Origin of the sequence: Flavobacterium anhuiense (assembly GCF_050990855.1) — a bacterium.
In the GTDB taxonomy this organism is placed as follows: domain Bacteria; phylum Bacteroidota; class Bacteroidia; order Flavobacteriales; family Flavobacteriaceae; genus Flavobacterium; species Flavobacterium anhuiense_C.
Window position 1 is genome coordinate 943872 of record NZ_CP158861.1, and the last position, 57671, is coordinate 1001542.

Annotated in this window: 55 protein-coding genes (2 of these 55 cut by a window edge); 27 read left to right on the top strand and 28 right to left on the bottom strand. The window is 35.0% G+C overall.

Going from position 1 to position 57671, the window contains the following annotated elements; genetic code table 11:
• The 5 genes from ABTV69_RS04350 to ABTV69_RS04370 all read right to left on the bottom strand — a co-directional run.
• Positions 1-897: the 5' portion of a peptidase U32 family protein gene (locus tag ABTV69_RS04350; RefSeq protein WP_433834451.1), read on the bottom strand. The gene continues 345 nt to the left of window position 1, outside the view; 897 of the gene's 1242 nt are visible here — the first part of the coding sequence; it begins with the start codon at positions 895-897; its stop codon lies off the left edge, out of view.
• A gap of 347 nt (positions 898-1244) precedes the next feature.
• Entirely contained in the window at positions 1245-1637 is a 393-nt protein-coding gene (gene tnpA / locus ABTV69_RS04355; RefSeq protein ID WP_433834452.1) for an IS200/IS605 family transposase, read from the bottom strand.
• Positions 1638-1661: 24 nt separating this feature from the next.
• Complete coding sequence (locus tag ABTV69_RS04360) at positions 1662-3020, bottom strand: rhodanese-related sulfurtransferase (protein WP_433834453.1); 1359 nt, start codon at positions 3018-3020, stop codon at positions 1662-1664.
• A gap of 159 nt (positions 3021-3179) precedes the next feature.
• Positions 3180-4847, bottom strand: a complete 1668-nt coding sequence (locus ABTV69_RS04365) for a SulP family inorganic anion transporter (RefSeq protein WP_433834454.1) — start codon at positions 4845-4847, stop codon at positions 3180-3182.
• Between the two features lie 66 nt (positions 4848-4913).
• Positions 4914-5876 carry a polyphosphate kinase 2 family protein gene (locus tag ABTV69_RS04370; RefSeq protein WP_433834455.1) on the bottom strand — a complete coding sequence of 321 codons (963 nt, stop codon included), beginning with the start codon at positions 5874-5876 and terminating at the stop codon, positions 4914-4916.
• Positions 5877-6135: 259 nt separating this feature from the next.
• On the opposite strand from ABTV69_RS04370, the gene ABTV69_RS04375 reads away from it, so the two are divergent.
• From ABTV69_RS04375 to ABTV69_RS04385, 3 genes are read left to right on the top strand one after another with little or no spacing between them, the layout of a single operon-like run.
• Positions 6136-7281, top strand: coding sequence for an efflux RND transporter periplasmic adaptor subunit (locus ABTV69_RS04375; protein WP_433834456.1), 1146 nt, complete (start codon positions 6136-6138; stop codon positions 7279-7281).
• Positions 7282-7299: 18 nt separating this feature from the next.
• Positions 7300-10473 carry an efflux RND transporter permease subunit gene (locus ABTV69_RS04380; protein WP_433834457.1) on the top strand — a complete coding sequence of 1058 codons (3174 nt, stop codon included), beginning with the start codon at positions 7300-7302 and terminating at the stop codon, positions 10471-10473.
• Positions 10466-11833 (top strand): efflux transporter outer membrane subunit, encoded by a 1368-nt coding sequence (locus ABTV69_RS04385; RefSeq protein ID WP_433834458.1) that lies wholly within the window; start codon positions 10466-10468, stop codon positions 11831-11833. Before ABTV69_RS04380 ends, ABTV69_RS04385 begins: the two co-directional genes overlap by 8 nt.
• 135 nt (positions 11834-11968) lie before the next feature.
• Here the strand turns inward: ABTV69_RS04385 and ABTV69_RS04390 are convergent, their stop codons facing one another.
• The 7 genes from ABTV69_RS04390 to ABTV69_RS04420 all read right to left on the bottom strand — a co-directional run bounded on the left by ABTV69_RS04390 (position 11969) and on the right by ABTV69_RS04420 (position 19049).
• Positions 11969-12379 carry a BrxA/BrxB family bacilliredoxin gene (locus ABTV69_RS04390; RefSeq protein ID WP_111284876.1) on the bottom strand — a complete coding sequence of 137 codons (411 nt, stop codon included), beginning with the start codon at positions 12377-12379 and terminating at the stop codon, positions 11969-11971.
• Between the two features lie 98 nt (positions 12380-12477).
• Positions 12478-13275 (bottom strand): tetratricopeptide repeat protein, encoded by a 798-nt coding sequence (locus ABTV69_RS04395; RefSeq protein ID WP_433834459.1) that lies wholly within the window; start codon positions 13273-13275, stop codon positions 12478-12480.
• Between the two features lie 3 nt (positions 13276-13278).
• Positions 13279-14463, bottom strand: coding sequence for a lycopene cyclase family protein (locus ABTV69_RS04400; RefSeq protein ID WP_433834460.1), 1185 nt, complete (start codon positions 14461-14463; stop codon positions 13279-13281).
• An 18-nt stretch (positions 14464-14481) separates the two neighbouring features.
• Positions 14482-14943 carry a thioredoxin family protein gene (locus ABTV69_RS04405; RefSeq protein WP_433834461.1) on the bottom strand — a complete coding sequence of 154 codons (462 nt, stop codon included), beginning with the start codon at positions 14941-14943 and terminating at the stop codon, positions 14482-14484.
• A 148-nt stretch (positions 14944-15091) separates the two neighbouring features.
• Positions 15092-17344: a TonB-dependent receptor gene (locus ABTV69_RS04410; RefSeq protein ID WP_433834462.1), complete on the bottom strand. Its 2253-nt coding sequence runs from the start codon at positions 17342-17344 to the stop codon at positions 15092-15094.
• Between the two features lie 432 nt (positions 17345-17776).
• Positions 17777-18685: an NAD(P)/FAD-dependent oxidoreductase gene (locus tag ABTV69_RS04415; RefSeq protein ID WP_433834463.1), complete on the bottom strand. Its 909-nt coding sequence runs from the start codon at positions 18683-18685 to the stop codon at positions 17777-17779.
• Positions 18686-18695: 10 nt separating this feature from the next.
• Complete coding sequence (locus tag ABTV69_RS04420) at positions 18696-19049, bottom strand: MerC domain-containing protein (protein ID WP_433834464.1); 354 nt, start codon at positions 19047-19049, stop codon at positions 18696-18698.
• Positions 19050-19142: 93 nt separating this feature from the next.
• Between ABTV69_RS04420 and ABTV69_RS04425 the strand changes: the two genes are divergently transcribed.
• From ABTV69_RS04425 to ABTV69_RS04435, 3 genes are all read left to right on the top strand, one after another.
• Positions 19143-19535, top strand: a complete 393-nt coding sequence (locus tag ABTV69_RS04425; protein WP_308067893.1) for a Fur family transcriptional regulator — start codon at positions 19143-19145, stop codon at positions 19533-19535.
• Between the two features lie 74 nt (positions 19536-19609).
• Positions 19610-21478 carry an Nramp family divalent metal transporter gene (locus ABTV69_RS04430; protein WP_433834465.1) on the top strand — a complete coding sequence of 623 codons (1869 nt, stop codon included), beginning with the start codon at positions 19610-19612 and terminating at the stop codon, positions 21476-21478.
• Between the two features lie 78 nt (positions 21479-21556).
• Positions 21557-22210, top strand: coding sequence for a metal-dependent transcriptional regulator (locus ABTV69_RS04435; RefSeq protein WP_433834466.1), 654 nt, complete (start codon positions 21557-21559; stop codon positions 22208-22210).
• A gap of 229 nt (positions 22211-22439) precedes the next feature.
• On the opposite strand, the gene ABTV69_RS04440 is transcribed toward ABTV69_RS04435, so the two are convergent.
• The 6 genes from ABTV69_RS04440 to ABTV69_RS04465 form a co-directional block, all read right to left on the bottom strand.
• Positions 22440-22841: a hypothetical protein gene (locus tag ABTV69_RS04440; protein WP_433834467.1), complete on the bottom strand. Its 402-nt coding sequence runs from the start codon at positions 22839-22841 to the stop codon at positions 22440-22442.
• Between the two features lie 175 nt (positions 22842-23016).
• Positions 23017-23799: an enoyl-CoA hydratase/isomerase family protein gene (locus ABTV69_RS04445; protein ID WP_433834468.1), complete on the bottom strand. Its 783-nt coding sequence runs from the start codon at positions 23797-23799 to the stop codon at positions 23017-23019.
• An 11-nt stretch (positions 23800-23810) separates the two neighbouring features.
• Positions 23811-25226: a sensor histidine kinase gene (locus ABTV69_RS04450; protein WP_433836671.1), complete on the bottom strand. Its 1416-nt coding sequence runs from the start codon at positions 25224-25226 to the stop codon at positions 23811-23813.
• A 143-nt stretch (positions 25227-25369) separates the two neighbouring features.
• On the bottom strand, positions 25370-25918 hold the full coding sequence (locus tag ABTV69_RS04455; protein WP_433834469.1) for a CopD family protein: 549 nt from the start codon (positions 25916-25918) through the stop codon (positions 25370-25372).
• A 39-nt stretch (positions 25919-25957) separates the two neighbouring features.
• The gene (gene hemH, locus ABTV69_RS04460) at positions 25958-26971 is read right to left on the bottom strand and encodes a ferrochelatase (protein ID WP_433834470.1); all 1014 of its coding nucleotides are present in this window, start codon (positions 26969-26971) and stop codon (positions 25958-25960) included.
• 206 nt (positions 26972-27177) lie between these two features.
• Positions 27178-28053, bottom strand: coding sequence for a helix-turn-helix domain-containing protein (locus ABTV69_RS04465; protein ID WP_433834471.1), 876 nt, complete (start codon positions 28051-28053; stop codon positions 27178-27180).
• Positions 28054-28280: 227 nt separating this feature from the next.
• Here ABTV69_RS04465 and hemA point away from each other — a divergent pair, with 227 nt between their 5' ends.
• The 9 genes from hemA to ABTV69_RS04510 all read left to right on the top strand — a co-directional run bounded on the left by hemA (position 28281) and on the right by ABTV69_RS04510 (position 36793).
• The gene (gene hemA, locus ABTV69_RS04470; protein WP_026727390.1) at positions 28281-29531 is read left to right on the top strand and encodes a glutamyl-tRNA reductase; all 1251 of its coding nucleotides are present in this window, start codon (positions 28281-28283) and stop codon (positions 29529-29531) included.
• Positions 29532-29708: 177 nt separating this feature from the next.
• Positions 29709-30632 (top strand): hydroxymethylbilane synthase, encoded by a 924-nt coding sequence (hemC, locus tag ABTV69_RS04475; RefSeq protein WP_433834472.1) that lies wholly within the window; start codon positions 29709-29711, stop codon positions 30630-30632.
• A complete protein-coding gene (locus ABTV69_RS04480; RefSeq protein ID WP_433834473.1) occupies positions 30632-31297 on the top strand; it encodes a uroporphyrinogen-III synthase in 666 nt (221 codons plus the stop codon). Before hemC ends, ABTV69_RS04480 begins: the two co-directional genes overlap by 1 nt.
• A gap of 105 nt (positions 31298-31402) precedes the next feature.
• Entirely contained in the window at positions 31403-32428 is a 1026-nt protein-coding gene (hemE, locus tag ABTV69_RS04485; RefSeq protein WP_433834474.1) for a uroporphyrinogen decarboxylase, read from the top strand.
• Positions 32429-32538: 110 nt separating this feature from the next.
• Positions 32539-32922, top strand: coding sequence for a hypothetical protein (locus ABTV69_RS04490; protein WP_433834475.1), 384 nt, complete (start codon positions 32539-32541; stop codon positions 32920-32922).
• Between the two features lie 2 nt (positions 32923-32924).
• The gene (gene hemF, locus ABTV69_RS04495; RefSeq protein WP_433834476.1) at positions 32925-33830 is read left to right on the top strand and encodes an oxygen-dependent coproporphyrinogen oxidase; all 906 of its coding nucleotides are present in this window, start codon (positions 32925-32927) and stop codon (positions 33828-33830) included.
• Between the two features lie 539 nt (positions 33831-34369).
• Positions 34370-34828, top strand: a complete 459-nt coding sequence (tnpA, locus tag ABTV69_RS04500; protein WP_433834477.1) for an IS200/IS605 family transposase — start codon at positions 34370-34372, stop codon at positions 34826-34828.
• Positions 34829-34876: 48 nt separating this feature from the next.
• Entirely contained in the window at positions 34877-35815 is a 939-nt protein-coding gene (locus tag ABTV69_RS04505) for a DUF4421 family protein (protein WP_433834478.1), read from the top strand.
• A gap of 90 nt (positions 35816-35905) precedes the next feature.
• Complete coding sequence (locus ABTV69_RS04510; protein WP_433836673.1) at positions 35906-36793, top strand: fructose bisphosphate aldolase; 888 nt, start codon at positions 35906-35908, stop codon at positions 36791-36793.
• A 47-nt stretch (positions 36794-36840) separates the two neighbouring features.
• On the opposite strand, the gene ABTV69_RS04515 is transcribed toward ABTV69_RS04510, so the two are convergent.
• A complete protein-coding gene (locus ABTV69_RS04515; RefSeq protein WP_433834479.1) occupies positions 36841-38688 on the bottom strand; it encodes a hypothetical protein in 1848 nt (615 codons plus the stop codon).
• A gap of 3 nt (positions 38689-38691) precedes the next feature.
• Positions 38692-39324 (bottom strand): hypothetical protein, encoded by a 633-nt coding sequence (locus tag ABTV69_RS04520; RefSeq protein ID WP_433834480.1) that lies wholly within the window; start codon positions 39322-39324, stop codon positions 38692-38694.
• Between the two features lie 278 nt (positions 39325-39602).
• On the opposite strand from ABTV69_RS04520, the gene hemB reads away from it, so the two are divergent.
• Both hemB and ABTV69_RS04530 read left to right on the top strand, forming a co-directional pair.
• On the top strand, positions 39603-40598 hold the full coding sequence (hemB, locus tag ABTV69_RS04525; protein WP_433834481.1) for a porphobilinogen synthase: 996 nt from the start codon (positions 39603-39605) through the stop codon (positions 40596-40598).
• Position 40599: 1 nt separating this feature from the next.
• Entirely contained in the window at positions 40600-40998 is a 399-nt protein-coding gene (locus ABTV69_RS04530) for a c-type cytochrome (RefSeq protein WP_433834482.1), read from the top strand.
• Between the two features lie 222 nt (positions 40999-41220).
• Here the strand turns inward: ABTV69_RS04530 and ABTV69_RS04535 are convergent, their stop codons facing one another.
• Positions 41221-43278, bottom strand: coding sequence for a M13 family metallopeptidase (locus ABTV69_RS04535; RefSeq protein ID WP_433834483.1), 2058 nt, complete (start codon positions 43276-43278; stop codon positions 41221-41223).
• Positions 43279-43504: 226 nt separating this feature from the next.
• On the opposite strand from ABTV69_RS04535, the gene ABTV69_RS04540 reads away from it, so the two are divergent.
• From ABTV69_RS04540 to ABTV69_RS04565, 6 genes are all read left to right on the top strand, one after another.
• A complete protein-coding gene (locus ABTV69_RS04540) occupies positions 43505-44170 on the top strand; it encodes an SCO family protein (RefSeq protein WP_433834484.1) in 666 nt (221 codons plus the stop codon).
• A gap of 103 nt (positions 44171-44273) precedes the next feature.
• A complete protein-coding gene (locus ABTV69_RS04545; RefSeq protein ID WP_008465698.1) occupies positions 44274-44513 on the top strand; it encodes a FeoA family protein in 240 nt (79 codons plus the stop codon).
• Positions 44513-46612 (top strand): ferrous iron transport protein B, encoded by a 2100-nt coding sequence (gene feoB, locus ABTV69_RS04550; RefSeq protein ID WP_433834485.1) that lies wholly within the window; start codon positions 44513-44515, stop codon positions 46610-46612. Before ABTV69_RS04545 ends, feoB begins: the two co-directional genes overlap by 1 nt.
• A gap of 6 nt (positions 46613-46618) precedes the next feature.
• Entirely contained in the window at positions 46619-46744 is a 126-nt protein-coding gene (locus ABTV69_RS04555) for a FeoB-associated Cys-rich membrane protein (protein ID WP_433834486.1), read from the top strand.
• Positions 46745-46923: 179 nt separating this feature from the next.
• Complete coding sequence (locus ABTV69_RS04560) at positions 46924-47046, top strand: hypothetical protein (RefSeq protein ID WP_433834487.1); 123 nt, start codon at positions 46924-46926, stop codon at positions 47044-47046.
• A 62-nt stretch (positions 47047-47108) separates the two neighbouring features.
• Positions 47109-48026 (top strand): alpha/beta fold hydrolase, encoded by a 918-nt coding sequence (locus ABTV69_RS04565; RefSeq protein WP_433834488.1) that lies wholly within the window; start codon positions 47109-47111, stop codon positions 48024-48026.
• 76 nt (positions 48027-48102) lie between these two features.
• Here ABTV69_RS04565 and ABTV69_RS04570 read toward each other — a convergent pair whose 3' ends face one another.
• The 3 genes from ABTV69_RS04570 to ABTV69_RS04580 all read right to left on the bottom strand — a co-directional run bounded on the left by ABTV69_RS04570 (position 48103) and on the right by ABTV69_RS04580 (position 50694).
• Positions 48103-48756 (bottom strand): HD domain-containing protein, encoded by a 654-nt coding sequence (locus ABTV69_RS04570; RefSeq protein WP_433834489.1) that lies wholly within the window; start codon positions 48754-48756, stop codon positions 48103-48105.
• 149 nt (positions 48757-48905) lie between these two features.
• On the bottom strand, positions 48906-49901 hold the full coding sequence (locus ABTV69_RS04575; RefSeq protein ID WP_433834490.1) for an acyl-ACP desaturase: 996 nt from the start codon (positions 49899-49901) through the stop codon (positions 48906-48908).
• A 46-nt stretch (positions 49902-49947) separates the two neighbouring features.
• Positions 49948-50694 (bottom strand): lysophospholipid acyltransferase family protein, encoded by a 747-nt coding sequence (locus ABTV69_RS04580; RefSeq protein ID WP_433834491.1) that lies wholly within the window; start codon positions 50692-50694, stop codon positions 49948-49950.
• 125 nt (positions 50695-50819) lie between these two features.
• On the opposite strand from ABTV69_RS04580, the gene rnpA reads away from it, so the two are divergent.
• The 4 genes from rnpA to ABTV69_RS04600 all read left to right on the top strand — a co-directional run bounded on the left by rnpA (position 50820) and on the right by ABTV69_RS04600 (position 54575).
• Complete coding sequence (gene rnpA / locus ABTV69_RS04585; protein WP_433834492.1) at positions 50820-51224, top strand: ribonuclease P protein component; 405 nt, start codon at positions 50820-50822, stop codon at positions 51222-51224.
• A 70-nt stretch (positions 51225-51294) separates the two neighbouring features.
• Complete coding sequence (locus ABTV69_RS04590) at positions 51295-52128, top strand: DUF4349 domain-containing protein (RefSeq protein ID WP_433834493.1); 834 nt, start codon at positions 51295-51297, stop codon at positions 52126-52128.
• Between the two features lie 2 nt (positions 52129-52130).
• Positions 52131-53768, top strand: coding sequence for a S41 family peptidase (locus ABTV69_RS04595; RefSeq protein WP_433834494.1), 1638 nt, complete (start codon positions 52131-52133; stop codon positions 53766-53768).
• A 3-nt stretch (positions 53769-53771) separates the two neighbouring features.
• Positions 53772-54575, top strand: a complete 804-nt coding sequence (locus tag ABTV69_RS04600) for an OmpA family protein (RefSeq protein WP_433834495.1) — start codon at positions 53772-53774, stop codon at positions 54573-54575.
• A gap of 73 nt (positions 54576-54648) precedes the next feature.
• On the opposite strand, the gene ABTV69_RS04605 is transcribed toward ABTV69_RS04600, so the two are convergent.
• From ABTV69_RS04605 to ABTV69_RS04620, 4 genes are all read right to left on the bottom strand, one after another.
• Positions 54649-55095, bottom strand: coding sequence for a GNAT family N-acetyltransferase (locus tag ABTV69_RS04605; RefSeq protein ID WP_433834496.1), 447 nt, complete (start codon positions 55093-55095; stop codon positions 54649-54651).
• Between the two features lie 148 nt (positions 55096-55243).
• Positions 55244-55885: a DUF1579 domain-containing protein gene (locus tag ABTV69_RS04610; RefSeq protein WP_433834497.1), complete on the bottom strand. Its 642-nt coding sequence runs from the start codon at positions 55883-55885 to the stop codon at positions 55244-55246.
• Positions 55886-56216: 331 nt separating this feature from the next.
• Positions 56217-57185 carry a DUF4837 family protein gene (locus ABTV69_RS04615; RefSeq protein ID WP_433834498.1) on the bottom strand — a complete coding sequence of 323 codons (969 nt, stop codon included), beginning with the start codon at positions 57183-57185 and terminating at the stop codon, positions 56217-56219.
• 46 nt (positions 57186-57231) lie between these two features.
• A protein-coding gene (locus tag ABTV69_RS04620) for a LysM peptidoglycan-binding domain-containing protein (RefSeq protein WP_433834499.1) crosses the window boundary here: on the bottom strand, positions 57232-57671 show its 3' portion. The gene runs 1390 nt beyond the window's last position; 440 of the gene's 1830 nt are visible here — the last part of the coding sequence; the start codon falls outside the window, past its right edge; the stop codon is at positions 57232-57234.

The following is a 57671-nucleotide window of genomic DNA, read 5'->3' on the forward strand; positions in this document are numbered from 1 at the left end:
AACAGTATTTAAAGCTTCCATCCAAACTGCCGTTTTCTCTTTCGAGAAAGTGCCATCGTAATATGCATCAATTGCTTCACGATAGGTTTTGATAACTGTTGCTACATATTCTGGCGCACGTCCGCGACCTTCGATTTTTAAAACCTGAATTCCAGAATCAATTACCTGATCTAAAAAATCGATTGTACATAAATCTTTGGGCGACATCATGTATTCGTTATCCAATTCGATTTCGAAACCCGTTTCTTGATCGATAACAGTATATTTTTTTCGGCAATTTTGTTTGCAAGCGCCACGATTTGCAGATGAGTTATGCGAATGCAGACTCAAATAACATTTTCCCGAAACTGCCATACACAAAGCGCCGTGTCCAAAAATTTCGATTTCGACTAAATTTCCGTTCGGCCCTTTGATCTGTTCTTTTTCAATTTGTTGCGTAATTTTCTTTACTTGGCGCAGACTCAATTCGCGGCTCAATACCATCGTATCGGCAAATAAACTGTAGAATTTAATGGTTTCGATATTGGTAACATTCAACTGGGTCGAAATATGAACTTCCATTCCAATCGATCTTGCCATCGCAATTACAGCTTGGTCGGATGCAATTACAGCAGTAATGTTAGCGTCTTTGGCTTTATTCAATAATGTTTTTACAACAGATAAATCGTGATCGTAAATAATGGTGTTTAAAGTAAGATAGCTTCGAACCTTTTTTGCTTCGCAGCGATTGGCGATTTCTTTTAAATCTTCGATTGTAAAATTGACTGTTGATCTTGCTCGCATATTAAGCTGTTCAACACCAAAATATACAGAATCACAGCCATTATCTAAGGCAGCTTGAAGCGACTCAAAATTCCCAGCGGGAGCCATGAGTTCGATTGTATTGTTAATTGTCATGATTTTATTATTCCGATGACCTATTTTTGAATTTCGTCATCTAACAATTGGCAAAAATAATTTGATACAGATTAGATTTCTATGATTTATATCATAGTCTATATTTTAAAAATGATTTGCAGTAGTAGGCATTATGTTGATACTCTATCATGAAAATATTTTATAAAGATCTTCAAATATAGCCCACGGTTTCAACCGTGGGAAACGTATTGATGCGTAACGTTGAGGATTTGCTTTGTGTACCCACGGTTGAAACCGTGGGCTATGTTTTTTTATAGATTATGGCAATTTTTTGTTTACAGATTAGTTGAATTCTCAAACCCATGCAATTTGGCAAATTCATTAAATTACTGCTCTCCACTCTTTTTTAGGTGATGGTGTTTTTGATTTTTGATATAATTAAAAACAACATCAAGCTGAGATTCGCTTACCGCAAAGGCTGCATAACCCTTCTGCCACGCGAATTTTTCAGGAATTAGACTTTCCCCATTTATGCAATGATAAGAACCTCCTTTCGCTTGACGAATAATATCTGAAATAGATTTTTGGGTATTTAGTAAAAACAAAACATGCACATGGTCAGACATTCCGTTTATGATTCTAACAGGACAACCCAACTCAATTAATTCATCGTGAATATAATTGTGTACTTTTTTTTCTATTGAAAAATCAATTAATTCTTTACGGTTTTTGGTTGCCCAAATGGCATGAATCCATACTTTGGCAAATGAATGCGACATTGTAAATTAGGGTTTAAAAAACCGCTAATTTACAATTTTATACAATTTATCTGACAAACGAATACGAAATGGGACTTCAAAAGTAACTTTAGCACCAATTTTAGCAGATTGAGTTTCTACGCCATCAACAATGATTCTGTTTAAAACCATTTCCTGATCACCAGTTGTTGGGCCTGAAATAAGAATTTTATCACCAGCGTTTAATTCGTGATTTTCTATAATAAATTGTGCTACTTGAGCTTTTACATAATAATGTTCTGCTTTTCCAAGAAGTACTTTCTTTACTTTTATTTTCTGACGAATATCAGCTTGCTTTTGTGCCGTTGCCAAAGCAGTTTCTGGCAATTCTCCTGAATGTTTGAACTTCAAGTTTTCAGATTTTCCCTTTCTGAAAACTTTGTTTCCAACTTGTTTTCCAGTTCTCAAACGAACTTGATCAACTAATGGCATGTGAATAATCTCTAAACATTCTGTAGAACAGCAGTTTTCCATCGCTGCTTTACATTCATCACATTGAATGAATAATAAATGGCAACCATCGTTTTCACAGTTGGTATGGTTATCACAAGGTTTTCCGCATTGGTGGCATTGCGAAATGATATCATCTGTAATTCTTTCGCCTAGACGATTATCAAATACGAAGTTTTTACCAATGAATTTGCTTTCTAAACCTTCTTCTTTCAATTGTTTCGCATAGTTGATGATTCCACCTTCTAATTGATATACATTTTTGAAACCTTGGTGTTTAAAATAAGCACTTGCTTTTTCACAACGAATTCCTCCAGTACAATACATTACCAGATTTTTATCATCTTTATGATCTTTTAGCTGTTCGTTGATGATTGGCAAACTCTCTCTGAAAGTTTCAACATCTGGAGTAATCGCACCTTTAAAATGCCCTACTTCACTTTCATAGTGATTTCTAAAATCTACTACAATTGTGTTTGGATCATCAAGGATTTCGTTGAATTCTTTGGCTTTCAAGTGAACGCCAATATTTGTTACATCGAAAGTTTCGTCATTTAAACCGTCGGCAACGATTTTGTGACGCACTTTGATAGTCAATTTTAAAAAGGAATGATCGTCTTGTTCTACGGCAACATTCAATCGGATGCCTTTCATGAAATCGTAAGCCTCAAGAGTTTCTCTAAAAGCTTCAAAATTTTCAGCAGGAACACTCATTTGAGCATTTATTCCTTCGCTAGCAACATAAATTCGACCTAATGCATCAAGTGCATTCCAGGCTACGAATAAATCATTACGAAATTTTTGTGGATCTTGAATTTTGGCATACGCATAGAAAGACAACGTTAGTCGTTGTTTACCTGCATCATCGATCATGATGGCTCTTTCTTCTGCGCTCAAAGTGTTGTACAGTTGCATGCTATAAACAGTTTTAAGTGAGAAATTATATTTTATTTAGATTTTCTTTAAAATCTGCGGCAAATTTAAAGTTTATTTTGAGATTAAAAATGTTCTTAGCGCAAATATCTGTTTTTTTTAACATCTCAGGTTGTTAATGCAACTTTATAACTTACAGCATTATTCATGTCTGGAACGCTGTACCAAATCGTCTACGGAAACAGAACGACTGATATGTCCAAATAAGATTTCAAGGTTTTCTGCACGAAGACTATCTCTAACATCCGATCGGGCTTCCGCTATTTTTAAGGTAATATCCTTCGTCTGAAGATCGACAAAAAGGTTTTTTAAAAACCTAGCACCTGCAATATCTATCCGAGGAGAAGAGTTGAGATCTAATATTACAATTTTCAAGGAATTTGGTTCGCTGTAAATTTTTTCTAAGATTCGCTCTTTAATATATTCCGCATTAAAATAAAAAATGGAAGACTCAATTCTGACAATCAATATGTTTTCCGTTTTCTCATTATCTGGATGTCTTTGCAGATCGGTATAAATTCTTGTTCCAGGAACTCTCCCCAAAAAAGCAACATGAGGTTTAGAAGCTGCTTTTAATAATAACAGCAAAGTTACCAGCGTTGCCAATAAAACTCCTGCAAGAATTCCCCATATCAATACTCCTGCAAGCGCTATCATAACAACACAAAATTCTTGTTTATTTACTTTGTAGAGATGTTTTATTTCCTTCCAATCAAAAAGCCCTCTAATAGCGACTAAGACAATTGCCGCAAGAATTACATTGGGCAAATTTTGAAGGTATCCTGTTAAAAACAACAGACAACATGCAATTGCAGTTGAAGCAAACAGAAGAGACAAAGGGGTTTTGGCACCTGCAGCATCATTTACAGCAGATTGTGACAAACCTCCTGCAACAGGATATCCATGCGCAAATGAAACAGCTGCATTGGCCACGCCCAATGCCAAAAGTTCTTGACGCGGATTGATTACATACCCGTTCTTTTGTCCCAAAGTTCGTCCAGCGGAAACGCTTTCAATATAAGACAATAAAAAACAAGCCATTGCGAGAGGCAAAACTCCCTGAACATCTCTTATCCGTAAGGAAGGCAAATGAAATTCAGGAAGTCCTGTTGGAATAACACCAACTGTTTTGAATTCAGCATCTTGTAATGATGTCGTGGAAACCAAAATTATAGAAAAAATAACAACTAAAATTGCAACGGGCAATTGAGGAGCTATCTTTTCTCCTATAATAAGAATTAGTATCGCTATTATTCCAAAAATAAAAACAGCAGTATTCATATTTGGAATCTGATGAAAAAGCGTTATAACACGATCTAAGAAATTATCCCCTCCGCCTTCTACCCCAAATAATTTAGGTAGTTGTGTTAATCCAATAGTTATCGCAGCCCCTGCTTTGAATCCGACCAAAACGGTTTCGCTAATAAAATTAATAATACCGCTTAATCTCAACACATAAGCGATAATAGCCATTACGGCAAATACTAATGCGGTGAGCGATGCAATTTCAGACCACCGCTCAACATCGCCATTTGCCATTCCCGCTACCGTAGTACCCACTAAGAGCGAAATAGCAGATGTTGGTCCTATAGCAAGCTGTTTACTGGTTCCAAACAAAGCATAAAATAGACCGCCAATAAGGTATCCATAAATTCCATATTGCGGAGGCAAACCTGCAAGTGTCGCATAAGCAAGAGAAACAGGAATTCCGTAGGCTGCCAATGTTACGCCTGCAATAAAATCACTTTTAAGGTCTTTCTTTTTATAGTTTTTAATCCAGTCTCCTGCTGGGAAAAGTTTAGAAATCATAGTTAGCAAAGGTTAAGAAATTTGATCATTCACAAGCTGCAACCTAAAATACATAGCTGCAAAACGTTAATCTTTTTCTTCTAACAATGCTTTTTTAACCTCATTCAATTCTGCAATTTTTTCGGGACTCACTTTTGGGTACTCTAAATCCATTTCGTCTAAAGCATGAATTATGGCAGAAGCAATTGCAATTCTTGCATACGACTTATTGTCGGCTGGAATTACATACCAAGGTGATTTTTTGGTCGATGTATTTTTGATTAATTCCTCATAGGCGTGCATATAATCGTCCCAGTAGCCACGTTCTCTGGCATCGGCTGCACTAAATTTCCAGTTTTTATCGGGATTATCAACCCTCTCTATAAATCTTCTTTTTTGTTCCTCTTTAGAAACATTCAGAAAAAATTTAATGACAATGGTACCGTTTCTAGTTAAGTATTTTTCGAAATTTCGAATATCTTCAAAGCGATCTTCCCAAATATTTTTAGAAATCAGTTTTTCAGGGATTTTTTGACCTCTTAAAATCTGCTCATGAACACGAACAACTAAAACTTCTTCATAATAAGAACGATTAAAAATCCCTATCCTGCCTCTTTCTGGAAGATGTTTTTGACAACGCCATAAATAATCATGATCCAATTCCTCTGAGCTCGGACCTTTAAAAGAAGAAACTTGACAACCCTGCGGATTTATACCTGACATAACGTGTTTGATTGCCCCGTCTTTACCAGCAGCATCCATGGCTTGAAATATAAGGAGAACTGACCATTTGTCTTGTGCATACAAAATATCCTGCATGGCAGCGAGCGCTTTAACTCCCATTTTTAATGTTTTTTGAATTAATGCTTTGTCTTCATCACCAAAATAAGAGGTTGGTTTATCTTGTAATGTAAAACCCTTATCGTCGCCCACGCAATATTGCTCAGAGAATTTTTTAGCGCGATGCAATAATTCTTTTTTAGTAATTTTTCTTAAATCGCTGTCATCTCCATCTATTTTTCTGTGTTTTTTCTTGTTATTTTTTGACATAATTACAAAAGTTTTGAATTAGTAGTACCAGTATCTTGAATAATTAATTCTTACAAAATTGTAGTTGAACGATATTATGATGCTTTTTATCGATATTGATATTAAGCACTGATATACAGACTAATAAAAATTTAACTAAAATTAACAAAAATTAAACAATAATTATTCATTTATCCAAAAAAACGCATAACTTAGCTAATGCACTTTATTGGTTTTTAATTAGTTGTATTTAATGAATTTTACCTAAAAGAATTTAACAATGAACAAAATCTACTCCTCCGCAATTTTATTAAGTCTCTTGATGTTTTCTTGCAAAAAAGAAACACCTCCAAGCCCCAAACCATTAGAAATTTCAGTCACTTCTGTTTTACAGCAAGACGTGCAATTAGAATCGGAATACACGGGCCAGACTTTTGGTCAATCTGATATACAAATTAACCCACGAGTTGATGGTATTATCGAAAGTATGAATTTTAAAGAAGGAAGTTTCGTTAAGAAAGGACAGGTACTTTATACTATTGATCCTTTACCATACAGAGCTAAACTTAATGAAGCCGAAGGAGGTGCTGCAGAATCACAAGCACGATTATCTAAAACCAAAGCAGATTTGGATATGATAACTCCTTTAGCCAAAATGAATGCCGTGAGCCAGCGAGAATTGGTTTCTGCTAAAGCTGCGTATAATGCTTCTTTAGCTCAGATTAAAGCTTCTGACGCTTCGGTTCAAAATGCTAAAATTGAATTAGGCTACTGCCAAATCTTAGCCCCCATTTCTGGATTAATTGGTTTGTCAAAAGTGAGAGTTGGCGATTATGTGCGACCTGGCCCTGCATCTATTTTAAATACAATTTCAGATTTAGGCGATGTGAGAGTTCGATTTACTATAAGCGAACAAGAATTTTTACGTCTTTACAGAGAATTCAACAAACCAAACTCAGCCTTAAAAGGTTCTGGAGCAACTGTTACCATAAAATTATCAGACGGCTCAACATATCCGCAGACAGGAAAAGTAAGTTTTGCTGACAGACAGATTGATCCTTCTACAGGAGCGATTACATTTGAAGCCGCATTTCCGAACCCAGATAAATTGCTTCGCCCTGGCCAATATGTAAAAGTTGCACTGCTGACAGATATTCGTAAAGAAGCCATTGTAATTCCGCAGCGTGCTGTTATAGAAGTTCAAGGAATTTATCAAGTTTATGTAGTTGGCAATGACAATAAAGTACAAATGCAGATCGTAAAACCTGGTCCTGCTATTAAAAACGGTTATATCATTGAAGAAGGATTAAAACCTGGAGATAAGATAGCCATGGGAGGTACTTCTTTACTAAAAAACGGAAGTGTTATTACTCCTAAAATCGTTCAATGGCAAGTGGGCGATCCAGAAACTGTAACTGCAAAGTAATCTAAATCACATACTATTATGGGAGAATTTTTCGTTCGAAGACCGATTGTTGCCATTGTAATTAGTATTATTATTGTGATACTTGGATTACTGGCATTACAAAAAACACCTATTTCTCAATATCCGGATATTAATCCGCCTGTTGTAAAAATTACTACTTCTTTTACAGGAGCAAACGCGCTGAATGTGGAACAAGCTGTTGCTACTCCTATTGAGCAAAAAGTAAATGGTGTTGAAAATATGTTATACATGAAATCGATCAATACTTCTGATGGTGCTTGTACCATTGAAGTTACTTTCGATGTAGGAACTAATCTGGACAATGCCAATATGTTGACGCAAAACAGACAAAACCAGTCTGCCCCATTTATGCCTTCAAGTGTAAAACAACAAGGTGTTGTGGTAAAAAAATCCTTATCGTTCCCAATGATGCTGTTTACAGTCACATCTACCAATCCGAAATATGATGCTAAATTCTTAAACAACTATGCGAGCATTAATATCGTAGATCAATTGGCACGTATCAAAGGAGTTGGAGAGGTAACACTTTTTGGAGGTTCCGACTACTCGATGCGTATTTGGCTAAAAGCTGATATGATGAGTAAACTTGGCGTAACGGTAGATGATGTTAAAAATGCATTGAATGCTCAAAATATGATTAGTCCGGGAGGAAAATTTGGAGCAGAACCAGCACCTCCTAATACTGAATTCACCTACGGAGTAACACTTCAAGACCGATTGGTTACTGAAAAAGAATTTGGAAACATTGTAGTTCGAAGCAAAGAAGATGGTGCTCAAGTACTATTGGCCGATATTGCCCGTATCGAATTAGGAACTGAAAACTACAGTTCATCTGCGAGAAGAAACAGCTCGCCAAGTGCGGTTGTGGCTATCTATCAAATGCCAGGAAGTAATGCCTTAGATGTAGCCGAAACTGCAAAAAGCACAATGAAACAATTAGCCGAGAAATTTCCTCAGGATATTGTATATCAAGAATCGCTAGATACGACACTTGCCATTACTGCTGGAGTTGATGATATTGTTCACACCCTTTTTGAAGCTATTATTTTGGTAATTTTAGTAGTGTTTATATTTCTTCAAAACTGGCGCGCTACTTTAATCCCCTTAATTACGGTTCCCGTGTCGTTAGTTGGTACGATTGCCGTTTTCCCAATGTTGGGCTTTTCAATCAATACGCTTTCCCTTTTAGGATTAGTGCTAGCGATTGGTATTGTGGTCGATGATGCAATTGTGGTAGTGGAAGCTGTAATACATCATATAGAACATGGAAAAAATCCACGTGAAGCAACGGTTCAGGCTATGAAAGAAGTTTCTGGACCTGTAATTGCCATTGCTTTGATTCTGTGTGCTGTTTTCATTCCGGTTGCGATGACTCCTGGAATTACGGGTCGTTTTTACCAGCAGTTTGCCATAACCATTGCCGTCTCGGTCGCTTTTTCGGCATTTAGTGCTTTATCTTTAAGTCCCGCACTTTGTGCTATGCTTTTAAAACCAACAAAACCTCTTGATCAGCAAAAAGGATGGCTGGCAAAATTCTTTTCTTGGTTCAACAGAGTTTTTGAAAACGTAACTGGAAAATATATCGGCGGTGCAACATTCTTTGCTAAAAAAGCAATGCGTATCGTAGTTTTGCTAGCCGTTATACTTGTGGCGATTGTACTTTTAGGAAAGAAAATTCCACTTGGATTTATTCCGGAAGAAGATCAGGGCTATGTCTTGGTAAATATTGCTTTACCACCTGCATCATCCTTACAGCGTACTGATGAAATTTCGAAAAAAGTAGACAGTTTCCTTAAAGAAGAAAAATCTATTTTATCGTACACCACGATAAACGGATTTAGTATGCTTACCAACTCGTATCAGCCTAATAATGCTTTTATCTTCATCTCACTAAAACCTTGGGAAGAAAGAGCAGAAACGGCCAAGCAGTTTGTAGACCGATTCAATAAAAAACTGGCGTCTCAAATTACGACTGCGACCTGTTTCTCCTTTGGTCCACCTGCGATTCAAGGTTTAGGTGCTTCTGCTGGTTTCAGTTTGATGCTGCAAGACCGCGGTGGAAATACACCACAATATTTGGCAGAGCAAACGCAGAACTTTATTGCAGCAGCACAAAAGCGTCCTGAAATAAAACGAATTTACACCACTTTCAACGCTGGTACTCCGCAAATTAAATTGGATATCGACAACGATAAAGCAATGAAATTAGGCATACCCGTTTCTAAAGTCACTGAAGCACTTGGAGCATTTTTAGGAGGAAGTTATGTCAATGATTTTAACCGTTTCGGCCGCCAATATAAAGTTTATGTGCAAGGAGAAGCTGTAAATCGTGTACGTCCAGAAGATCTAAACTTGATTTATGTAAAAAATAATAAAGGCGATATGCTTCCTGTTTCGACATTGGTTACTGCAACCAAAGTATCTGGGCCAGATTTTACGAACCGTTTAAACTTATTCCGATCGGCTGAAATTGGAGGAAGTCCTAACGATGGTTATAGTAGTGCTCAGGCTTTGACAGCATTAGAAGAAGTTGCCAAAGAGACTTTGCCAGCAGATATGAGTTACGATTACATCAACTTGTCCTATCAAGAAAAGCATTCTCCAGGAGGAGGATCCGTATTTGTGATGGCTTTAGTATTTGTATTCTTAATTCTTGCTGCACAATACGAAAGCTGGAAATTACCCTTTAGTGTACTTCTTGGAGCTCCTTTCGCAGTATTTGGAGCGTTTTTAGGGCTCCTTTTAGCGAGATTTGGAAGTGATGCTTATGTCAATAATGTTTTTGCGCAAATCGGACTCGTTCTACTCATCGGATTGGTAGCGAAAAATGCCATTCTGATTGTCGAGTTTGCCAAAGAAGAATACGAAAAAGGAAAACCGCTTTACGAATCGGCAATGTACGCGGCAAGACTTCGTTTCCGTCCGATCTTGATGACTGCCTTTGCCTTTATTCTTGGAGTAGTACCGTTATTAACCGCTACAGGTGCAGGATCGCAAGCTCGTATTGTAATGGGAATGGCAGTATTTAGCGGTATGTTAATCGCCACAATATTGGGGGTATTAATTGTACCTGGTCTCTTTGTTATGATTGAAAAAATTGGACATAAAAAAGAGGAAACAATCGTAGCGCCAGAAAGTAATGTAGAACCTAATACTACAGACCATGAGTAAGAAATATAAAATAATCGTTATTATATTGGTTATTTCCCTATTTCCAGCTGGATGTATGGTAGGACCAAAATATAAAAAGCCAGAACAGCAAAAATCAGATTCTTATAAGTTCGAGAGAAATTTAGACAGTCTCTCTTCTGTAACTAATGTAAAATGGTTTGATTTATTTAATGATGATGTTTTGAAAGATCTTATTACAAAAGGTCTTCAAAATAATTACGATCTTAAAATTGCTGTTTCAAGAATCGACCAGCTTCGTGCGGAATTAGGTTATGCAAAAGCAGATCTATTTCCAAGTTTCCAATATGGCGCTACCATAAACAGTAACGAGAAGTATATCACCCCTTCTACTGCTGGAGCTAGTATGTCTTGGGAACTTGATTTCTGGGGAAAATTTCGTCATGAAAACAATGCAGTAAAAAACGAACTTCTTGCAACAGAAGAAGCTCGCAAAGTAGTATTATCTGATATTGTTGCCAATATTGCCATTGCTTACTTTCAGATGCGAAATTTTGATGATCAGCTGGAAATAACCAAGCACACCCTTGAAACAAGAGAAAAATACTATCAGATCATAAGTGAAAGATTTGCGAAAGGTTATATCTCTGAAGTGGACAAAGCACAGATTGAACAGCAGGTTGCCATTGCCGAGGCTGCAATTCCTAACATTCAAAGACAAATAACATATTACGAAAATACAATAGCGTTACTTACTGGTCAGCTTCCTTCTGAAATTCCTAGAGGTAAAAGCAATACAGAATTGCAAATCGTCAGTAAAATTCCATTGTCGATTCCGTCTGCTTTATTGGAAAACAGACCCGATGTAAAAGCTGCCGAATTAAGATATGCAGCAGCAAATGAAAGAATTGGTGTAGCTCAAGCTATGCGCTTTCCGTCTATTAATCTAGCTGCCATTGCCGGATTTGCCAGTGCAGACTTAAGCAATTTATTCTTAGGAAGTTCTTATATGCAAAATGCTTCCGGCGGAATTGCAGGTCCTATTTTCGCATTTGGAAAAAACAAAAGAAGAGTTGAAATAAACAGACAACAGGCCGAACAGTTCAAATTTCTTTACCAAAAGGCTTATATTGGTGCCGTTTCTGAAGTAGAACAATCCATACAAAATGTTAGAACCTATCAGGAAGAATGGAAAGCACGCAATAGACAAGTTCAGGCCGCTTTAATCAATTTTAAATTATCTCACGAAAGATATGACAGCGGCTATGTTTCTTACTTAGAAGTTTTAGATGTAGAAACCAACCTTTTCAATGCCCAGTTAAGTCTAGCACAATTATCAGAAAGACAATTAAGTTCGATGATCGAATTGTATAGAGCACTTGGTGGGGGATGGAATATGTAAGTTACAAAGATACAAAGGCTCAAAGGGACAAAGGTTTCTCACTGTTACAAATAAAAAAGCACTATTGAAAAATAGTGCTTTTTTTGTTTTTATGCTTTGTACCTCTGTACCTTTGTTACTTTGAACCTTAACGAATTAGCAGAATTCATTAAATGCATCTTGTAAATTCTCAGCGATTAATTCAGCTGGACGTCCTTCGATGTGGTGACGCTCTAACATATGCACCAATTCTCCATTTTTAAATAAAGCCATAGATGGCGATGATGGAGGGAAAGGGAACATGTGTTGTCTTGCAGCATCAACAGCTTCTTTGTCAACACCTGCAAAAACAGTAATTAAATGATCTGGTTTTTTAGCATTATCTAAACTCATTTTTGCTCCTGGACGTGCATTTCTTGCAGCACAACCACAAACAGAGTTTACAACAACTAAAGTGGTACCTTCAGCTTTGATCGCATTCTCTACAGCCTCAGCACTATGTAAATCTTGAAAACCCGCTGCTGTTAATTCAGCCTCCATTGGTTTTACCATGTCTAGTGGATACATATTCTTGTCTTTTAAAATTTTACTTTTGAACTGCAAAGTTACAAAGTTTACTCGCAACTAGTTACTTTCAAGTATAAAGTTTTGTTATAGTTTCATTGCTATTTACTAAATTTCTTTTGATACGGATACGTCTCATAAATAGTATTATCTTCATTTATCGAAAATCCTTTTAGTGCATCTTCTCTAGCTACGCCAACCAACGCAACCACTTCATCACGAGATTTTCCTTGCTTAAGCCAACAAATTGCTTTGTAATATTTAGCATCAGAGAATTCTGGATATATTTTTAATGCTTTATCAAAAATAGCAATTGCCTCATCCCATTTTTTAAGTTCATACTTTGCAATTCCTTGATAAAAATAAGCTGTCGGATGTTCCAACTGCTGTCTGTTTTTATAAATATCATTCACATAATCATCCAAAAGCTTTTCTGCTTTATCATATTCATTTAACTGAAGATAGCAAAGTCCTTTATAAAAATTAAAAGAATGATCCATTACATAGCTATTTCCATATAATTTGATAGCTTCATCAAAATCAATAATAGCCTCCTTGTAATTATGCGAAAAAATGCATTTCATAAAAGCGCGATAAGAAAGCCAACGTTCTTTATCGTACAATACAGCTTTGTCTAAATAGGGCATTCCAACCTCATACTTTTTACACTTAAAATACGGCATTGCTTTCTGTTGCCATAAATACGCAATTGTACTGTCTTTTTTCAAACCTTCGTCAATACAATTTTGCCATTCAGACATTTCAAAAACATAATTATGCTTATAAGCGCAACTGTCGAGATATTGAGTAACAATTTGATCTTGCACTTTGTTTTTAGACACTTGTCCAAATGATAAAAGAGTAAAAAATAAACTGAATCCTAGAATAATGTTTTTCAATGGCTACGTTTTTTTAGTTAGATTAATTGAGAGAAAAATCACTCTAAATAACGCTTTAATAAATGGGATTTTTGGGCACTTTAAAATAACTTTAACATCTTCAGAAAAACTCGTTTCTTCATCTAAGAACCTGAAAATCAGTTTTGGATTTCCTTTTCGGAATAATGACGAAAAAATAGCACTTCCCAACTCGTTATGACGATACAAAATATCCAAAAGCAATAGATCATAAAACCAAAATTTAGATTTTTTATGAAAATGCTTCATTTGAAAATCTTGATTTTGAAGAGACACTATTAAAGCTGAAGATTTTTTATCTGCGTTTTTAAATGTATAGCCCGTACTTGCTTTTGTCCAACCCCCAGCAGTTCCAATATTCAAAACGCGTTTAGTATTTTTTTCCCAAAACGGATAAGAAGTCATTGGGATACTTCCCTGCTCCTTTTCTAGAATTTCATATTGTTCGATTCCGAGGTTTTTCAGATAAATTTCAATCTCGTTTTCATACTCTTTTTGCGGAAGCAATTTTTCCGAAAATAAAGTATATTCTACCAAAGCTTCCGTTTTTGAAGTCGGTAAAACATACATAAATCTTGTATTACCTTTTTGCTCTATCGAAAAATCCATGAAAGTGACTTCTTCTGAATTGAAAACTTCTTCTTCCGTTCTTATAAACCATCCCACAAAATGCTGTTGCAAAACGGGATATTTATTTTGCCTTTCGGCGAAAGTCTTAGTATAAATGCTATTGAAAAGATAATTACAAGTGTATCGATTCTCTTCTGTACCAACAAAAACATGCGATTCGAGTTCGTTAATGTCGGTTACTTTTTCATTTAGAAAAATGATATTCTGCTGTTTTGAAATTTCTTCAAAAACAAAATTATAAAAATCTAAACCATTGATTTTGTTATAAACATAAGGCTTAATCGTGAAATTTCGATTAAAGCTTTCGTTAGCAAATAAAGCCGAATCCCATTTTTTTGAAACGACCGAATTCCAAATACTTTCTTCTTTTTCCCAAAAACACCAAGTTCTGTCATTGGTTTTCTTCACATTCTGGTCGAGAAGTAAAATCGATTTATCGGAGAATTTCTCAGACAAAATCATTTTGTAAACCGTCATCAAAGATGCGAGTCCAGTTCCTGTAAAAATGTAATCGAAATGTGGGATTTGCGAAGAATTCATTCTCAAAAATAAGAAAATTTACTTTTCCAGATTTTCTAAAAGAGTTTTAAAATCTTTCATCGACAAATAATTGTTGTATTGAAAGATAATTTCATTCTTCTCATTCAAAACACATAAAATAGGATAACTCATTTGGTTGTTTATCCTTCCAAGTTCTAATGCCAATTCATGAACACCAACATTATTTCCCGAAGGCTGATATTTGAAAGTATGATTAGCGAATCTAATATCTCGTTTTTCTTCAGCATTAAAACTGATGAAATAAAAATTGAAGTTAAGTTTGTTTATTATTTCTTGATCTTTAAATGTTGTGGCTTTCATTCTTTGGCAAAACTGGCACCAATCGGTATGAATAAAAACAATGATTTTTCTTTTTTGAATTTGTTGCAAGCTGTCTATTTCTTCAAAAGTGCTGCTTTTTAATTGGCAGAAAACTGTTGAAGTTATTCCGAAGAAAAGAATAAATAGAAGCTTTTTCATTGTTTTTGTTTTGAGGTTTAGCCACGACTCGAGCGATAGCTACTAGCGAAGCAATTCACGAATTAGTCAAAATTAAATTGGTGTAATTTTATTTGGTTAAATCTCAACAAATAATTCGTGAATTCGTGGCTAATAATCGCTAATAAAATTACCTAAAAGTATATCGCAATCCTAAAAATCCACGAATAGTTTGATTTTGCCCATAAACATACGTCGTATCAAATGTCAAACCGTACGGATTATCTGGCGTTACCAATACTTTTCCAGCTGAATCGTATTGTACATTTTTATCAAAAGGATCATTGGTTCTCGAAATCAAAAACGGATTATTCTGCATTGGTGTAAAGTTCAACAAGTTTTTAATTCCTCCATATACCTCAAAATCTTTCCATCCCGAATACGTAAACTGAATGTTCTGAATACTGTACCAAGGTGACTTTGGACTTCTAGGATCGGCTTCGCTCAACAAAGGCAATTTCATCGGACTGTAAACATTTCCAGTATAATCCATCGATAAATTCAAAGGCTGGATTTTGTATGAAATACTCCAAGTTCCAGTGAAATTCTCTGTCAGATACGGTCTTTCTGAAAGACCATTCTCAACATTTTTGTTGTCTAAAACTGTTGCTCCAACAATAAATTTTAATCCTGAAGGAAAATTAAGATCAACATTGGTACTGATTCCCTGACTTATCGCATAACCATCAATATTGTCGTAGATGATTTCATTTGGGTTGGTCTCATAATCTGAAATGATTTTATTGCTGAATCTAGTGTAAAAAGCCGTTGTTTCAATTCCCATAAAAGTTCCATTTCCGAAATTGATTTTCTGAATGTAATTCAAATTGACATTTACTGATTTCTCAGGCTTCAAATCATTTTGAATAATAACATCTCTTGACCCCGTTAATGCCGCGTGATCTTCGGTAAACAAATTCACGACACGAAATCCCGTTCCAGCATTTAATCTAAAAATGGTGTTTTCGTTAGCTTTGAAACGATAGGCAAATCTTGGCGTAAAAATAGAACCGTGAATCGAGTTGTAATCGTAACGCATTCCCAACAAAACTTGGCTTTTTGGAGAAAACGTAATTTCGTCTTGAACAAAAATCCCAGGAAGCCAAGTATTTTCAGCTTCTTTCGTCGCAGGAGTGTTATCGTCATAATACGTATATCGGCTCGCAATTCCCGCCAATAAATCATTTCTTCCGATTTTTTTGTCCCAAGTCAGTTGCAAAAAACCAATTTTCTGATTGGCGATATACGAAGTTGTTCCGTAACGACTGTCTTGATAATGAACATTTCCTGAAAAAGAAAGCATCAGTTTTTCTTCAAATGGCAATTGATAACTTCCTATTAATTCGGCTCTTTTGGTATAAATGCTTTCACCATAGATTTCGTCGCCACCTCGATATTTCTTTTTCCAACGAATGTCTCCACCCCATCTATCTTCATACATTCCGCGCGCTGCGACAGTAAAAAGCCGATTGTGATTTCGCTTAAAACTCCATTTATTAAAAACCGAAATTCTTTCAGAAAGTGTAACATCGGTAAAATTATCGTGGTCTTTATCAATAACCTGATCGTAATTGAAGTAATTGACGCCAATAAGCGAAGTTGCTTTTTTCCCCACATTAAACTTCATTCCCAAATCGAGATTGCTTTCAAAATAAGAGGTCGCAAAATAATCGGCTGAAAATGTTGGCGCTGTCGTTGGATTTTTAGTGATAATATTAATCAAACCACCAACGGCTTCACTTCCGTAAAGCGACGACGCAGGACCTTTTACAATCTCAATTCGTTCCACCAAAGAATTCGGAATTCCAGACAAACCATAAACCGTTGAAAGACTGCTTACAATTGGCATTCCATCGATCATCACCAAAGTGTACGGACCTTCTAATCCGTTTATGTGAATATCTCCTGTGTTACAAACTCCACAATTCAACTGCGGGCGAACGCCATTTATGTTTTGAAGTGCATCGTAAATACTTGGTGTTGGATTTTTCTTGAAGAAAACGGGCGAATATACCTCAACGGGAACCGCACTTTCTAATCGTTTCACTGGTTTTAAAGTTCCCGAAACTACCACTTCGTTCAATTCATTTTGATCTTCTTCCAATTCGAAATCTAAATTCAAATTTTCATTTTCTAAAAGCGATATCTTTTGGATTATAGGTTTGAATCCAGTCGAGGTCACTTGTATTTTATAAGTTCCGTTTGGAACATTCTCGAGGTTATAAAAACCTAAAGAATCCGTTTGAGTTTTAAAGTTGGTATTTAATAAACGTACGTTAATCTCTTGAACATTAGGAATTGATGTTTCTACTTTTCCCGAGATATTTTGAGCGTAAAGGCTTTTAGTTGAAATTATTAATATTATCAAAAATAAATATTTCATTATTATAAAATTAAATTTAGACAAAACTAAAAATTAAATTTGATATATATTTATTCTGAATTGAAATTTTTAAAACATTTCAATTTCAGTACGTTAAAAAGTTGAATTGCGTCCAGCTCTACTGGATGAAGATAGATAATGAAATTAAAGGGCTTTAGCCAAAGTGTTGGTTTGGCTAAAGCCTTTTCTCTTTAAATTTCCCACCCCTAGCTGTAGCTAGGGGCAATTCAATTAGAAACCCGACAGGTTTTAAAAACCTGTCGGGTTTACATTAGCCAAATTCTACAATGTTTGGCTAAAGCCTTTTTTCAATTACAATTATTCTCCTGCCTAAAACTTAGGGCTATTGAAACAAAACTTAAATTATCTTGTATGACTTATATGGTTCAAAAAACTTTGCGACTTCGCGCCTTGCGAGCAATTTTCATAAGCTTATTTAAAATCCTCGTCGATAAGTTCCTTGTTAATTACTGCTCCTGCGAAAGATCCAGAAGAAACCGCCAACGCCACAGAACGCATTTGGGTTGTTGCATCTCCACTTCCGAAAATACCAGGAACGGTTGTTTTCTGCATAAAATCGACCTTCAAATATCCCTGTTCATTGATTTCACAACCTAAATCTTGTGGTAACTTGCAATGCTGTTCAAAAGGCACTCTAGCATAAACGGCCTTTACCTCTACCTTTTCTTTGTTTTTGAAAATGATGTTCGAAACGTAACCATCTTTATTTTCAAAAGAATCTATTTCCTCTTCTAAAATTAAAACGCCATGTTTTTTAAGACTTTCCGTTTGTTCTAAAGTCAATTCTGATTTTCCATTGGTACACAAACGAAGATCTTTTGTCCAATTCGAAATCAGTTTAGCAAATTCAAATCCCATTTCTCCATTGGCAATAATCGCTGTTTTTTCATTTTTGACTTCATAACCATGACAATACGGACAATGCAAAACTGAAATTCCCCAACAATCTGCAAAACCTTCAATTTCTGGAAGTAAATCTTTTACGCCAGTCGCAAATAGTACTTTTTTCGCTGTAAAGATTTCTCCCGATTCCGTTTCAATTTCAAAACCTTTTTCTGTTTTTAATGCTTTTGCAGCAAGTCCATTATAAAATTGAACGGTTTTATAAACATCAACTTGCAGTTTGGCTTTAGCCGAAATAACAGCAGGCTTTTCACCATCTTGTGTAATAAAATTATGAGAATGCGGCGTTTGTCTGTTGCAAGGCAAACCGCTATCGATAACCAAAACCTGACGCAAAGAACGCCCTAAACTCATTGCGGCCGAAAGTCCGCTATAGCTTCCGCCAATGATAATCACTTCAAAATGCTTCTGTTCCATATTTCTATTTTTAATGGTTTTGTTTTCTATGTAATTTGTAATTGATTAAATGCCCGAAGATCATTCCAATTCCTCCAAAATAAATTAGATCAAGATGAATTTCCAAGAAGAGTTCTGTCAAAATACTAATCCAAATCAGCGCCATTGAAACAACCAAAATTGAGGATACCAAAAGAGCTGATTTTTTTATAATTTTGAGAATTGCAAATAAACCTATCGAAGCAAATAGTAAATCTATAATCGGATTATGACTCAACCCCAAAGGAAGGATTGTTAAAAGAGGAAAAATCAAACAATGAACCAGGCAAATGGTCGCGCTTGAAATTCCTAAAATATCGTAAAAGGATGTGCTTATTTTCTTCATTATGTGTACTTTTGCTTAATGCAATTTTGTTGCAAATATATACAATTTTACCAATTGCAACATAGTTGCGTTTAATTTTTAATTCCGTAAAAAATGAAAACTACACGTAATACCGCAGCAAAGACGGCTGTTTTAGAGGTGTTTGAAAAATCTAAGACCGCTCTTTCGCATACTGAAATTCATAAACAATTAAATGATTTGTGCGATCGCGTTACGATTTACAGAATTCTAGATCGATTAATTAATGAAGACATTATTCATAAAATTTCGAATTTGGACGGAACGGTAAAGTATGCCAAATGCAATCATTCGCATCAGCGTGTACACATTCATAACCACGCACATTTCAGCTGTGAAAATTGTCATGAGATTACCTGCCTCGAAACGGTAAAGCCGAGTTACATTATGCCCCACAATTACAAGGTCAACGAAATCAATTTTACTTTATCGGGATTATGCCCGAATTGTTTAAATTCTAACATTTAACTTTTAGACTAGTCTAAAAATATTGTTTCCCGAATATAATTTTTCTCTATATTTGTGAAAACAATACTTTTACAATGACCAAATCTTTAGAAGAAGTCCACGAATCGGTCTCTACAGAAAACAAAAAAAAAGGTTTTAGAAAAATTTTGGCCTTCTTAGGCCCTGCATATTTAGTAAGCGTTGGCTACATGGATCCCGGAAACTGGGCAACTGATATTGCCGGGGGAAGCCAATTTGGCTACACTTTAGTCTGGGTTTTATTGATGAGTAACTTAATGGCCTTGCTTTTGCAGAGTTTAAGCGCTCGTCTCGGAATTGTAACGCAACGTGACCTTGCGCAAGCATCAAGAGAAACTTACTCCAAATACGTCAACTACATTTTATATTTTCTTGCCGAAATCGCGATTGCGGCCTGCGATTTAGCAGAAGTTCTGGGAATGGCGATTGGAATTAATCTGCTTTTCGGAATTCCGTTACTCGAAGCGGTTTTAATTACCGTTTTAGACACCTTTTTATTGCTTTTCCTGATCAATAAAGGAATTCGCAAGATGGAAGCCTTCATTATTGCTTTAGTAGCAATTATTGGTTTCTCTTTTATTTTCGAAATGGTTTTTGCCGAACCAGAAGTTCATAAGATTTTTGCAGGGCTTATTCCTTCGATTCCAAACTCTGCTGCTTTGTATATTGCCATCGGAATTATCGGAGCGACTGTAATGCCACACAACTTATATTTGCATTCGTCTTTAGTGCAAACGAGAAAATTCGACAGAACGCCAGCGGGAATAAAACAAGCTTTAAAATACAATTTTATAGATTCTACAATTGCATTAAATCTAGCTTTCTTCGTAAATGCTGCCATTTTAATTCTTGCTGCGGCGACTTTCCATAAAAACGGAATGTATGAAGTAGCTGAAATTCAGGATGCGCACAAATTCTTAGAACCGCTTCTGGGAACAAAATGGGCTCCAGCGTTATTTGCTATTGCCTTAATTGCGGCAGGACAAAGTTCAACTGTAACAGGAACACTTGCGGGTCAAATCGTAATGGAAGGTTATCTTCATTTTAGAATTCAGCCTTGGGTTCGTAGAATTATTACGCGTTTGATTGCTATTATTCCAGCCGTAATTGTCATTTTAATTTATGGCGAAAGCGTTACTGGAAAGCTCTTAATTCTAAGTCAGGTGATTTTGAGTTTACAATTAGGATTTGCGATTATTCCGCTGATTCACTTTGTAAGCGATAAATCAAAAATGAAAGGTTTTCATATTTCCAGAACCACACAAGTCGTTTCTTGGATTATAGCTTCTATCATTGTTTCGCTAAATGCCAAATTAGTTTATGATGAGATCACCTCTTGGCTGGAAAGCTCCAGCCACCCAATGGTTCTTTGGTTTACCGTTGTGCCACTGGCTTTCGGGTTCTTAGGTTTGCTGCTTTATATCATTTTTAATCCATTTATCGCTAAAGCAAAAAACAAACACATCAATCATTCGCCACATAATCTTAAATTGAAATTTTCGCCAAGAGAAACTCAGAGCATAAAAAACATCGCCATTTCTGTCGATTTCTCTAATGCAGATCAAGCTGCCTTAAACAAAGCCTTCGAATTAGGCGGCATTGACACCGAATATACGCTCATTCACATTGTAGAAACGGTTGGCGCTTTGATGTACGGTGTTCACGTTCACGATCACGAAACCACGATCGACGAGAAATTATTATTGAAATACAAGGACATGCTTTCCGAAAAAGGCTTCAAAATTAAAACAGAACTCGGCTTCGGAAAACCAAACAAAGTAATTCCGAAAATTATAAACGAAGGAAATTTTGATATTCTGGTAATGGGAACCCACGGCCACACTGGATTAAAAGATATTCTTTTTGGAACCACAGTAGACAAATTGAGACATAAAATTTCGATACCTTTGTTGATTGTTAAATAATAAGGGGCAAAGGCTCAGAGGAACAAAGGGACAAAGCCTTTGCAACTCTGAACCTTTGAACCTTTGAACCTCAAAAAAATGACCTTTTCAGAAGAAAACTACTTAAAATCGATCTATCACCTGACCGCAGCTCTAGAAACCGAAGTCAGCACAAATGCTATTGCGGAAATTATGGAAACGAAAGCTTCCTCTGTAACCGATATGCTTAAAAAGCTCGCGGAGAAAGATTTGGTGAATTATAAAAAATACCAAGGTGTTTCTTTAACTGAAAATGGAAAATTAGCTGCGAAAATGATCGTGAGAAAACATCGTCTTTGGGAAGTGTTTTTGGTTGAAAAGCTAAACTTTAGCTGGGATGAGGTGCACGATATTGCAGAACAGTTGGAACATATCAAATCGGAACAATTGATCAATCGTTTGGATGATTTTCTTGGAAATCCGACTGAAGATCCACACGGAGATCCAATTCCGGATGCAAACGGCCGAATTATTAAAATCGAGAAGCAGCTTTTATCTGAATTGGAAGAAAATCAAACTGGCGTTTGCGTAGGCGTAAAAGATACTTCTTCGGAGTTTTTAAAATATTTGGACAAACAAGAAATTGCTTTGGGATCTAAAATTGAGTTTTTATCTAAAGAATCTTTCGATTTATCGGTCAGAATTAAAGTTAATGAAAGGGAATTATCTATTTCTAATAAAATTGCTTCTAATTTGTTTGTGAAGTTGGTTTAGGGGTGTTCCGCAGAGATGCACAAAAGATTGCACAGAGATTCGCAAAGATTTTATATAAACTGCCAATTCGTATAGCAATATAATTTAATGCCAAACAAATTTTAAAATTTGTTTGGCATTAAGATGTTCCGTTAGGAACAAAATATTGGTAGCAACGGATTTTAATCCGTTAAAAAAAACGTTATCATGGGAAATAAAGTTCCGTAGAAACGGCACATTTTCTAAAGAATTATTTTACAATCCCTTTTTCAATCATCTCCAACATTACGGGTGAAGCATTTTTAAAAGTTGGTGCCTGCTCAATAATACTTCCGGCATTCTTTTTATTTACTTTGAATGTTACATCGTCATTTGTTGTAAATAAAAGTGCTGTTAAAAAAGGATTCTTGATGTGCGTGCCCAAAATTAATAAAGCTTCATCTAAAGTATGAATGCTCTCTATTTCTTCTGTTTTGTATCTGAAAGTAAGCGAAATCGAAAAGGTATTATCTTCATTAAGAACCAATCTGAAATAGACATTTTTAAGATCGGTATCGCCCATCGTTTTGGCCAAAGTCAGTTTTGCGAAAGTTCCACTTTGGATGCTTTCTTTAACTCGTTCACAAAAAAGGGCAAATATTGGTTCGTACATTTTTTTTTTAAAGTTTCAAAGGTTCTGAGATACTAAGAGGCTAAGTTTTTATCCTCTTTGTGCTATATTATTTAACCGCAAAGTTCGCAAAGATTTACGCAAGGTTCGCAAAGTTTTTTAATTTTCCTTGTGTGCTTTGCGTAATTCCTAGCGAACTTTGCGGTTAAAAAAAAAATTATTTTCCTGTAAATTCGGCTTTACGTTTTTCTAGGAATGCTGTTGTTCCTTCTTTGAAATCAGCGGTTCCGAAGCATTTTCCAAATGATTTTATTTCGACATCAAAACCATTTTTACCATCAGTAAAATTAGCATTGATTGCTTTTATAGCTTTTCCGATTGCGAAAGGAGCATTTTTAATGATTTTCTGTGCAATTACGTTCGTGAAAGACAAAAGTTCTTCCTGAGGCACCACATGATTCACCAAACCGTAATCTTTTCCTTGTTCAGCGGTAATCATCGCTGCAGTCATGATCATTTCCATGGCGCGGCCTTTTCCAACCAATTGCGGCAAACGCTGTGTTCCTCCGTAACCAGGAATCAATCCTAAAGTAACTTCTGGAAGGCCCATTTTTGCATTATCAGAAGCAATTCTAAAATGACAAGCCATTGCCAATTCTAGTCCGCCACCTAAAGCAAATCCGTTGATGGCTGCAATAACCGGTTTTTTAAGTCCTTCGATTAAATCAAAAAGAGATTCCTGACCTTCAGCAGCCAATTGTGCGCCTTCAACAATAGTATAATTCGCAAATTCTGAAATATCAGCTCCAGCAACAAATGCTTTCTCGCCACTTCCTGTTAAAATAATAACGCGGATATCATCATTTTTACCCAATAATTGAATCGCTTTACTCAGATCACTAATTGTTGCTTTGTTTAAAGCATTCAATTTTGTTGGTCTGTTTATGGTAATTGTCGCGATTTTTTCTTCAATAGAAATTAAAAGATTTTCGTAGTTCATGACGCTATATTTTAAGAGTTGGTGATAGGGAGAGAAACTGTAAACGTAGTTCCTTTTCCGTAAGTTGACTCAAAGGTAATTGTTCCTTTGTAATTTTCGATAATGTTTTTGATAATTCCGAGTCCAAGCCCCATACCGCTAGTTTTTGTAGTAAACTTTGGTTCGAAAATCCTTCCGATATCTTGTTTCTGAATTCCGATTCCGTTGTCTTTTACGGCAATTTCAACATTATTGTCTTGTCTTTTTACGGAGACTACAATAGCTTTTTGAAACTGACTTTCTGGAATGGCCTGCGTTGCATTTTTAACCAAATTGGTAATGACACGAATCAACTGTGTACGATCCATTTTAGAAATGATTTCTTCTTCTTCTTTTTCGAAAGAAATATAATCTTCGTTGAAAATGTCCAAAGCCAATTCGACAACCTCAACCACATTCAGCGTTTCATTTTGCTGTGCTGGCATCGAAGCAAAGTTCGAAAACGCCGATGCTACAGATGTCATCGTATCAATCTGCTGAATTAAAGTCTCCGAGTAATCGTTCATTTTCTGTTTTACATCAGGAGCAGAAGGATCAAACTTGCGTTGGAAACTTTGAACCGTTAAACGCATCGGTGTAAGCGGATTTTTAATTTCGTGCGCGACTTGTTTTGCCATTTCGCGCCAAGCTTCCTCACGTTCGCTCTGCGCTAATTTGATGGCACTTTTCTCCAATTTGTCCACCATGCCGTTGTAAGCTGTTATCAAAAAATTAACTTCTTTACTGTTGGCCTCTAAAACAATTTTCTCATTTTTCTGATCCAGATTGGTTTCTTCCAATCTTTCAGAAATTGTTTTTAGCGATTTTGTAATGTAGGTTGAAAGAAAATACGCTAATGCAAAAGCCACGATCAACATGAAAGAATACACCTGACTTAAACGAATCAGGAAAGTATTCAGCTCGTTGTCGTAATATCCGTCGTCTTCCAAATACGGAAGGTTTAGAATTCCGAGTGGTTTGAATTTTTCGTCTTTAATTAAACTATAGGAAGATCTGTTTTTGATCCCATCAATCGTTTTAATGTCTACAAATCGCTTTTCGATAGAAGAACGAACTAGCTTTAGAATGTACTCTGGAATTGGTGGTGGTGCTTTGTCAACGGCAAAAGACTCTTTTGAAGATTTCAGAAGCTTTCCGTCAAGGCTATAAATATTAATTTCAATTTTGTGAATCTGAGCTAATTCGTGGATTTTATCTTTAAAGATCAAGTCCAGATTTTGGGTTTTTAGCGGATACGTTGTAGTTGCCAGAACATAATTTATGTGTTCTTTTACGGCATTTTCTTTTCGCTCAAGACGCTCCTGATGATATTCTTTGGCCTCCGTCTTAAACTGAATAATCGAAATCGAAGCCAATAAAAAAGATGCCACAACGATCAATACAATCATCGACAGGAAAATCCTGGTGCGAAGAGAAAGCATTGTCATTTTGAAGTTGTTTAGCATTTGTTTTATTTGTTTCAGGTTTCAAGTTTCACGTTCAGGTTACGTCGCGTTTGGTAACTTGAAACTTGAAACCTGAAACTAAAAAACTATTTCTTTTCTCTAATTCTTTTATAAAATCGGAATCCCAGCATTATTAATACAGAAAACAAAATAATTCCGATTACACCGAAGATCCAGTTGATAGCACTTTTTAAAACTACTAAAAAAACAACGGCAAACAAAATAATCGTTGCGCCTTCGTTCCATAAACGCATAAAATTATTGGAATATTTTACCTCATCGTTTTGCAGTTGCTTAAAAATCTGATGGCATTTTCCGTGGTATAAATACAAAAGGAAAACGAAACACAATTTTACGTGCATCCAGGGCATTTTTATCCAAATATGACCTGCGTCGGTAAAAAATAGCATCCAAAAAGCAAAAATACTCGCCAAAACCGCCGATGGCCATGTAATAATGTACCACAAACGATAGGCCATAATTTTGTATTGTGCCTGCAAAATCTCTTTTTCTGGAGATGGTTTTTCATTGGCCTCAATTTGATACACAAACAAACGCACAATATAAAACAAACCTGCAAACCAAGTTATAACAAAAATAAGATGCAGTGATTTTAAGTAATTATAATACTCCATTATGAAAGTCTTTTTTCTTTGCTCTTTCTTCTATTTTCTCTATTTAGCCCAGTCGTTAATCCAATTTGCAACTGTCTGACACCATTCGTCATCATCATTCAAACAAGGAATTGCAAGAAACTCTTCTCCTCCATTTGCTTCGAAATCTTCTTTGGCACGCATCGCGATTTCCTCTAAAGTTTCCAAACAATCTGAAACGAATGCTGGTGTTACAACCGCTAATTTCTTGATTCCTTTTGCTGGCATATTGTCAATTTCAACATCCGTATAAGGTTCTAACCATTTATCTCCCGCTAAACGAGATTGAAAAGTCAAACTATATTTGTCTTCAGGAAGCCCTAATAATTTAATGACTTGTTTTGTCGTTTCGTAACATTGGTGACGGTAGCAGAATTCGTGTGCTGGAGATGGCGTGTTACAACATGAACCATCAATTTTACAATGTGATTTTGTTACATCAGTTTTGCGAATATGACGCTCTGGAATTCCGTGGTATGAGAACAATAAATGATCGTAATCAAATCCAACTAAATGTTTCTGAATTGAATCTGCTAAGTTTTTGATGTAATCCGGTTTGTTATAAAATGCCGGAACATCAGTAAATTTCATGTGTGGGAATTTCTTCTTGCGAATTTCTTCAGCTTTTACCAAAATAGTTAAGGTCGAAGCCATTGCATATTGCGGATATAAAGGAAAAAGCATTACATCAGTAACTCCTTTATCACTTAATTCCTGAAGTCCTTTTTCGATTGTCATAGTTCCGTAACGCATCGCTAACGAAACGGGAACATTTACTAAAGGCTGTACTTTATGCTGCATTCTTTCTGAAAGAACTACTAATGGTGAACCTTCTTCCCACCAAATTTTCGCGTAAGCGTGTGCCGATTCTTCTGGTCTTTTTCTTAGAATAATTCCGCGAACTAATAATGCTCTTAATAAATACGGGACATCAATCACGTATTTATCCATTAAAAATTCATCTAAATATGGTTTTACGTCTTTTGGAGTTGGACTTTCTGGAGAACCTAAGTTTACTAATAATACGCCTTTCATTATTGTTTTTTTTGCTTTAGGCTTTAAGCACTAGGCTTTAAGCTTTTTTATTTGTTTTAAAAATTTCGGCAAAAGTAAACGCTGTACTTTATTCGAAATATGATAATTATTACTTTTTAATTATTGCTAAATATAGAAAATCAATTTCTCTCGCAGATTCCACAGATTTAGCAGATTTAATTTGTGCTAATTAGTGAAATTCGTGTTTAAACATTCGCATTAATCGACATCAAATACTTTTTAGGAGTTGTTCCGAATTTCTTTTTGAAAGCGGCTATAAAGTGACTTCCAGTACTGTAACCAATTTTCAATCCTACTTCGTTTACATTGTAAGAACCAGAGTCTAATAGTTTTCTCGCGAAATCCATTTTATAATCGAACAAGAAACCGTAAACCGTGTCACCGTAAATTTGTTTGAAACCCATTTTCAGCTTTTTCAAATTCAAACCAATTTCATCTGCTAGTTCTTGTAATCCTGGCGGTTCGGCCATATTGGCGATTACAATTTCTTTGGCTTTTCTAATTTTCAAGACATTGTCTTCGTCAATCAAAAACGGACATTGTTCTGCATTTGGATCTTCGGTTCTGTTGAAATACAAACTCAACAATTCGTATCCTTTTCCTTTATAATAAAGGTTTTTGATCGAAGGATGAAGATTATAATGAAACAACTGACTCAACACAATCGCCATCGACGGGCTAATATTTCCTTCGTTATAGTACTTCTTATCCTTATTGTCTGGACTTAAAAAAGTAATATAATTAGCTTCGGCAGAAAACAACGCGTGAAATTTCTTGATCGAAACAATTACAGAAATCACCCAAGAGTTTGGAGCCAATTCTAAATTCAGCGGTAATTCTTTCTGCGGATTGTATAAAAGCAGCGATTTTTCTTCTTTCAATTCTAAAGCATAAGTACCTTGATTGAACAAGAATTTTGCATTTCCTTTTATACCGAAGTGAAACTGTATCAGACCAGTACCTACAATTTCATGCTGTGCAAAAAAAGGTTCGGCACCGTCGTTTTGAAAACGGATCAGCGTAAAGTCGTCTTCAATTTTTATAATTTCTTGAGAACCCATAGCGATATTTTTTTGAAACGAAAATCAAAACAAACTTCAAATGTTATTTAGAATCACTCTAAACTAATCACTTCTAATGAGTTGATTTTGCTACAAAAGTAGTCCTTTTTACTCAAAAACACCCATTTAGGTTCAAAAAAACATACAGCGACATAAAAAGTACTTTTAGCGTTATTTTTATCGATGGTATAGTAATAATTTTGTTGCACTTTTATGAAAGTGAATTTATGGAAAACAATAACGTACCGAAACACCTCTATTTTTACTCAGTTGGTCTGAGTTATAAAAAAGCTGATGCTGAGGTCAGAGGTCAATTTAGTTTGGATGCCGTTGCGAAAACTCGTCTTCTGGAACAAGCTAAAAACGAAGGAATTGAAAGTCTACTTGTTACTTCAACTTGCAACAGAACCGAAATTTATGGTTTTGCGGAACATCCTTTTCAATTAATAAAACTAATCTGCGATAACAGTAATGGTTCTGTAGACGCTTTTCAAAGAGTTGGTTTCGTATATAAAAATCAAGAAGCAATTAATCACTTATTTCGTGTAGGAACTGGTTTAGACAGTCAGATCCTAGGTGATTTTGAAATTATATCTCAAATTAAAACCAGTTTCATCCATTCAAAATCTTTAGGTTTGGCGAATGCTTTCATGGAAAGGCTGGTAAATGCAGTTATTCAGGCGAGCAAAAGAATTAAAAACGAAACTGAGATCAGCTCTGGTGCTACTTCGGTTTCTTTTGCTTCAGTACAATACATTCTTAAAAATGTAGAAGACATCAGCAATAAAAACATTTTGCTTTTCGGAACTGGGAAAATCGGAAGAAATACCTGCGAGAATTTAGTAAAACATACTAAAAACGAGCACATCACTTTAATAAACCGTACTAAAGACAAAGCAGAGAAACTGGCAGGAAAATTAAACCTGATTGTTAAAGATTACTCTGAATTGCATTTAGAACTTCAAAAAGCCGATGTTGTAGTTGTGGCAACAGGCGCGCAAAATCCAACAGTTGACAAAGCAATTTTAAATCTGAAAAAACCTTTATTGATTTTGGATTTATCGATTCCGAAAAACGTTCACGAAAATGTGGAGGAATTAGAAGGCGTAACTTTGATCCACATGGATTATTTGTCTCAATTGACAGATGAAACTTTGGAAAACAGAAAATTACACATTCCGGCTGCTGAAGCCATCATCGAAGAAATCAAAGAAGAATTTGTGACTTGGATGAAAGGCAGAAAGTTCGCTCCGACAATTAATGCTTTAAAAGAAAAACTAAACGCTATTAAAGCTTCGGAACTAGATTTTCAAAGTAAAAAAATTGCCGATTTTAATGAAGAGCAAGCTGAAATCATCAGTAACCGTATCATTCAAAAAATCACTACACATTTCGCAAACCATTTAAAAGACGACGATACCATGGTTGATGAAAGCATCGAATGGATCGAAAAAGTCTTCAAAATAAAAGCATCTTAATTTAAACCATATAAGTCATATAAGTTCATTTAAAATTGCCATGCACAAAAAGCTTAAATTTACTTATATGACTTATGTGGTTCAAAAATTTTAAAGTTGTATCAGATTATTTAAAATGTGTTTTACCCAAACTGCTTAAATTTACTTATATAACTTATATGGTTCAAAACAAAAAACATGGCTGAAAAAACAATCAGAATAGGAACGCGTGACAGCGAATTAGCACTTTGGCAGGCACATACTGTAGAGAAAAAACTAAACGATTTAGGTTATAAAACTTCTATTGTGGCTGTAAAATCTCAAGGTGATATTATTCTGGACAAACCGCTTTACGAACTCGGCATTACGGGAATCTTCACCAAAACTTTAGACATTGCGATGATCAATGGCGATATTGATATTGCGGTGCATTCAATGAAAGATGTTCCAACGGCTTTGCCAAAAGGTATCGTTCAAGGGGCAGTTTTACCAAGAGCCAATGTTTTAGATATTTTAGTCCATAAAGGAAATCCTGATTTTGCAAATCCAAGCACCATTGCAACTGGAAGTCTGCGTCGCCAGGCACAATGGTTCAATAAATATCCAAATCATACTGTAGTCGATTTACGCGGAAACGTTAATACACGTATGCAGAAGTTACAAGATAACGATTGGGACGGCGCTGTTTTTGCAGCGGCAGGTTTAGAAAGAATTAATCTAAAACCAGAAAATTTCATCAATTTAGATTGGATGATTCCAGCGCCGGCACAAGGAGCGATGTTGGTTGTGGGAATGGAAAATGACAATTATACTTTGGATGCACTTTCTCAGTTAAATGATATTGAAACTGAAATTTGTACACATATCGAACGTCAGTTTTTAAGAACGCTGGAAGGTGGCTGTACAGCGCCAATTGGAGCTTTGGTTACCTACAACGAAGACGAAGATACGTTGCATTTCCAAGGTGTTTTACTTTCTATTGACGGAAAACAAAAACTGGAAATCGACAAAACGGTTGATATTTCAGAATGGAAAAAACTAGGTTTCAACTCGGCTCAGGAGATTTTGAATAATGGTGGAACGGAATTAATGCAGCAAATCAAAGAATCTCTGAAAAAGTAATGGCAAACTCAGTTCAAATAGTATCTACAAAAATATTATCTCCTCTTCACAAACAAGAGCTAATGAAATATGGCGTTGAGTTAATCGAAGCCGATTTCATTAAAACCGAAAATAAACCTTTCGAATTAAAAGACCTCAACGAAAGTTTGATTTTTACAAGCCAGAATGCGGTTCACAGTGTTTTATCAAATCCAAAATCGGAAGAACTAAAAAAGAAAAACGTCTATTGCGTTGGACTTAAAACCAAAAACTTATTGACCGATAACGGATTCAACGTTATTGCTTACACTGGTTATGCTGCAGATTTGGCTGAAATTATCACTTTAATTTATGGAAGCGAAAGCTATACTTTTTTCAGCGGTAATTTAAGAAGAGATACTTTGCCAGAAGCTTTAAAAGAAAACGGAATTAAATTCAATGAAATTCAGGTTTACGAAACGACTTTACAGCCTCAGAAAATAAAAGCAAATCCGGAAGCGATTCTGTTTTTTAGTCCGTCTGGAGTAAAAAGTTATCTGAAACACAATACCATTAATAAACAAATCTGTTTCTGCATTGGAGATACGACTGCAGAAGCTTTGTCAAAAATCACAAAAAATATTATCGTAGCAGATCAACCCACAATTGAAGATGTGATCGAAGATGTAATTCACGAATATAAATAACAAATGAGATTTCCTGCAAGGTTTTCAAAACCTTGTAGGTTTCTATATTAATTAATAACAATACCTACAAGGTTTTGAAAACCTTGCAGGATAAAGAAATAAGAGATGTTAAAAAACGACCTATTTTTAAAAGCATTAAAAGGAGAAACAGTTCAGCGTCCGCCGGTATGGATGATGCGTCAAGCGGGAAGATATTTGCCAGAATTCAGAGAACTACGTGATAAATATGATTTTTTTACGCGTTGCGAAACTCCAGAATTAGCAGCTGAAATTACGGTTCAGCCAATTCGCAGAATTGCTCCAGATGCTGCAATTTTATTCTCAGACATCTTGGTTGTTCCTCGCGCAATGGGAATTCACGTAGAATTGAAAGACAATTTAGGTCCGATTATTCCAGACCCAATTCGTACGATGGAACAAGTAAATCAAGTTTTTGTTCCTGATGTAAATGAAACTTTAGGTTATGTTTTCGACGCTGTGAAATTGACTAAGGAAATGCTGAACGATGAAGTGCCGTTAATTGGTTTCGCAGGTTCGCCGTGGACAATTTTCTGTTATGCCGTTGAAGGAAAAGGTTCTAAAAGTTTTGATACTGCAAAAGGATTTTGTTTTTCAAACCCAGTTGCAGCCCACACTTTGTTACAAAAAATCACAGACACGACTATTTTATACTTAAAAGAAAAAGTAAAATCGGGAGTAAACGCTGTTCAAATTTTTGATTCTTGGGGAGGAATGCTTTCTCCGGTTGATTATCAAGAATTTTCATGGAAATACATCAACCAAATTGTTGACGCTTTAGCGGAAATCACTCCAGTTATTGTTTTCGGAAAAGGATGTTGGTTTGCTCTTGGCGAAATGGGTAAAAGTAAAGCTTCAGCTCTTGGAGTAGATTGGACTTGTACAGCAAGAAATGCACGTTATTTATCTGGCGGAAACATTACTTTACAAGGAAATTTCGATCCGTCAAGATTGCTTTCTCCAATTCCGACTATCAAGAAAATGGTTCATGAAATGATCGACGAATTCGGAAAAGACAAATATATCGTAAATTTAGGTCACGGAATTTTACCAAATATACCTGTAGATCACGCAAAAGCGTTCATCGACGCGGTTAAGGAATACGGGAATTAGTGATCAGTATTCAGTTTTTCACTAAATAAACTAATAAAAGTTCCGCAGGAACGATTCATTTTGTAGCCCCGGATTTCAATCCGGGGTTTTCAGAATTTAGAAACATAATTATGCTCAACAAAGGCTTAAGAGACGAAGAAAAAATTAGAATCGACAATGTTCTTAAAACATTGAGAACTCTTGTTTATGTGCCTTATCCTTTAAATGCTTTGCAAAAATCAGATCTTGAAAACCAATTGAAAGAATTTGGGTTGAACTTGGAGAGTTTGATTGATTATTCTAATGAAGATTTGACAACATTATTAATGCGTCTTCATTTTGATTGGGAGCAATTGGAACAATTTGCTGATATTTTGATGGAACTTTCAAAAGATGAAAATTGTCATTTTGAAAATAAAGCTTTAGCTGTTTATCAATATATTCAAGCTGAGAGCAAAGCTTTTTCTTTTGGAATAAATTCGAAAATTGCTTCGGCGAAAGCCAAAAAACAATAACAATGAAAGACAAATTTTACGCATACATACAAAATTTACAAGATCAAATCTGCGCTGGATTAGAAGCGGTTGATGGAACTGCAAAATTCCGTGAAGATTTATGGAAACGTCCAGAAGGTGGTGGCGGAAGAACACGCGTTATTGAAAACGGAGCAGTTTTCGAAAAAGGCGGTGTAAACATTTCTGCTGTTCATGGAAAACTTCCAGAAACGATGCAGAAAATGTTCAATGTGGGCGAAGCCGATTTCTTTGCATGCGGATTGAGTTTGGTGATTCACCCGAAAAACCCAATGGTTCCTACTGTGCATGCGAATTGGCGCTATTTTGAAATGTATGATGAAAAAGGAAATGTAATCGAACAATGGTTTGGTGGCGGACAAGATTTAACACCTTATTATTTGTTTGAAGAAGATGCACAACACTTTCACCAAACTTGTAAAACAGCTTGCGATAAACACAATCCTGAGTTTTATCCAAAATATAAAAAACAGTGCGATTCTTATTTTTGGAATGCGCATCGTCATGAAGCTCGTGGACTTGGCGGTTTATTCTTCGATTATTGCAAAGCAAATGACCAAATGTCAATGGAAAATTGGTACGATTTTGTAACCGAAGTTGGAAATAGTTTCCTTAAAGCTTATGTACCAATTGTCGAAAAAAGAAAAACGCTTCCTTATACTCCAGAACAAAGAACTTGGCAAGAAATTCGTCGCGGTCGTTATGTAGAGTTTAATCTAGTTCACGATAAAGGAACGTTATTCGGTTTAAAAACAAACGGAAGAATTGAAAGTATTTTAATGAGTTTGCCTCCACATGTGCAATGGGTTTATGATCATCATCCGGAAGCTGGAAGTGAAGAAGAGAAATTGATTAATGTATTGGCAAATCCGCGTGAGTGGGTTTCTTGATCTAAAAATTTGTTAGATTTGATAATTATATATCGCCCCACTGGGGCTCTTTTTTTTGGTTGTCGATTCAATTTCTATAAATATTATGCTCCGCTGGAGCATTTTTTATATTTAATACAGGCTGTATGTAATTATAAACAAATGTGTTTCGCTCCGCTGGAGCTCCTAATCTGGTCTAGACTTTTCAATTCTATAAATATTTTGTCCAGCTGGGACTTGACAATTACTAAAAAAGCTCCAGAGAAGCGAAATATTTATAGAAATTCTAGCAACACCTCAAAAAAGAGAGTTCCTGAGGAACGGAATATTTATAGAACAATTTACACCATTATAAAAGGCTCCAGCGGAGCATAATATTTATAGAAATCCTATTGACACAATACAAAGAGCTCCAGCGGAGCGAAATATCTATAGAACAATTGACATCCCAGATATTAAAAGCCCTAGGGGCGGCATATTTATTCATAATAAAAATAAATATTATCCTACAAATTAAAATTATTAACTAGCTTTACTTATTAATAATATTAACTAAAAAAATGGCAAACACTTATTCTCAATTGTATGTTCAAATTGTTTTTGCTGTAAAAGGAAGACAAAATTTAATTTCAAAACATTGGAAAGATGAGATTTATAAATACATTACAGGAATTATCACAAATCAAAAACAAAAATTGATTGTGATTAATGGAATGCCAGATCATATTCATATCTTAGTTGGAATAAAACCAGATATTTCACTATCAGATTTAGTACGAGATATTAAAGCCAATTCTTCAAAATTCATAAATGAACAAAAATGGATTAATGGAAAATTCGAATGGCAAACTGGTTTCGGAGCTTTCTCATATGGTCATTCACAATTGGGAAATGTTATAAAATATATTGAAAACCAAGAAGAGCATCATAAAACAAGAACATTCAAAGAAGAATATATTGCGTTTCTAAAATTATTCAATGTTGATTTTAAAAATGAATATCTTTTTCAAGAAGTTTAATTTTATTTTGCTCCGCTGGAGCATTTTAAACTTAAATATTCACTATTGATGAATTTAAAACTAATTTACGCCACATTCTTCATCAGCATTTTGGGGTGTTTCGCCCAAAAAGACACTTTGCAGAATCCGTACTTTAAATCTTATGACGATAAAATTACTGCCAGCGTTTATTATTTAGATACTTCCAATAGTTTTCAGATTGCTTCAGATAATCAAGATCCTAAAATATACCTAAATCTTATTCCGAATCGACGAGAGCAGATTGGTTTTAGTTTAAACTATAAAATCATTGACATTACGATTGGTTTTGCTCCTAAATTTCTGAGCGGAAACAAAGGCGATTCCAATTCCAAACATTTTAATTTCAACACCCGTTTTTATTATAAAAAATGGATGCAATCGTTTACCTTCATCAATCAAAAAGGTTTTTATATCAGTGATGATAACATAACGGCACAATTGCCACATATGCGCACCACGAAAATCGGCGGATCGACTTCTTACGTTTTTAATGATAAATTTTCTTTTAAAACATTGGTAAGTCAAAACGAGTGGCAGATTAAAAGCTCTGGAAGTTTCATTCCGTCCTTTTCTTTTTATTACACCAATCTGGATTTAAACACCCCCGATTCTTCACCTGGCGATATTTATGTATTTACTTTGGCCCCCGCCTATTTTTACAACTTTGTAATCAGCAATCGGGTTTTAATTGGAGCGGGGCTTGCTCTTGGAGCAGGAATCAATGATATTGATGGAGAAACCTCCGCTTTATATCAAGCCGATTTCAATTTAAAATTGGCCTATAATAGAGATCGTTTCTTCGGTTTTGCGAGTCTTAATACGGTAAGTTTTGCGCAAGATGATAAGGCCGATCCAAGATTGAATGACAATATTGCTACTGTAAAACTTTCTGTTGGCTACCGATTTGATCCTCCAAAAAAAGTAAAAGAGGTCTACGACAAAGTCAATGAAAAAATAGGATTGTAAGAAATCTTAACTATAAATAAGCATGAAGCCCAATTAAAATGCTTAAATTACAGAGATTTATAAAAACTAAAATTCATTGTTATGAAAAATATAAACAGCGAACAGTTAAATCTCATGCATTCTGGAAAAGGTTTTATTGCGGCATTGGACCAAAGTGGCGGAAGCACACCAAAGGCATTATTACAATACGGTGTTCAGGAAAATCAATATTCAAACGACGAAGAAATGTACACGCTAGTACATGAAATGCGAACTAGAATTATCAAAAGTCCATCTTTTGACAGCCAATATATATTGGGTGCGATTTTGTTTGAAAACACCATGGATAGAAAAATCGACGGACAATGGACTGCAGATTATCTTTGGGAGAAAAAACATATCATTCCATTTCTTAAAGTAGACAAGGGACTTGCGGAACTTGCAGACGGCGTTCAACTGATGAAACCTATTGCTAATTTAGACACCTTACTAGATCGCGCTGTAGACCGTAAAATTTTTGGAACCAAAATGCGTTCTGTGATTAAAGAAGCCAATTCGAAGGGAATTCAAGAAGTTGTAAAACAGCAATTTGAAGTTGGTCTTCAAATATTTAAAAAAGGACTTGTACCAATAATTGAACCTGAAGTTGATATTTATAGTTTTGATAAAGAAAAATCAGAACAGATTTTGAAAGATGAAATCCAAAAACAGCTTAATGCTTTGGACAAAGAGGTTAAAGTAATGCTGAAACTATCTATACCGACAGTAAATAATTTTTACAGCGATTTAATGTCAGATCCTCATGTGGTTCGAGTTGTAGCGCTTTCTGGCGGCTATTCTAGAGAAGATGCCAACCAAAAGCTGGCAGAAAATCACGGATTGATTGCGAGTTTTTCAAGAGCTTTATCGGAAGGACTTAGCGCTGAACAATCTGACACTGAATTTAATTCGCAATTAGGCAATTCGATTAAAGAGATTTACGAAGCTTCCATTCAATAAAAAACATAAAAAAATCCCTGAAGTGTTTCAGGGATTTTTGTTTTCAATTATTTAGCAGTCATTTCATCAGCTAAATCTAAAGTCTGCATAATGATATTTTTATCCGACTTAAAAGAATTTAGTTTAAAAACGAATTTTAATTTATTATCAATTAGCTTTTTAGGCGATTCAATCGAAACATCAGAAAACTGCGAAGAAATTTTAGCCATTCGATCCAACTCTGAATCTTTTGCGTTTTTGCCAAATGTTTTCACTGTTTGTCCAATATTCAGCTTTCCAGAAATGTAGTTTTTACTTAAATTTTTCTTCGTTTCTTTAATAAAAGATCCGTTTCCCGCTCCAAAGTAATCTTTTGTATTGGCAACAATTACCACATCTTTATCTTTTAAAATAAAAATGTTATCATATTCCTGAGTTCCCACAACGGTGTAAACATTTCCGTTTTGAACCAATACTTTTTTGCGAACACCCATTTGCAGTAATTTATCTCCAAATGTTGGATGTGTAGAGGTAAAAATCACAGAAAACAGCGGAATTTCTTTTTTCACTTTTTCCTCTGTTATTTTCTCTTCATAATTTTCATCATAGCCATATTTTTTGGTCATTACCTCAACATCTTTTACACCATATAAAAACGCACTTAAATCGCCATCAAAAAGTTTTGCTGTGGCTTCTTCATCAACAATTGTAGAAATTAAGTCGGTAATAAGCGTGATATCTTCTTTGGCGAATTTTGGATTTTGAAATAATTCGGTCATTAGCGACGGAAAATTTTCAAGTGCTGCTTTTGTATTTGCATGATACGAAACATAACCCAAAGGTTTCTGTGTAGGGAAATAATTAAAGATATTTTTATTGATTTTTCGATTGCTAATTTTGCTCACAACACTAGCAATCTCTGGAGAATATTCTACCACTTCTTCGATTCGGGCATTATCGTTATCAAAATAAAAATCAACATTGATTCCTTTTATAAAATTTCCGAAGTTCTTCTGCATTGGCAGATATTTATCATAACCTCCGAATAATGAAAGCGGATAATTGTACATGGAATACAAACTAGACATAAATCCGCTATAATTTACCCATGTCGAAATATCTGCAGCAACATTTATTTTTGAAGAACTTGGCGGTGTAAATCCGTTTTCAAATAATGCCTTTATGATTACTCGCTGTTTATCTGCTAAATTTTTATCAAACGCTGCTTGTTCAGCAGTATACTCTTCATACGGGTTTCCATCATACAAGTGATCGCCTTGAGCGGGTTCATTAAATACTATTGGGTCCGTATTTTCTGCAACGGGTTCTTCAATTTTTAATGTATCAGCCATTGGAACACCATATACTGGTGCTTCAACCACTGTTCCTTCATATGGCTCTGATATTGCAACAGAATCCATTGCTGCTGAAGTTGCTGCAGCATCATAAAATTTAGAAGGAAGACGTTTTGTTAATTCAATAACAACCAAATAATTTTCGTTCCAAACAAATGATCTTTTTACTCCACTTGGTGTATAAACTGCGTATTTTCCAAAATCTTCAATGGCGCTGTTCGTTACATTTGCACCCTGCTTTTCGATTAAATATTTTCTAACTGCTTCTTTGCTTTTTATAGGAATTGTAACTTGATAAAAAGGAACTGAATCTAAGAAGTTACCATGAATCGTAATTTTTTCATTCAACTTAATAATATCCGCATATTTACGAAGATCAAAATCAGGCTTTTTGCTAATGTATTTGGTTAATACGGGATGATTTAAAACCTCATCAGTGCTTACTTTCTTAGAAAGCTCATTTCCGTTGTATTGAACAAAATAATCGTATTTTTCTGGAACAGTCTGCCCAAAAGAAAAATACGTGGCGAATAGAAAAATTAAAGTGTAAAAATGCTTCATAAATCAAGGCGTTAATTGGATTGTATTATTCATTAATGTCGATTTTTTAAAAACGCTGTACATGTTTTGTTTTAAAAAAACCGTCTTTTTATTTTTAGAAATCTTACTGTTTGCATTGTCTACCGACAGAATATCTTTATCGAAAGTGTAGATTGAAATAATATTAGCCTCTTCCAGATCTTTCTTTTTCTTTGGGTCATTTACCACTTTTTCTGGAACGGGATAGGAAGCAATTCTTTCGAAAGTTTTACCGCTTCCGCTAAAGTGAATCTGGTCACGCTGATTGTTTATCGTATTGACAACGGCATTCAGTGCTTTTAGATTCGCGTAATTGAGTTTGATAATGAAAACATAATTCTGGAAATCTGTTTTAGTGGTCACATTTGAGATTCCATCAATTCTCAATGCTTTTACTTTAAAATCGGAGAGTTTTGCAGTGATTTCCTGTTCATTCGGAATTTTCACTCCATCGACTTCTTCCAACCAAATAGCCGATTTGGTCTTAAACCAAGATTTCGAAAAATCAACCATAAGTGTATATTCACCACTTTGATCGTCATGGTGTTTGATTCTTTCTGTAATCTCAAAACAGCTTGTTAAGAGCAGACAGCAAAATAAAGCGAGAATTTTCTTCATTTTGCAAATTTAGATGGAATATTCTTAAAAACCATACTTTGATGAAACTCTAAATTAAAACCACAAAAAAATCGAAATTTTTAGATAATATTAACGGATTCTAAGCTCAGCTAAACGGCTTATTTTGTTACTTTTTCTTTAACTTTGCGGCACTTACACAAACGGAGCAAAAGCTTCAAAAAAAATAAAAAACAACTGCGGTTTTAGAACAAAGGTTACAATCAGCTGTTAAAAATACGATTAGAATCGAAAGTCTAAAATCTAAAATCTAAAATTATATGTTCCCATTACAAAGAGGCAGAAGATTAAGAGTAAATGAATCAATTCGTTCTTTAGTTCGCGAAACCAGTTTAAGTCCTTCGGATTTTATGTTTCCAATGTTTATTGCTGAAGGCGAAAATGTAAAAGTCGAAATTCCATCGATGCCAGGAATTTTTAGAAGATCGATAGATTTAACAGTTGAAGAAGTAAAAGAACTTTTTGATTTAGGAATTCGCGCCGTTAATATTTATGTAAAAGTTAGCGAGAACCTCAAAGACAATACTGGAAAAGAAGCTTGGAACACAAACGGATTAATGCAGCAAGCCATTCGTGCCATAAAAGCGGCTTGTCCAGAAATGATTGTAATGCCAGATGTAGCTTTAGATCCCTATTCAATCTACGGTCATGACGGAATTATAAAAAATGGTGATGTGGAAAATGACAGCACTGTTGATGCTTTAGTAAAAATGGCGGTTTCTCACGCAGAAGCTGGCGCCGATTTTGTTGCGCCAAGCGATATGATGGACGGTCGTGTTTTACGCCTTCGCGAAGGTTTAGACGCTGCAGGATTCCAGAATGTTGGCATTATGAGTTATTCTGCAAAATATGCTTCGGCTTTTTATGGTCCGTTTAGAGATGCTTTAGATTCTGCTCCAAAAGAAGCTGATGTTGCTGTCCCAAAAGATAAAAAAACCTATCAAATGGATTATGCGAACCGTATCGAAGCCATTAAAGAAGCATTGTCTGATGTTGAAGAAGGTGCAGACATGGTTATGGTAAAACCAGGAATTGCTTATTTGGATATTGTGCGCGAAATTAAAAACACAGTACATGTTCCAGTAACGGTGTATCAAGTTTCGGGTGAATATGCGATGATCAAAGCAGCATCTGAAAGAGGTTGGCTAGATAACGATAAGATTATGATGGAGCAATTAATGTGCATTAAACGTGCGGGAGCTAATCTTATTTCTACTTATTTTGCTAAAGAAGCGGCAATACTTTTAAAGAAATAAGATGAAAAAAGTTTTATTTTTAGCTGCTGTTTTAGCTTTTGCTTCTTGTAAAAAAGAAGGTACTGAGCCTCCAAGCACAGCAACCGAAACTGTTTCTGAAGGAGAATCGGCAAAAGCCAAAACTCCAGAAGAATTAGGAAAGCAAATATTTGAAAGCACTGGAAATTGTTTTGCTTGCCACCAGCCCGATCAAAAAGTGGTTGGACCGAGCATTAAAGAAATTGCCAAAATATACAAAGACAAAAATGGCAATATTGTGAGCTTCTTAAAAGGAAATGCAGAACCAATTGTTGACCCAAGTCAGTTTGAGGTTATGAAAACCAATTTTGCGATTACTCAAGCAATGTCTGATGAAGAATTAAAAGCAATTGAAACGTACATTTACAGTCATTTGAAATAATAATTGCATGTCCCGTAGGAACATTTCGTTGGTAGCAAAAAATGACATGATATGCATATACGTTCCAGAGGAACGCAAATAATGCGGCGCGAATATTTTTTTCTACCGACCAAACATTCCTACGGAATGACAACTACCTCAAGTTAAAAAAAACGAATAAAACAATAAAAAAGCGGCGGTTTCGAAATTCGAAACCGCCGCTTTTTTTATCATTAAATTTGATTACCAGATTTTAACTCTATTTTCTGGTTCAACATACATTTTATCCCCTTTCTTGATATCGAAAGCTTTGTAGAAAGCATCAACATTCTGAATTGGCACATACGCTCTATACATTCCAGGAGAGTGCGGATCTGTTTTCACTTGATTTTTGATCGCTTCGTCTCTTGATTTAGTTCTCCAAACAGTAGCCCAAGAAATAAAGAAACGCTGCTCTGGTGTAAATCCATCAATTAAACCTGGGCTTCCGTGCGCTTTCAAATACAATTGCAAACCATCAAAAGCCGCATTAATTCCGCCTAAATCTCCAATATTTTCACCTAAAGTAAATTTACCATCAACGTGAATTCCTGGCAACGGCTCAAGAGCGCTGTATTGATTGGCTAAATCTGTTCCAAGGGCAGTAAATTGTTTCAAATCGTCTTCTGTCCACCAGTCAACCAAATTTCCTTCTGCATTGTAGCGCGCACCAGAATCATCAAATCCGTGAGAGATTTCATGACCGATTACTGCTCCAATTCCTCCGTAATTCACTGCTTCGTCAGCTTGATAATTATAAAAAGGCGGCTGTAAAATTGCAGCTGGAAATACAATTTCGTTATAAGACGGATTGTAGTAAGCATTTACCGTTTGAGGAGACATATGCCATTCTGTTTTATCAACAGGCTTACCTAATTTTTCAATGCTTTTTTGGAAATTCCAAAGTGCAATATTTTTAGTATTATCAAAATAAGTTCCACCTTCAGCAATACTCTTGATTGTTAAAGCAGAATAATCTTTCCATTTATCTGGATATCCAACTTTAATGGTAATTTTATTCAACTTTTCAATTGCTTTTGCTTTTGTGTCTTTAGACATCCAAGTCAAATTGTTAATACGGTTTTGGTAAGCTGTAATAACATTATGAATCATATCAAGAGCTTTCGTTTTTGCTTCAGCAGGAAAAACTTTCTCTACATATAATTTACCTAAAGCTTCACCAACACTGCGATTTACAACAGAAAGTGCTCTTTCATCTGCAGGAAGTTGTTTAATTGCACCTCTTAAAGTTTTGCTGTAAAAATCGAAATTAGCATCATCAATTGCTGTTGTTAATTTACTAGCAGCATTGTTTAATAAATCCCATTTTAGGTATTCTTTCCATTGTGCAACTTTGTTTTCTTTGAAAACAGTTTCTAAAGCCGTCATATATTTAGGCTCAGAAACAATTACATTATCTAATTTAGTAATTCCTAAACCAGTAAAATATTCATTCCATTTGATTGACGGGGTTAACTTTTGAAGTTCAGCAACTGTCATTGGGTTGTATTGCAAACGGCTGTCTCTTCTTTCAACTCTGTTTAATCTTGGTTTTGACAATTCTGTTTCAAGAGCCAAAATTTCAGCAGCACTTTGTTTTGCTTTTTCTGGAGATTGTCCAATAAACTGAAGCATTCTCGCAACATGCAATTCGTATTTTGCACGTTTGTCTTTAGAATCTTTATCGTCAGAAGTATAGTAATCTTTATCAGGAAGTCCTAATTGGCTTGGTCCCAAATTTACAGAGTTTTTAGAACTGTCTTTATCATCAGCTCCAATATAAATTCCGAAGAAACCAGCGTTTCCTTCTTTTTCCATTTCAACCAAATATTTCTGTACATCAGCAATGTTTTTAATTGCATCGATTTTTTTCAAGTATGGCTTTAATGGCTCAATTCCTTTTTTATTTCTTCCAACAGAATCTAAATACGTATTATACAGATTAACTGCTTTTCCTTGATCTGTATTAGATTTGTACTTTGGATTTTTTGAAGCATCTTGTAAAACTGCCATCACATCTTTGTCAGTTTTCTTAATCAGCTCATTAAAACTTCCCCATGTCGTACGATCACTTGGAATTTCTGTTTTTTCTAACCAAGTTCCGTTTACATATTTGAAAAAATCCTGACTTGGGCTGATTTTCGTATCCATATAAGATACATTAATACCTGGCTCTTTTGGCGCTGTTTGAGCTTGAGCTGCAGTTATTGCAAACATTGCAGATATCACACCAAACACAGGTTTAGCAAATTGTTTTTTCATAAAAATTTATAGTTTAAGGGAAAATACAAACATATTGTTATTATTTCAAAAAATGTGTTAAAATTCTAACTATAAAACCAAAAAGACAGATAAATTTCACAAATAGAAAATTAGCACTGATGTATTTGTCTGCGATACTCAGTAAATGTTACAAAAGCCTGTTAAAAAAATAACTCAGTAAAGTTTTTAAAATCTGCTTTTTGTATTTTTGCGCCAAATTATTTTTATGAAATCGCTTTTATATAAATACCGCAAATTCTTTATTGTTCTAATAGTATTTTCGGTTGTTACAATATCTTTGTTTTACTCGGCATTGAAACCAAAAAAGACACTTCCAATTTACAATCCGGCCGATGTAAATCCTGAATTAGTAGACAGTACGATTCAATATAAAAGCAAGTACCACACCATTGCCGATTTCTCCTTTATCAATCAAAATGGCGATACGATTACTCAAAAAAATTACGAAGGAAAAATTTATGTTGCCGATTTCTTCTTTACCACTTGCGGATCGATCTGTCCAAAAATGTCTACCAATTTAGTTGATGTTCAGAAAGCTGTTTTAAACAATCCGAAAGTAATGTTGCTTTCTCATACCGTTTTTCCAGAGGTCGACAGCGTTTCTGTTTTAAAAGCTTATGCTATAAAATATGGTGTTGTAGACAGCAAATGGAATCTGGTTACTGGCGATAAAAAAGAAATCTACACGATGGCCAGAAAATCGTATTTGGCTGTGAAATTGGGAAGACCAGATCAGCTGTATGATATGGTGCATACAGAGAATTTTGTTTTGGTCGATCAAAAGCGTCGCGTTAGAGGTTTTTATGACGGAACGAATAAAGAAGATGTAAAACGCCTTCTAGAAGACATCGAATTCTTATCTCAAGACTAAAATCCCTTATTTTTAGAAACTTTTAGCATTTGTGGAAGTGTTAAATGCCTTGAAATAAAGAATAATTGCCTACTTTTGCAATCTAAATTCAATCTAAATAAGCTTGCAAAATACAATACACACTCTGAAAAAAGGCGAAAAAGCCATTATCAAAGATTTTGATATCGATCTTATTCCACTGAAATTATTAGAAATGGGTTGTCTTCCTGGCAGTTTAGTTGAATTGTTACAGGTGGCTCCTTTTGGTGATCCATTATATTTAGACATTAATGGTTCCCATGTTGCCATTCGTATTGAAACCGCTCGTGAAATTGAAGTTGAACTTATCAAAACCAATTTGTAATGAGCGTTCAGAATATCAATGTTGCCCTTATCGGAAATCCAAATACCGGAAAAACTTCTGTTTTCAATCAATTAACAGGTCTTAACCAACAAGTCGGGAATTATCCTGGAATTACCGTTGAAAAGAAAATCGGATTCTGCAAATTACCCAATAATGTAAAAGCGAATATTCTAGATTTACCAGGAACTTATAGCTTAAACGCTAGTTCGATGGACGAAAGTGTGGTAATCGAGCTTTTACTAAATAAAAACGATAAATTATATCCAGATGTAGCGGTAGTTGTAACCGATGTTGAAAATCTGAAACGAAATTTACTAATCTACACTCAAATAAAAGATTTAGAGATTCCGACGATTTTGGTCATAAATATGTCTGACCGTATGGCGCGCAAAGGAATTTCCTTAGACATTCCGTATTTAGAAGACAAACTAAAAACAAAAATTGCATTAGTAAGTTCGCGCAAAGGTTTAGGAATCGAAGAATTAAAAGAATTGATTGTTTCTTATAAAAATATTACACACGAACCTTGCTTAAACGCATCTGTAATTGATCCAGAATATTTTGAAAAATTACAAAAAGCATTTCCAAATCAATTGATGTACAAATTGTGGCTGGTAATTACGCAAGATGTCAATTTCTTGAATTTAGACCGTAACGAAATACGAGGCACTTTTACCAAATCGCATTCCGAATTAAAGCGTTTGCAGCAAAAAGAAACTATCAAAAGATATCAGTTTATCAATGATGTTTTAAAAGAAGGTTTAAAAGTTGATGCTTCTATGGCAAAAGACATTCGTGCCAAAATTGACCGCGTTTTAACGCATAAAGTTTTTGGTTACGTTATCTTTTTTGCAATTCTTTTCTTGATTTTCCAATCGATTTTCAGTTGGTCAACCATTCCAATGGATTTTATTGACAACACTTTTGCTTCTTTGAGCAGTTGGGTTGCGACAGAACTTCCAAGCGGAATTTTAACCGATTTGCTTTCTCAAGGAATTATTCCGGGAATTGGTGGTGTTATTATTTTCATTCCGCAAATTGCCTTCTTATTTTTATTTATTTCGATTTTAGAAGAAAGCGGCTATATGAGCCGTGTGGTATTCTTGATGGATAAAATCATGCGCAAGTTTGGACTTTCAGGAAAAAGTGTAGTGCCTTTAATTTCAGGAACTGCCTGTGCTATTCCCGCAATTATGGCTACGAGAAATATTGAGAACTGGAAAGAACGCCTTATTACCATCTTAGTAACGCCATTCACGACTTGTTCTGCAAGATTACCTGTTTATGCTATTATCATTTCGCTTGTGATTCCGAGCAAACGTGTTTTTGGGGTTTTAAATCTTCAAGGATTAACCTTAATGGCGTTGTACGTCTTAGGTTTCTTCATGGCAATTCTATCTGCTTATATTTTAAATAAAGTTTTAAAACTAGAATCTAAAACTTATTTTGTGGTTGAAATGCCTAGCTATAAAATGCCACTTTTCAAAAATGTTGGAATTAATGTAGTAGAAAAGACCAAAGCGTTTATTGTTGGCGCTGGTAAAATCATTTTAGCCATTTCTGTTATTCTTTGGTTCTTGGCTTCATACGGTCCTGGAAAAGAATTTAACGAAGCAGAGGCTATCGTAAAAGAAAGATTTGCCAATACGACTTTGGATGAAACACAATTTGAAAATGAAGTTAATTCTCAAAAGTTAGAAAACTCCTATATCGGATTAATGGGGCGTGCGATTGAACCAGCCATTCAACCTTTAGGTTACGATTGGAAAATCGGAATTGCCTTAATCAGTTCGTTTGCAGCGCGTGAAGTTTTTGTTGGAACGCTAGCAACTATTTATAGCGTAGGAGATACTGATAACGAATCGACGATAAAAAGCAAAATGCAGGCAGAAATTCGTCCAGATACAGGCAAAAAAGTATTTGACTTTGCAACTGGAATTTCTTTATTGCTGTTTTATGCTTTTGCCATGCAGTGTGCCAGTACATTGGCCATTACAAAAAAGGAAACCAATTCGTGGAAATGGCCTGCTATGCAGTTGGTCTTTATGAGCGGATTAGCTTATTTTACCGCATTAATTGCGTACCAACTTTTAAAATAAAAAGTTATGTTTCAAGAAATTATAGCCTTTGCGATATTAGGAATTGCGGTTGTTTTTCTAATCAAAAAATTCTTTTTTAAATCCAAAAAGAAGAAAGATTGTGGCGGAGGAACTGATTGTGGATGTTCTTAATTTTAAGAGACAAAGGCGCAAAGGTTCATGGGTACAAAGTGAAAAAGCTTCAAATTGAATTTAATTCAATTTGAAGCTTTTTTTATTTAAAAATGTCTTATTATGTTACTTTAAAAACCAAAAGTAACCTATTCGTATATTTTCTAAAATTATTTTTGCCATCTAAAATTGATCAAAAAATGACACAAGAAGATAGAATGGAAATAGTACGGGACAATCGAGTTGCTCGATTACTTTGGTTTACAATAGGTTTTTTCTGTGCTACAATTATTACGTATTGGGTAATGAAAAACAATATTTAGATTTTTTCTCTGCTGTTTTAATTATACTTTTATATCGTTTAAACAGCAAAAAATATATCAAAATGAAAATCCCTTTTCTGTCTATTTTATTATTGTTTTTTGTACAAATTGGAATCGGACAAACCAAAACTAATCTTAAACAAGAAAAAAAAACTACTTTTTTAACTTCTGACGGAGTTCCGCTATTTTTGAAAGTTTCCGGAAAAGGTGAAATCTGCATATTCGTACATGGCGGCCCAGGTGCATGGAGCAAGTCTTTTGAAGAATTTGGCGGAAATGTCTTGGAAGACAAATTAAAGATGTGCTACTTTGACCAAAGAGGATGCGGCAGATCTGGATCTCCTGCCGATAATAATTACGGCATGGATAGAATGATTGATGATATTGAAGAAATCCGTGCTTCTCTTAAAGCTTCAAAAGTGTTTGTAATGGGACATTCTTTTGGCGGAATTCTAGCAACTAAATATGCCGAAAAATATCCTCAGCATGTAAAAGGATTAATTTTACTGAATTCTACACTCGATATTAACGATTCCCTTTTGAATCAGATTGCATTTATGGGTAAAACTCTTGGAGAAGATTTTCCTGTAAAAGACAAAAATTCGATTTTAAACACTTTTTTTGAGGCTAAAACAAAAATTAAAAAAGCCGATTTAGATTATAAAATGTTGTCTGACAATAGAACTAATGTCGAAAAATTGGATAGTATTGATAACAGCGAAAAAAGAAACTCTGCGTTTGCACAACACGCATTGAGCGGTCCATTATATTTTAGTGATTTTACAAAAGAAACGGCTTCTATTAAAGTTCCGACTTTAGTAATCTCAGGAACTAAAGACAACAACATTGGTCCAGATCATTATAAACTATTTAAATTTCCAAACCAAGAAGTTAAAATCATTAATGGCGGGCATATTTTGTATTACGAACAGAACAAAGAATTTAAGAATGCCGTTGAGGGATTTGTTTTGAAAAAATAGAGGAAAGAAGCAAGAAGAAAGACTTGCTTCTGAATATTAGAACTAGATAATGAGACTGAAAACTGGAGACCGAATACTACTTCAGCCCTTCCCATTCGGCGTAAAACTGAGCTAAGAAAGATTCCATAAATCGGTGTCTTTCGGCTGCAATTTCTTGTCCTTTTTTGGTATTCATTTTGTCTTTTAAAAGTAAAAGCTTCTCGTAGAAATGATTTATCGTTGGAGCGTTGTTGTTTTTATACTCTTCTTTTGTCATGTTGGTTACAGGGGCAATTTCTGGATTGTATAACGCTCGATTTTTAAATCCGCCGTAATTAAAAGCTCTTGCTACGCCAATTGCACCAATTGCATCTAAACGATCAGCATCCTGTACAACATCCAATTCGATCGAAGAGAACTTTCTTTCAAAATTCCCGCCTTTATAAGAGATATTTTCAATGATATTGACAACATGGAGAATTATATCCTCAGAAACATTTTGAGCCTCTAAAAACGCTCGCGCTGTTTTTGGCCCAATAGTTTCATCTCCGTTATGAAATTTACTATCGGCAATGTCATGCAATAACGCTCCCAATTGTACTACTGTAAGATCGCATTCTGTTTCTTTAGCTATAAGCAAGGCATTTTTATAAACTCGCTCAATATGAAACCAATCATGTCCACCTTCGGCGTTGTTTAGTTTTTCTTTTACAAAAGCAATGGTTTTAATAATTAATGCTGAATGGCTCATACAAAAGTTTTTACAGTTTATAAAAAAAGTTGATTGTCAAAGATTTTTAAGTCTTCAACAATCAACAAATATGTTTATTTTAAATTTAAAGCAACATTGTTGCTGTTAATGAAATTTCAAATCTAAAAATTCCAATCTAAATCAGAAATCTACAATCTCGCTGGTTCTACCCATTTAAAAATGTGAGATTCTTTTGGAATTACAATTCTTTCAGAGACCTTGGCCATACGGGCTGGTAATTTCATTAAGTAATCACGAGCTTTCTCAGCTTCATCAGTCAAATTAGAAATTTTATCAATTTCCCATTTGTTGATTAGTTTCTGCATAATTTCAACATAATCGTTTGCGGTGTAAACACCTATACGCTGTGCTGAATCTGAGAACTGTTCGAAAGCTGTACTGATCTTTTGACCAGATTCTCTCAGAAAGTGAGCCGGCATAACGATTTTTTGTTTCATCATGTATTGAAACGCCAACATCATTTCGCTTGGATCTACTTGGAAAATTCTATTTACAAATTCGCTATAAGCATGGTGGTGACGCATTTCATCACCAGCAATCATTTTACACATTTTAGACAACTTGTTATCGCCAAATTTCTTAGCCATTTGCGCCACTCTATTGTGCGAAACGTAAGTTGCTAATTCCTGAAAACTAGTATATACAAAGTTTTTGTATGGGTCAGTTCCAGTTCCAATATCAAAACCGTCGTTGATCAAATGCTGCGTCGTCATTTCGATTTCGCGCATGTTCACACGACCAGACAAATACAAGTATTTATTTAAAAGATCACCGTGGCGGTTTTCCTCTCCAGTCCATTGTTTAACCCATTTAGCCCAACCGTTTCCTTGGTTTCCTTCGGTTTGATCAATTCCTTCTACATCCATTAACCATGACTCATATGTAGGCAAAGCTTCTTCAGTGATGGTGTCACCAACAAGCGTAACCCAGAAATCGTACGGAAGTTCTTTAGCAATCTCACGTAATTCTTTTACCTCTTCAAAGAAGTTTTCTCCTTGAGAATCTGGTAAGAAATCCGACGGCTGCCAAATTTTTTCCACTGGAATTAAATACTGTTCAACGAAGCTATCCACGTTTTTTTCCAAAAACTGCATTACTTCTAATCTAATGTTTTTTATAGACATTACTTATTATAGATTTGGGTTTTACGTTTTAGCTCGGAACTAAAACTTAAACCTGTTTATATTCATTTATTCCTTCTTTAACTGCTTTTTCAGTAATCTCCATCAGCTCTTCAAATTTATAATCTTTGACAGCCAAGGCTGGATGAGCTGTAAACTTCAGATGATTTCCTAAACCAACAGGAAAAAAACCAAATTTTACCATTTTCCAAGAATTATTGATACTTACGGGTACAACATATGCTGATGGTGCATATTTGCATAAAATCTTTAAACCGCTTTGCGCAAATTCTTTCGGCACTCCCGTTTTACTTCTTGTTCCTTCTGGAAAAATAACGGCAGATCTTGTGTTTTTTTCGATATATTCAGACAAGCCTTTAATAACTGGTATGGCTTGTTTAGGGTCTTTACGGTCAATAAGTACCGATCCACCATGTTTCAAATTATAAGAAACACTCGGAATTCCGCTACCTAACTCCTTCTTACTTACAAATTTACAATGAAAACGTCTAAAATACCAAATCATTGCCACGATATCGTACATACTTTGGTGATTCGCCACAAAAATAATTGGCACACCTTTCGGAACCGTGTCTACGTTTTCAATTGTATATCTTGTTCCTACAAGATTAGTACATTTTAAAAGGCAGAAATTTAAATAATCGACACTTTTTTTGTGAGCCTGGTAACCAAAAACATTTAAACAAATCCACTGAATTGGGTGAAAAACAGCCAAACACAAACCAAATAATAAATAGTAAATTACCGATATTGGATAAGAAATAATTTTTTCCATGCTTCAAAAATTAATGCGCAAAAGTAGTAAATATATTTTTAGACTTATTAAAATTGAAAACAATAACTGTTTTTCTGGTTTAATTGTACCTTTGCACTAGAATTTGCAAATCTTTTCTGAATTAAATGAACTTTACTTACCCTAAAAACGAGCGTTTAAAAAGCAAAACCACCATTGGATTATTATTTTCTGAGGGCAAATCGGTGTCTAAATATCCGCTTCGTTTGGTTTACCGTCAAGCGGAAGAAAATTCAGAAGAACAAACCAAGATAGGTGTTTCGGTTTCAAAGAAATACTTCAAAAAAGCAGTTGATCGAAATTACTTCAAAAGAGTTTTGAGAGAAACCTATCGATTGAACAAACATTTACTTCTGGAGAATCTGGATCAGTCGTATTCGATTATGCTTTTTTACCAAACCAAAGATCGTTTGTCTTACCATGAAATCAATACCAAAATGATTCAGCTGTTTGAGAAATTTACTGCTCAAATCAACAAACCTCTAGATTCTGAAACAAAAACAGAAGCATAAATTTCAAAAAGTAAGATTATTAATCAAGTTAGGCAAAAAAATCGTAGTTTTAGCTCTAAATTGAAATTTTATGCGACATATTTTCTTTTTATTTTTCTTATTTATAATGCTTTCTGGATGCAGCAAATCAGAAGCTGAAAGCAAAGATCTTGCAGTAAGTGCTGTAATGGTTCCACCTCCACCTCCTGCTGGAGCGAGTGAGTATAATAGAAAAGATAAGGATATAAGCGAGCCGTCGCCTAAGATTCCGCAGAAAATAATTAAGCAAGCATCTCTACGATTCGAAACTGATAATTTAGACCGCACTTTCAAGCAAATTCAAAATGCCGTTTCAAGCAATAGAGCAAGAATCATAAACGATTCTGAAGGAAAAGATTATAATAGTGTATACAGAAGTCTTACCATAAAAGTACCAAGTCAGAATTTTGATCGTTTTATAAATGATGTTTCAAAAGGTGTTTCTTATTTTGAAGTAAAAAATATCTCAGCCGAAGATGTTACAGAACAATTTATTGACCTGACTTCGAGATTAAACACAAAGAAAAAGCTTGAAGAGCGTTACCTTCAAATATTACAGAAAGCAACGAAAGTCAGCGAAATTTTAGAAATTGAAAAACAAATTTCAGCTATTCGAGAAGAAATAGAATCGAAAGAAGGTCAGCTAAAATATTTAGAAAGTCGAGTTTCTGAAAGTACAGTCACTATTGACTTTTATAAAACAGTGGCCCAAAAAGAAGGTATTAAAATATCCTACGGTTCAAAAATATGGAATGCAATTAAATCCGGATTCTTTAGTTTATCCGACTTTTTAATTTCCTTAATCAGCGTTTGGCCGTTTGTAATTTTATTTGTCGTATTTGCCTATTTTATTAGAAGAAGATTAAAAAGAAGAAAAAAAGAATAATCATGTATCCGTATTTCAAGAAGAAATTTATTATACCAGTCGCTGCGGCGGGAATGTTGTTTGTTGGAACCAGTTTTAAAGAAGATTTTTTTGAAATTGCCAAACAGATCGAAATTTTCACAACATTATTTAAAGCAGTAAATACCAATTATGTAGACGAAACTAATCCAGGAGACTTGATGGATAAGGCAATTAAGAGCATGTTGGCTAGTCTGGATCCGTACACGGTTTATTTTAATGAGCAAGATGTTGTTAATTTCAAAATCAATAATACTGGCGAATACACCGGAATTGGTGCTTTAATTTCTAGAAAAAACGATCGCTTGATTGTTCGGGAACCTTATAAAAATTATCCAGCAGATAAAGCAGGACTTAAAGCGGGAGACGAAATCATTCAAATTGGAGATGTTTTAATCGCCGATTTTAAAGACGACGCCTCTCAATTATTGAAAGGAACAAAAAACACGAAAATTAATATCAAATATCTTCGTCAAGGAAAACCGAACACGACTGTTTTGGTTTTGGATGAAGTCGATATTAAATCGGTTCCTTTTTACGGAAAAATTGATGATAAAACCGGTTATATTGTTTTAGCGCATTTTAGCAGAAAAGCATCTGCCGAAGTAAAAGAAGCTCTTGAAAAACTAAAAGCCGATGGCGCTAAACAAATTGTTTTGGACTTACGTGGAAATCCTGGAGGTTTATTAAACGAAGCCATTGATATCTGCAATTTATTTGTTCCGAAGAATGAAGTTATAGTAACGACAAAATCTAGAATTGAGAAACATAACAACACCTATAAAACACAGAAAGAACCAGTTGATACTGAGATTCCTTTGGCAATTTTAGTAAACGGAAGAAGTGCTTCGGCTTCTGAAATTGTTTCGGGTGCTTTGCAAGATTTAGATCGCGCTGTTATTTTAGGAAGCAGAAGTTTTGGAAAAGGTTTGGTGCAGCGTTCTGTTGATTTAACGTACGGAACTCAATTGAAAGTAACCATTTCTAGATATTATACACCTTCTGGCCGTTGCATTCAAGCTTTGGATTATGCGCATAAAGATAAAAATGGTGTAGCTCAAAAGACAGAAGCTAAAAACTTCAATGCTTTTAAAACCAGAAAAGGCAGAACGGTTTATGACGGAGGCGGTGTTTTGCCAGATATCGAACTGGAAGAAACCAAAATAAGTCCAATTGCTACTGCATTAACCAAAAATGATGGTGTTTTTGATTATGCAACAAGCTATTATTATAAAAACCCGAATTTGGGAGATAAGATCCCAACTATTTCAGATGCTGATTATGCGGCTTTCAAACAATATTTGAAAACCAACAAAATCACCTTTGATACCGAAACCGAAGTGGCTTTGAAAAATACTTTAGCTGCAGCTAAAAAAGAAAAAATTGATGAGACCATCACTGCCGAATATCAGCAATTGTTGAATGCTTTAGAAAAAAGCGAAACGACTTTACTGGACAAAAACCAAAAAGAAATCAAAAACATGATTTTGGAAGAATTGATAAAAAGGTATCAATATCAAGAAGGTTTGTATCAGTATTATCTAAAAAACAATTCAGAAATTAAAAGAGCAGTTAGTGTATTAAATAACCAGACAGAATATAAAACGATTTTAAAAATGTAGTGAATGAAGATAACTCTAGCCCTGATTCTTTTTTCATATTATACAGTAAACGCACAGCAAAAACCTGTTGAAACTATTTATTTTGAATTTGACAGATATGATTTGACAGATAAGCAAATCAATGTGGTTTCGAGTTTTATAAAAAACATGGACACTTCGAAGGTAGAGTCTATACAGATTTATGGCTATTGTGATGATCGTGGAAACGATGAGTATAACTTTAGATTGTCTAATAATCGAGCCAATACGATTCAAAATCTATTGATCAAAAAAGGGTTCAATCAAAGTAAAATTGTTATTCTGGAAGGAAAAGGGCGTGTTGTTGTAAAAGCAGATACGGTAGAGAATCTGTACGAAACACGTCTTCGAAATCGGCGGGTTGACTTGATTTTGGTTAAAAAAAATAGTTTCGGCAAAGGGATTCATTCTTCCTTTAAAGACAATTTAAAAGTTGGCGATAAAGTCTGTCTTGAATCTATTTTGTTTGATATTGGAAGTGCTAAATTAACACTGACCTCCAAAAAAGAACTAGATAAAATTGCTATTACACTTCAAAATCACAGGAATCTTAATTTTGAAATACGTGGCCATGTTTGCTGTACTCCAGAAATTTACACCGATGGAATTGATAGAGATACCAAAGAAAGAAGACTTTCTTGGAATCGAGCAAAAACGGTTTTTCATTATCTAATGTCTCGAAAAATATCAAAAAGCCGCATGACCTATATGGGCTGCGGCAATAGATATCCTTTAGGAAAAGGTGATAATTACGATCGACGTGTGGAGTTTGTGATTACTAAAATTTAGTTTTTTTAGGGTGCTAAGGTACTGAGTTTCTAGCTTATTCGCTAAAGATCTTACCGATCTCCTAACTTTCTAATTATTCTCTGATCATTTCAATGTGCGGGATATCGTCTTCCAAATACATCTCGCTCGTTTGAACAAAACCATGGCTTTCGTAGAATTTCTTCAGATATAACTGTGCGCCAATAGTTATCTTATCTTTTCCAAAACTGGATTTAATTTCGGCAATTGCTTGGCGCATTAATTCATGTCCCCATTTTTGATCCCGATAATTGGCATCTACAGTTACTCTTCCTATAGAAGCATTATCGAAACTTATTCCGGCATCAAATAAGCGTGAATACGCTACAATTTTACCTTCAAACTCCCCCAATAAGTGCAAAGCTTTCTTGTCTTTGCCATCAAGGTCTAAATAGACGCAATTTTGTTCGACTACAAAGATTTCGCTTCGCAATCTGAGCAAATCATATAACTCATGAACAGTTAATGCCTCAAAAGGCTTTATTTTCCATTTTAATTCCATTCTCCTTTTTGTTTTTTGCCACGAAGGCACTAAGACGCGAAGTTATATTATTTTTTTAGCTGCGCTAAAGTTTCTTATAGAAATCAAAAAGGCACGAAGCTTTAAACTTGTGCCTTTGCCACTTTGTAACTTTGTCACTTAGAAAAAACTATTTTCTAGTCATTATGATTTCCATGCTTTTATACTCAGATCCGTTTTTGGTGTCATACATTTCCATTTTTCTCGTCTTTTGATCTACAATGGTATAGACTTCACGAAATGCTGTATTTTTTGCCGTTACAGGATCGGGCATTTCGCCTTTATAGTCAATGCTTTTATTGCTTTCATTATACTTTCCTACGGTAATCATCATTCCTGTTCCCATATTATCAATAAAAGTAGAGTTAAATTCTTTAGTTGCATTATTATAACCTATAGTACTTTTGCCTTCAAATGGCTGTCCCATCATCGTACCTTTATAGATTGCTTCTTGAAAACGTCCTCCCAAAATCATTTTAATTTCAGCCGTTGTAGTTCCTTTTTCAGGTTTTGCATTGGCATCAGACCAAAATGTCATATCGCAGTTCCAAGTTCCGACTTCATCTGCCATTAATTTATGTGGATTACTAGGCGTTGCGTATTCTTGCCAAGCCTTCATTTGTGCTGCAGAATCTACTGGCGCTTCAGCAACAGGTTCTTCGGTTTTTACAGAATCTGTTGGTGTTGTGGTTGTGTCTTCTGGCTTTACTTCTTTTTTGCAAGAAATAAAACACATGGATATTATTGCTAAGGTTGCGGTTAATTTTTTCATAACTATTTGTTTTTACGTTTGTTACAAATAAAAATACAAAAAAAATTGTTTGTTTTATTTTATTTCAGGTTTGAGGTTTCATGTTTCAGGTTTCATGTTTCATGTTTCAAGTTGATATGCTTTGTGTTGATAACCGCAAAGTTCGCAAGGATTTACGCAAAGAGCGCAAGGTTTACGCTAAGTTCGCGACGTATTTGTTTGAGGAGGCAAAGTGCTCTAGGCAATGCGCATACTTAATTGTGAGACTTCTTAATTCTAGACCTCACACTTGAAAACTGAAACTTGAAACTTTGAACTTTGAACTTGAAACGTGAAACTTAAAACAAAAAACTTATCGTTTGTCAATTCTGACTGTTTTTATGATGGCTTCGAGGTTTAACATTAAGTCACGTTCTTGATGGGACGGAGAATATGAGAATCCTTCTATAACCAAAACGCGGTTAAAGATTGGATCTACTATAGCGTAGTTAATGAATGGCCCTGTCATAAAATCATTTTTCAATTCCCATGTTCCTTTCGTTTCAAAAGCATTTCTGTTGTCTAGTATTACTTTCGAGAAATACGGAGCATAAGCATCGCTCGTAATCATTTGTGTTTTTGGTTCGCGACCTTGAATATATTTTCCAATTGAGTCCCGCATTTTTACGATTGCGTTTACGACATCTTTTTTCTTCTTGAAATTATGAAGCGGAATCTGGTACATTAATAAACTGGTGTTACCACTAATAATTTCCTTTTTAAGCCAAATGAAATTCTTTTTGTGCAACATATATTCATATCCTGTTGGAATCTGAATATTAATGTGGAATTTATTTTTTATAACCGCTTTATTTAATAGTGAAGCACTGTTGTCTTCCTGAATCTTTTGGATTTCGGCATCGTGAATAATTTTTATTATTTGAGGCGCATTCAATTCCAGACTACAGATAATATCGTCAACCGATTTTCCATAAATGCGAAAAGTATTGTGTGGGAGTGTTTTGCTTCGAATGATTTCGAATTTCTCAGCTGTTGTTTTTTTAACCACTATAATGCTACGGCTATCTGTAACAAAGCCTTCAAGTAATCTAGCAGGATATTGGTTAATGGTAAAAAGCGGTTCTTCTTGAGTAAGTCCAAGAACTGGTGAGGCAAATTTATTTCTGATGCTGTCGCCTACTTCTCCATACCACAATTGGTCATCAATAATGACTGAAATGGTATTGGTTTTTCCAGAGACTGTTTCGTTTTGCTTTTGGCTTTTTAAACAAGAGGTCAGGAAAAATGGGATTAATAGCAATAAAAAATGGGTTTTATTCATTTTTTTAATTTATGAAATAAAACCCAAATTTAATAAGATTTTTCTATTATCCGTTTATTTTAAGTTTCATTCCCGGTTTAATATCTTCATCTTTAATACCATTCCATTTTTTAATATCTGAAATTGTTACTCCAGGATATTTTTTAGAAATGCTGTATAAAGAATCTCCTTTTTTAACGTAATAATCTTCAGTAACGTTTTTAGAAGCTGCTTTTTTCTTGAATGAATCAACCGAGTTTGATGCAATTGCTGTTGAAGCCGGCTCTTCTATAACTATTGCTGCTTTAGAAATAATTAATGTTTTTCCTAAACCAATGTTATTTGAAGTTAAATTGTTAAGTTCTTTTAACTCCGCAATAGTCGTACCGAATTTCTTTGCAATGCTGCCTAAATTGTCTCCAGCGACTACAACATAGTCCATATCAACTGCTGTTGGCTTCTCTTTTTCGTCAGCAGATGCGATAGCTTCTTCCCTTTTATCGATAG

What these genes read in the sequence shown, in the direction of transcription:
- ABTV69_RS04580 (WP_433834491.1), bottom strand. Translation starts at nt 50,694, where the DNA reads ATGGAAAAAATTATTTCTTATCCAATATCGGTAATTTACTATTTATTA.
- ABTV69_RS04360 (WP_433834453.1), bottom strand. Translation starts at nt 3,020, where the DNA reads ATGCAACTGTACAACACTTTGAGCGCAGAAGAAAGAGCCATCATGATC.
- ABTV69_RS04605 (WP_433834496.1), bottom strand. Translation starts at nt 55,095, where the DNA reads ATGGAATTAAAATGGAAAATAAAGCCTTTTGAGGCATTAACTGTTCAT.
- ABTV69_RS04450 (WP_433836671.1), bottom strand. Translation starts at nt 25,226, where the DNA reads ATGATTGTATTGATCGTTGTGGCATCTTTTTTATTGGCTTCGATTTCG.
- ABTV69_RS04505 (WP_433834478.1), top strand. Translation starts at nt 34,877, where the DNA reads ATGAATTTAAAACTAATTTACGCCACATTCTTCATCAGCATTTTGGGG.
- ABTV69_RS04390 (WP_111284876.1), bottom strand. Translation starts at nt 12,379, where the DNA reads ATGTATCCACTAGACATGGTAAAACCAATGGAGGCTGAATTAACAGCA.
- hemC (WP_433834472.1), top strand. Translation starts at nt 29,709, where the DNA reads ATGGCTGAAAAAACAATCAGAATAGGAACGCGTGACAGCGAATTAGCA.
- ABTV69_RS04370 (WP_433834455.1), bottom strand. Translation starts at nt 5,876, where the DNA reads ATGTCAAAAAATAACAAGAAAAAACACAGAAAAATAGATGGAGATGAC.
- ABTV69_RS04515 (WP_433834479.1), bottom strand. Translation starts at nt 38,688, where the DNA reads ATGAAGCATTTTTACACTTTAATTTTTCTATTCGCCACGTATTTTTCT.
- ABTV69_RS04565 (WP_433834488.1), top strand. Translation starts at nt 47,109, where the DNA reads ATGAAAATCCCTTTTCTGTCTATTTTATTATTGTTTTTTGTACAAATT.
- rnpA (WP_433834492.1), top strand. Translation starts at nt 50,820, where the DNA reads ATGAACTTTACTTACCCTAAAAACGAGCGTTTAAAAAGCAAAACCACC.
- feoB (WP_433834485.1), top strand. Translation starts at nt 44,513, where the DNA reads ATGAGCGTTCAGAATATCAATGTTGCCCTTATCGGAAATCCAAATACC.
- ABTV69_RS04440 (WP_433834467.1), bottom strand. Translation starts at nt 22,841, where the DNA reads ATGTACGAACCAATATTTGCCCTTTTTTGTGAACGAGTTAAAGAAAGC.
- ABTV69_RS04415 (WP_433834463.1), bottom strand. Translation starts at nt 18,685, where the DNA reads ATGGAACAGAAGCATTTTGAAGTGATTATCATTGGCGGAAGCTATAGC.
- ABTV69_RS04420 (WP_433834464.1), bottom strand. Translation starts at nt 19,049, where the DNA reads ATGAAGAAAATAAGCACATCCTTTTACGATATTTTAGGAATTTCAAGC.
- ABTV69_RS04615 (WP_433834498.1), bottom strand. Translation starts at nt 57,185, where the DNA reads ATGAATAAAACCCATTTTTTATTGCTATTAATCCCATTTTTCCTGACC.
- hemB (WP_433834481.1), top strand. Translation starts at nt 39,603, where the DNA reads ATGTTCCCATTACAAAGAGGCAGAAGATTAAGAGTAAATGAATCAATT.
- ABTV69_RS04530 (WP_433834482.1), top strand. Translation starts at nt 40,600, where the DNA reads ATGAAAAAAGTTTTATTTTTAGCTGCTGTTTTAGCTTTTGCTTCTTGT.
- hemA (WP_026727390.1), top strand. Translation starts at nt 28,281, where the DNA reads ATGGAAAACAATAACGTACCGAAACACCTCTATTTTTACTCAGTTGGT.
- ABTV69_RS04465 (WP_433834471.1), bottom strand. Translation starts at nt 28,053, where the DNA reads ATGGGTTCTCAAGAAATTATAAAAATTGAAGACGACTTTACGCTGATC.
- tnpA (WP_433834452.1), bottom strand. Translation starts at nt 1,637, where the DNA reads ATGTCGCATTCATTTGCCAAAGTATGGATTCATGCCATTTGGGCAACC.
- ABTV69_RS04400 (WP_433834460.1), bottom strand. Translation starts at nt 14,463, where the DNA reads ATGAATTCTTCGCAAATCCCACATTTCGATTACATTTTTACAGGAACT.
- hemE (WP_433834474.1), top strand. Translation starts at nt 31,403, where the DNA reads ATGTTAAAAAACGACCTATTTTTAAAAGCATTAAAAGGAGAAACAGTT.
- ABTV69_RS04445 (WP_433834468.1), bottom strand. Translation starts at nt 23,799, where the DNA reads ATGAACTACGAAAATCTTTTAATTTCTATTGAAGAAAAAATCGCGACA.
- ABTV69_RS04560 (WP_433834487.1), top strand. Translation starts at nt 46,924, where the DNA reads ATGACACAAGAAGATAGAATGGAAATAGTACGGGACAATCGAGTTGCT.
- ABTV69_RS04535 (WP_433834483.1), bottom strand. Translation starts at nt 43,278, where the DNA reads ATGAAAAAACAATTTGCTAAACCTGTGTTTGGTGTGATATCTGCAATG.
- ABTV69_RS04405 (WP_433834461.1), bottom strand. Translation starts at nt 14,943, where the DNA reads ATGAAAAAGCTTCTATTTATTCTTTTCTTCGGAATAACTTCAACAGTT.
- tnpA (WP_433834477.1), top strand. Translation starts at nt 34,370, where the DNA reads ATGGCAAACACTTATTCTCAATTGTATGTTCAAATTGTTTTTGCTGTA.
- ABTV69_RS04380 (WP_433834457.1), top strand. Translation starts at nt 7,300, where the DNA reads ATGGGAGAATTTTTCGTTCGAAGACCGATTGTTGCCATTGTAATTAGT.
- ABTV69_RS04425 (WP_308067893.1), top strand. Translation starts at nt 19,143, where the DNA reads ATGAAAACTACACGTAATACCGCAGCAAAGACGGCTGTTTTAGAGGTG.
- ABTV69_RS04555 (WP_433834486.1), top strand. Translation starts at nt 46,619, where the DNA reads ATGTTTCAAGAAATTATAGCCTTTGCGATATTAGGAATTGCGGTTGTT.
- ABTV69_RS04480 (WP_433834473.1), top strand. Translation starts at nt 30,632, where the DNA reads ATGGCAAACTCAGTTCAAATAGTATCTACAAAAATATTATCTCCTCTT.
- ABTV69_RS04575 (WP_433834490.1), bottom strand. Translation starts at nt 49,901, where the DNA reads ATGTCTATAAAAAACATTAGATTAGAAGTAATGCAGTTTTTGGAAAAA.
- ABTV69_RS04595 (WP_433834494.1), top strand. Translation starts at nt 52,131, where the DNA reads ATGTATCCGTATTTCAAGAAGAAATTTATTATACCAGTCGCTGCGGCG.
- ABTV69_RS04365 (WP_433834454.1), bottom strand. Translation starts at nt 4,847, where the DNA reads ATGATTTCTAAACTTTTCCCAGCAGGAGACTGGATTAAAAACTATAAA.
- ABTV69_RS04520 (WP_433834480.1), bottom strand. Translation starts at nt 39,324, where the DNA reads ATGAAGAAAATTCTCGCTTTATTTTGCTGTCTGCTCTTAACAAGCTGT.
- ABTV69_RS04540 (WP_433834484.1), top strand. Translation starts at nt 43,505, where the DNA reads ATGAAATCGCTTTTATATAAATACCGCAAATTCTTTATTGTTCTAATA.
- ABTV69_RS04455 (WP_433834469.1), bottom strand. Translation starts at nt 25,918, where the DNA reads ATGGAGTATTATAATTACTTAAAATCACTGCATCTTATTTTTGTTATA.
- ABTV69_RS04410 (WP_433834462.1), bottom strand. Translation starts at nt 17,344, where the DNA reads ATGAAATATTTATTTTTGATAATATTAATAATTTCAACTAAAAGCCTT.
- ABTV69_RS04385 (WP_433834458.1), top strand. Translation starts at nt 10,466, where the DNA reads ATGAGTAAGAAATATAAAATAATCGTTATTATATTGGTTATTTCCCTA.
- ABTV69_RS04435 (WP_433834466.1), top strand. Translation starts at nt 21,557, where the DNA reads ATGACCTTTTCAGAAGAAAACTACTTAAAATCGATCTATCACCTGACC.
- ABTV69_RS04590 (WP_433834493.1), top strand. Translation starts at nt 51,295, where the DNA reads ATGCGACATATTTTCTTTTTATTTTTCTTATTTATAATGCTTTCTGGA.
- ABTV69_RS04570 (WP_433834489.1), bottom strand. Translation starts at nt 48,756, where the DNA reads ATGAGCCATTCAGCATTAATTATTAAAACCATTGCTTTTGTAAAAGAA.
- ABTV69_RS04375 (WP_433834456.1), top strand. Translation starts at nt 6,136, where the DNA reads ATGAACAAAATCTACTCCTCCGCAATTTTATTAAGTCTCTTGATGTTT.
- ABTV69_RS04430 (WP_433834465.1), top strand. Translation starts at nt 19,610, where the DNA reads ATGACCAAATCTTTAGAAGAAGTCCACGAATCGGTCTCTACAGAAAAC.
- hemF (WP_433834476.1), top strand. Translation starts at nt 32,925, where the DNA reads ATGAAAGACAAATTTTACGCATACATACAAAATTTACAAGATCAAATC.
- ABTV69_RS04610 (WP_433834497.1), bottom strand. Translation starts at nt 55,885, where the DNA reads ATGAAAAAATTAACCGCAACCTTAGCAATAATATCCATGTGTTTTATT.
- ABTV69_RS04490 (WP_433834475.1), top strand. Translation starts at nt 32,539, where the DNA reads ATGCTCAACAAAGGCTTAAGAGACGAAGAAAAAATTAGAATCGACAAT.
- hemH (WP_433834470.1), bottom strand. Translation starts at nt 26,971, where the DNA reads ATGAAAGGCGTATTATTAGTAAACTTAGGTTCTCCAGAAAGTCCAACT.
- ABTV69_RS04600 (WP_433834495.1), top strand. Translation starts at nt 53,772, where the DNA reads ATGAAGATAACTCTAGCCCTGATTCTTTTTTCATATTATACAGTAAAC.